This is a genomic window from Pseudomonas massiliensis, assembly GCF_000826105.1.
Lineage (GTDB): Bacteria > Pseudomonadota > Gammaproteobacteria > Pseudomonadales > Pseudomonadaceae > Aquipseudomonas > Aquipseudomonas massiliensis.
The window spans coordinates 854038-911708 of record NZ_CCYK01000006.1 but is presented as its reverse complement, the minus strand read 5'-3'; the positions used below and the strand labels follow the sequence as shown (position 1 = coordinate 911708).

Genomic DNA, 57671 nt, shown 5'->3' with positions numbered 1-57671 from the left:
TACCCTTGGGCTATCGCCTGGGTGTGTTCTCCCGTTGCCTGGCCGCGAGCCTGGGTGGCTATGCCCTGGCCAGCGCGGGCAGTGCGTTCATAGGCGTCGCCTTGCCTGGAAGCAAGGCATCGGCCGCAGTGCTCGGCATGATGCTTGGTTTTGTCCTTTACCTGGTCGCGGTGCTCTGGGTATTCGCCTGCCGCAGTGCCGGCAAGGCATGGCTGGGCCTGGGGGTGGCGACGTTGCTACTGGGCGCGGCCGACCTGGCGCTGTACCGGATCAACACGCCATGAAAGAGAGCTTGCGCCAAGCCATGGCCTGGTTACATACCTGGTTGGGTCTGACTTTCGGCTGGTTGCTGTTCGCTATCTTCCTGACAGGTACGCTGAGCTATTTCAAGGAAGAAATCAGCCATTGGGCCCATCCCGAGCTAAGGGTGCGGCCGCTGGACACCCGGGCGGCGCTGGACCGTGCCGAGGCCTACCTGCGCCAAGCCGCGCCGGGGGCCGCGACCTGGTACGTGATGCCCCCGGACGAACGCCAACCGGGGCTGGAAGTGATGTGGGCCGGCGCGCCAGGTAGCGGCAAGCGCTTCGTCAGCAAGCTGCTGGACCCGGCTACCGGTCAGGAGGCTCTGACCCGGGACAGCCGTGGCGGCGACTTTTTCTACCGCTTCCACTATGAGCTGGAACTGGGCTTTCCATGGGGCCGCTGGCTGGCCAGCCTGGCGGCCATAGCCATGTTGGTTGCGCTGGTGAGCGGCATCATCACGCACAAGAAAATCTTCAAGGAGTTCTTTACCTTCCGCCCCGGCAAGGGCCAGCGTTCCTGGCTGGACGGGCATAATGCCGTGGCGGTCCTGGCCCTGCCGTTTCATCTGATGATCACCTACAGCGGCCTGGTGATCTTCATGGCCATGTTGCTGCCGGCCACCCTGGCCACGGTGTACAAGGGCCAGCCGGCGGCATTCTACCAAGAGGTCTTCCCCAATGCGTTTCCTGGCCCAGCCAAGGGTGAGGCGGGGGCGCCCCTGGGGCTGGCCAGCTTGTACGACCGGGCCATGATGCGCTGGCCAGGGGCGCGCTTGAGCCGGGTGGAGGTGCAGCATCCTGGCGATGCCGCCGAGCGGGTGGTGTTCTACCGCCACGGCGGGGACCGCATAGCCTACCTGCCCGGCAATAGCCTGGCGTTCGACGGCGTCAGCGGTGCCTTGCTGGAAACCAGCGTACCGGATGGTGGCGCGCTGCTGATTGCCGGTGGTTTCTATGGGCTGCACATGGGGCAGTTCGCCAACGGCATGGAACGGTGGCTGTATTTCATCTTCGGTCTGGGCGGCACGGCCATGATCGGTACCGGCCTGGTGCTCTGGGTCAGCAAGCGTCAGCTCAAGCATGCCCGGGAACCCCGGTTGCCGTTCGGCTTGCGCATGGTCGGCGTGCTGAACATGGCCAGCATGGCCGGGTTGCCTTTGGCGGTGGGCGCGTTTTTCTGGGCCAACCGCCTTCTGCCTCTGCAGCTGGAGCACCGCGGTGGCTGGGAGGTGCGAGTCTTCTTCCTGACCTGGCTGGCGGTGCTCATTCATGCGCTGTTGCGGCAAGGACGGCGGGGCTGGCTGGAGCAATTGAGCCTGGGCGCCGGCCTTTATCTTGGGCTGCCGTTGCTGGGGATCTTCACCACCGAGCGTGGCCTGCCGGTGGCTATCGCCCAGGGCGATTGGGCTACCGCCGGGGTGGATCTCACCGCCCTGGCGTGCGGGCTGGCGCTGTTGTGGCTGCTGCGCAAGGTCGCGCTGCGCGGTGCGCTGCCCGCTGTTGGATCGCAGCCAGCGAAGGTGCCTTCATGATGCTTTGCGCTGGCTTGTTGTGCTACCTGGGCTTGACCCTGCTTTGCCTGGCCATGGACCGCCATCATCAAGACCTGCTCGGCCAGAAGCTTAGGCCCGGGCGGCGCAGACGCTGGCGTCTGGTCGCGGTTATCGTGCTCGGCGCTGCGCTAGGCCTGCTGGTGTCCTCGGCGGGCTGGGCCATGGGCCTGGTACGGGGGTTGGGCCTGGCCATGGCCAGTGCCGGCTTGCTGGTGTGGTTATTGCCCTACCGGCCCAGGCTGGCCCTGGGCCTGGCGCTGCTGGCATCGCCAACAGCGCTGGCGGTACGTCTCAGCCTTTGAAGGTGCTGGGGTTGACCAGGTCCGTCGGGCGTTGGCCCTGCAGGGCAGCGGTGAGGTTGGCCATGGCGCGCTCGGCCATGGCAGCGCGGGTTTCACTGGTAGCCGAACCGATGTGGGGTAGGGTGACGGCGTTTTTCAGCGCAAACAACGGAGACTCTGCCAAGGGCTCGCGTTCATATACGTCCAGGCCCGCGCCACGGATGGTCCCGTTGCGCAGGGCTTCGATCAGCGCCGGCTCATCGATCACCGGGCCGCGGGCGATGTTGACGAGGAACGCAGACTTCTTCATCAGGCCCAGCTCGCGAGCGCCGATCAGGTGGCGGGTGCTGTCACTGAGCGGCACCACCACACAAACGAAATCGGCCTTGGCCAGCAGCTCATCCAGCTCGCAATAGGTCGCCTTCAGCTCGGCCTCCAGGGCGGGTTTGCGGCTGTTGCCGCTGTAGAGCACCGGCATGTTGAAGCCCAGGTGACCCCGCCGAGCGATGGCCGCGCCTATGTTGCCGAGGCCGATGATACCCAGGGTCTTGCCATGCACGTCACTGCCGAACAGGTCCGGGCCCACCGTAGCCTTCCATTGCCCTGCCTTGGTCCAGGCATCGAGCTCCGCGGTACGCCGGGCGCTGGCCATGATCAGGGAAAAGCCCAGGTCGGCTGTGCTTTGTGTCAGTACGTCGGGGGTATTGGTGAGCTGGATGCCACGGCGAGTCAGGTAATCCACGTCATAGTTGTCGTAACCCACCGAGACGCTGGCGATCACTTCCAGGTTGGCCGCATCCTTGAGCTGCGCCTCCCCCAGGGGCCGCCCAGCGCCGATCAGACCATGGGCACGCGGCAGCGCTTCGTTGAATTGCGCGCTTATGTCCCCGGCCTTGGGGTTGGGCACGATCACTTCGAAATCCTGCTCGAGACGTTCGACCATTTCCGGCGTGATGCGGCTGAAGGCAAGTACGGTTTTTTTCATCGGGCAGCTCCGTCTGTTGAGGGGGATAAGCTACAAGCGGCCAGCAGCAGGCGACAAGCGGGTTCGGCGCATGCCGCTTCGTCTTGAGGCTCGCCGCTCAAGCCCCCTGTTCCTGGCTACGCAGGTCGGCATCCTGGGCGGCAAGGATGTCGGGCAGAGAGCCGCGCAGATACTCCACCCAGGTCTTGATCTTGGCATCCAGGTACTGCCGCGAAGGGTAGATGGCGTACAGGTTCAGCTCCTGGAGGCGGTATTCGGGCATCATCCGTACAAGGGTTCCGTTGCGCAGCCCTTCGATGGCGGCGTAGATGGGCAGCACTCCCACGCCCATGCCGCTGGAAATGGCGGTTTTCATGGCGTCGGCCGAGTTGACCTGGAAGGGTGCGTTGGTGATGTTGAGCACTTCCGGGCCTTCCGGACCCTCGAACATCCAGCGTTCCAGCTGGACCACCGGGCTGACCAGGCGCAGGCAGGCATGACTCTTCAAGTCGCTGGGCTTGCGTGCTACCCCGTGGGTACGTACGTAATCCGGCGAGGCGCAGACGATGCTGTAGGTAATGCCGAGACGCTGGGACACGAAACCCGAATCCGGCAGCTCGCTGGCGAGTACGATGGACACGTCGTAGCCTTCATCGAGCAAGTCAGGCACCCGGTTGGCCAGGGTCAGGTCGAAGGTCACGTCGGGATGAATCTTGCGGTAGCGGGCAATGGCATCAATGACGAAATGCTGGCCGATACCGGTCATGGTATGCACTTTCAATTGTCCGGCTGGGCGTGCATGGGCGTCGCTGGCCTCGGCCTCGGCTTCTTCCACGAAGGCCAGGATCTGCTCGCAGCGCAGCAGGTAGCGCTTGCCGGCTTCTGTCAGGGCGATACGCCGGGTGGTGCGGTTGAGCAGGCGGGTTTGCAAGTGCGCTTCGAGATTGGAAATGGCGCGGGAAATGTTCGCGGTGGTGGTATCCAACTGTACGGCCGCCGCGGTGAAGCTGCCGGCTTCGGCCACGCAGGTGAAGGCGCGCATGTTTTGCAGGGTGTCCATGGGTCGCTCTCTGAATCTACCGGCAAATTGTCGCACGAAGTTACACAATGGTAATCATCATTGAGCTGCCTGAGCACAAGCTTTCACCTTGCCTTGTCCCGACGCGAGCTATCTAGGGCCATGCCAGGCGGCTAAGGCGAAGCGGCGCAAGCGACCGCGCCAGAGAGGGCCGATTATCGCTGCGGGCGTAACAAAGAATCACCGGAACGCCCGCTTATCGGCATGCGGGCGCGCTTCTAGAATGACGGCTCCAATCCCCCCTCTCTTTCGTTCCGGAACCCGCCGCTGTGCCGCGTCGCTTTTTTCGAGCGCTCCATGCGCTCCGTTTGTGTGCCCTGACTTCCTGTTTGAGCGGCTGTATTGGCACAGGTGGCATCGCCCCCCAGGCACAGGTGCCCAGGGCCGATGACCTCGCCACCGATAAGGCCATCGATTCGGCTGGCGCCCAGGCCCATTGGCCCGACGCTCAATGGTGGCGCGGCTTCGGCGACCCCCAGTTGGACCAATGGGTGATCATGGCGCTGCAAGGCAGTCCTGGCCTGGCCGCGGCCAGCGCTCGTCTACGCCAGGCACGCGCGGTTGCGGGCCTGACCGAGGCCGCTGAAGCGCCGCGGTTGAATGCTGAAGCCGCGCTGCACAGGCGTAACTGGCCCACCGATGGCTTTTATGGCCCCGGCGACCTGGCGGACCAGACCACCTGGGACAATAATGCCGGCTTGAGCCTGAGCTATGACCTGGACCTCTGGGGCCGTGAGCGCAATGCCAGCGAACGTGCCCTGGACCAGGCCCACCTGGCGGCCGCGCAAGCGCGCCAGGCCCAGTTGGCGCTGACTCGCGACCTGGTGCGTGTGTATATCCGCCTGGCCTTGGCCTATGCCCAGCATGACATTCTGGACGCCACTCTGGCGCAGCAATCCCAAGTCCTTGACCTGGCCGACAAGCGACTGGCCGCGGGCATCGGCACTCAGTTGGAAGTAAGCCAGGCACAGACGCTGATACCTGAAACCCGGCGGCAACTCGATGCGCTTGAAGAGGAAATGGCCCTGGCCCGTCATCAACTGGCCGCTCTGGCGGGCAAGGGGCCGGGGGCCGGAGCCCAGGTAAAGCGGCCCCGACTGCGCCTGGCTGTTCCCCTCGGGCTGCCGTCCCGCCTGCCGGCACAGTTGCTCGGCCAACGGCCGGACGTGGTTGCCAGCCGCTGGCAAGTGGCGGCACAGGCGCGGGGTATCGAGGTGGCTCAGGCGGGCTTCTATCCGGATGTCGACCTGACCGCCAGCCTCAGCTACATGGCTACCAGCGGCGGGATGCTTGAGTTCCTCACCGGCCAGAAGCTGGGCTACAGCGTAGGCCCTGCGTTCAGCCTGCCCTTGTTCGACGGTGGTCGGTTGCGTGCCCAACTGGGCGAAGCGGCTGCCGGTTATGACCTGGCCGTGGCCCAGTACCGTGGTGTACTGGCCGACGCGCTGAAGGAAGTGTCCGACCAGTTGATCCGGGGTGACTCCCTGCAACATCAGGCTCACTTCGCCGAACAGGCCGTGGCGAGCGCTCAACGGGCCTACGACCTAGCCAGGGTAGGCTGGCAACGGGGGCTCACCGGTTACCTTGAGGTACTGCAGGCGCAGACCGCGCTGTTGCGACAACGCACCGTACAAGAGCAGGTATGGGCCGCGCGCCTGGCAGCCCAGGCTGATCTGGTGACTGCCCTGGGAGGGGGGCTTGGCGCCGGCGCCGACAACCCGGCCGAGCCTCGACTTCAGGCACCAGCGGCGCCGGCCGCCCTGGTTCGTCTGGAAAGGCTGCGCGCGACGGTGAACCCGTGAGCAGCGCCGCCACGCCCTCGATGGCACGATTTCATCGCGCTTGCCTGGCTTGGGCGCGCAGCGATGGGGTGACCTGGGTATTCATCTTCAAGGTGCTGCTGGCCGCTTTCGCAACCCTCTGGTTGGCGATGCGTCTGGAACTCCCACAGCCACGGACCGCCATGGCCACGGTGTTCATCGTGATGCAGCCGCAAAGCGGGCAGGTGTTCGCCAAGAGTTTCTACCGCTTGCTCGGAACGCTGGCCGGCTCGGTGGTAACGCTGGTGCTGATCGCGGTTTTTCCGCAGAACTCGGAAATCTTCCTGCCGTGCCTGGCTGCCTGGGTCGGGCTGTGTTCGGCCGGCGCGATGCGCCAGCGCAATTTCCGCGGCTACGGCTTCGTACTGGCGGGATATACCGCGGCCATGATCGGCTTGCCAGTGCTGGCCCACCCGGAGGGTGCGTTTTTCGCCGCTATCTACCGGGTACTGGAGATTTGCCTGGGGTTGCTGGTGGCTACCGCTGTCAGCGCGGCCGTGCTACCCCAGTCAGCCAGCGCGGCCATGCGCAACGCCCTCTATCAGCGCTTCGGCACCTTCGCCAGCTTCGTCCTGCAAGGCCTGGCCGAGCAGGTAGATGACCAGACCTTCGAGGCGAGCAACGCGCGCTTTCTCGCCGAAGCCGTGGGCCTGGAAGGGCTGCGCAGCGTCACGGCCTTCGAAGACCCGCATATGCGCCGGCGTAGCGGGCGGGTCAGCCGCCTCAATAGCGAGTTCATGGCCCTGACCACACGGTTCAACGCGCTGCGCCAACTGTTGGCCCGTACCGATGCCCGAGGCGCGGTAAGAGCCTACATTTCGCCGGGGCTGGAACGCTTTGCCCAGTGTCTGGCGCCCTTCGCGGGCAGGCCGCTGACCCTGGACGACGCCAACCGCCTGGCCCTGGCGCTGGAAGACTATCGCCAGGCCTTCGCCGAGCAGGTGCGTGAGCAGCGCCGCGCCTTCCTCGCCACCGACCCGGACGACCACGCCTTGCTCGACTTCCACACGGCCTATGAACTGTTGTTCCGCTTCGCCGAGAACCTGCACAACTATGCCTTGACCCACGCTTCGCTGGCGTCCCATCGCCACGAGCGTGAGCGCTGGGACGCTCACTACAGTGCCCACACCTCCTGGCTGGCGTCCTTGGCGTCCGGCTTGCGTGGCGCCCTGGTGGTAGGCGGGCTGGGGGCGTTCTGGATCGCCACCGCCTGGCCCAGCGGGGCTACCATGACCTTGGTGGCCGCGGCCACCGTAGGCCTGTCGGCGGCTACCCCCAATCCGCGGCGAATGGCATTCCAGATGGCGTGCGGCACCTTGCTTGGGGCGTGCACCGGGTTCATCGAGTATTTCTTCGTGTATCCGCGTATCGACGGCTTTGCCTTGCTGTGTCTGGTGCTGGCGCCGGTCTTCGCCTTCGGTGCGTTCCTGGCCTCGCGCCCGGCCTGGGCCGGTTATGGCCTTGGCTTGCTGATCTTTTTCTCCATAGGCTCGGTGCCGGACAACCTGACGCTGTACAACCCCTATGGCTTCATCAATGACTACATCGCCATGGTGCTTGGCATGCTGGTGTGCGCGGCCGCGGGCGCGATCATCCTGCCGCCCAACGCCGGATGGATGCTGCGGCGGTTGGAAGCCGAGCTCCGTTACCTGATGGTATTCGCTGTCAGCGGCGATGCCAGGCGCCTGGCCAGTCGCTTCGAAAGCCGTGCCCGGGATATCGTGCACCATGCCTATGGCCTGGCGGCGGCCCAGCCCAGGGTCCAGCGCGAGCTGATGCGCTGGATGCTGGCAGTGCTGGAGATCGGCCATGGGGTGATCGAGATCCGAGCTGAGCAAGAGGCGCTCTTCGTGCATCCGGCCTATGCCTCGGACCAGCCCTGGCGCCAGGCCATACGGGCCATGGGTCGTGCGTTGATCAGGCTGTTCATCCAGCCGGGGGAGGGCAATCGTGCCCGGGCCCTGGGCGCGGTGGAGCAGGCGATCCAGGCCGTGCGCGACGCCGACGAACCCTTCGCCCGACATTTCGATACTTCGGTGCTGCGTCGGATGCAGAGTTATCTGCATTTCATCCGCAGCGGTTTGCTCGATCCTCGTTCGCCCCTGGCGTTGCCGCCTGATTCCCCTGGACTGATCCATGCCCCGTGAAATCGCCTTCCACGGCGTCTATATGCCCGCCCTGACCTTGTTGCTTCTGGCAGCCATCGCCCTGGCCTGGGTGCTCGACCGCGCTCTTGCCAGCCTGGACCTGTATCGCTGGTTCTGGCACCCAGCGCTGCTGCGGTTGAGTCTGTTCTTTTGCGTTTTCGGCGCCCTGGCGCTGACCGTCTACCGTTGAGAATCATCTCATGAAAAAGCTGTTCAGCCTGCTCGGCACCCTCGTTGTCTTTGGCTTGGCCGTGTTCCTCGGCCGGTTGCTGTGGGTGCATTACATGGAAACCCCCTGGACCCGTGATGGCCGGGTACGCGCGGATATCATCAATGTGGCCGCGGACGTGGCTGGCTATGTGGTGTCGGTACCGGTGAAGGATAACCAGCATGTGCGCAAGGGCGACCTGCTGATCCAGATCGACCCGGCCCATTACCAGTTGGCGGTAGACCAGGCCAGGGCCTTGGTTGCCGCGCGCAAGGCTACCTGGGAAATGCGCAAGCTCAACGCCAGGCGGCGAGCGGACCTGGATGCCATGGTGATTTCCCGGGAAAGCCAGGAAGACGCCGGTAGCCTGGCGGACGCTGCCCAGGCCGCCTATCAGCAGGCTCAGGCCGCGTTGGCCGCGGCGGAACTCAACCTGGCCCGCACCCGGGTGGTGGCGCAGGTGGACGGCTTCGTCACCAACCTGAATGTGCACGCCGGCGATTATGCCAAGGCTGGGGAGGCCCGCATGGCGGTAGTCGATGAGCATTCTTTCTGGGTGTACGGCTTTTTCGAAGAGACCAAGCTGCCCCACGTGCATGTAGGCGACACGGCGCAGATGCAGATGATGAGCGGCGAGATGCTTGGCGGACATGTGGAGAGCATCGCCAGGGGCATCTACGATCGGGACAATCCGGAAAGCCGCGAACTGCTTGCCGACGTGAACCCGACCTTCAACTGGGTACGCCTGGCGCAGCGTGTGCCGGTACGCATTCATCTGGACGAGGTGCCCGAGGGAATGTTGCTCGCCGCCGGCACGACTTGCACGGTGGTGATCAGGGCGCAGTGATGAAGATTCGACCGGGTCGCGCAGGACCCGGTCGCCGCCAAGGCGGACTGCTACCGCTAGGTCGCGGTTAAAGGTGGGATTCGGCGTACTCGGCCAGGATCGACCGGGGCACGCCCTGAAGGGTGATATGAACGCCGTGGGGGAAATCCTTGAAGCGTTCGGTCAGGTAGGTCAGGCCCGAACTGGTGGCCGACAGATACGGCGTGTCGATCTGCGCCAGGTTACCTAGGCATACCACCTTGGAGCCCGCCCCGGCGCGGGTGATGATGGTTTTCATCTGATGGGGAGTCAGGTTCTGACACTCATCGATGAGTATCAGGCTTTGCTGGAAGCTGCGCCCGCGGATGTAGTTCAGGGATTTGAACTGCAAGGGCACCTTGCTCAGGATGTAATCGACGCTGCCATGGGTGTTTTCGTCATCCATGTGCAGGGCTTCGAGGTTATCGGTGATCGCCCCCAGCCAGGGTTCCATTTTCTCGGCTTCGGTGCCCGGCAGGAAGCCGATTTCCTGGTCCAGGCCCTGCACGCTGCGAGTTGCGATGATGCGCCTATAGCGCTTGCTGACCATGGTCTGCTCGATGGCCGCCGCCAGTGCCAGGATGGTCTTGCCCGAACCGGCCGCGCCCGAGAGGTTGACCAGGTGAATGTCCGGGTCCAGCAGGGCGAACAGGGCCAGCGCCTGGTGAATGTCCCTGGGCTTGAGCCCCCAGGCTTCCTGATGCATCAGCGGTTCCTGATGCATGTCCAGGATCATCAGCTCGTCGTTGCGTACCGCCTTGATCCAGCCCACGAAGCCCTGTTCGTCGATGATGAACTCGTTGATATGGGCCGAAGGCAGCACCTCGCTCAGTTGCACCCGGTGCCAGGTACGTCCGTGATCCTGACGGGTATCGACCTTGAGGACCCGCTCCCAGAAGGAGCCAGGCACGGTATGGTAGCCCCGGGACAACAGGGAAACGTCGTCCACCAGTTGGTCGGTACTGTAGTCCTCCGCGGCGATTCCGCAGGCCCGCGCCTTCAGGCGCATGTTGATGTCCTTGGTCACCAGGATGACATCGAGCCCCGGGCGCCGGGCATGCAGGTCGATCAGTTGGTTGATGATGACGTTGTCGTTCAGGTGGTCGGGCAGCGGGCTTTCCAGGGCGCCGCGCTTGTTCATGAGGATGGAAAGATAGCCCTTGGGCTCGCCCTTGCCGCGCTGGATCGGCACGCCTTGCTCCACGTCCTGGGGCGAAGCCTCGCCCAGCACCTTGTCGATCAGCCGTATGGCCTGGCGACATTCGGCGGCAACGGAATGCTTGCCGTCCTTTAGCTTGTCCAGCTCCTCGAGGACGGTCATGGGGATGGCGACGTGGTGTTCCTGGAAGTTGAGCAGCGCGTTGGGGTCGTGGATCAGGACGTTGGTGTCCAGCACATAGAGGATGGGCTGGTGGGCGGAGAAACTGCGTCCTTGTTCATCCATACTCGGTCACCTTTCGTGGGAGCCAGTGGACGCAATACCTGGGCGGTGCTGCGCCTTGAACGGCCGCCGTCACTCCAAGGGGAGGGCTGACAACGACAGGCGGGGTCGGGTAGGGACGCCACCTGTGTCGGCAGGGCTCGGCGGTCTGTTTCTTAGTAACCCAAAACCGGTGACCGAACAAAGCCTTTTGCGTGCCTGCGAAGGTTTATTTTCTGGTAAGACGAATAGCGCTTGGCGAGGGCCGGGCCGCGGGCTACAGTCGAAAGTCTGTTTGGTCCGTGAGGGTGGCGTGAGCCGCGAGGGTTCACGGGAAATCCTTGCAGTCTTCCCAGGCGATTCCGCTCTGGCGCGTGGCTTCCAGCAAGGCGGGGAGCACGCTGCGCACCTTGGGTTGAGCATCGTGGAACTGGATGATCCCCTTGCGCCACAACAGCATCAGGGTCAGCACCCGGTCGCTGGTGTCCTGGGCGGTAAGCTGCGTATTGGTGTCCTGGGCATCGATGTCCCAGAGGATGACGTCCAACTGCTGGCTTTCGAAGAACTCTCCACTGTCAGGCCGGCGCTGTCCATAAGGCGGCCGGAACTGCGGCACATAGGCCTCCGGCAACTGGCTCTGGGCCAGGGCGACGCTATCGAGCACCGATTTCTGCCAGTCCACCCACTGGCTGTGGGAACGGTACTGCCAGCCCTGCACGCCTACGCACTGATCTCGGTAGAGGTCTTCCGGTGCCAGGCTCGCGCTGTTCTGGCGCAACTTCAAGGCGTTGCCGATCACGAAGAAGGTTGCGTTCATCTTCTGCTGGCGCAGGAAGTCGGTAGTCCATTCGGTGTTGCCGCCACTCGGACTTGGACCGCCGTCGAAGCTCAGCAGGAATACCCGATCGGCCAGTTCATCGCCATTGTGCTCGGCCTTCGAGAAAGTCGCCACCTCGCTGCTGATGTCAGGCAGAAGCGCGGCCATGTGCAATCGTTCGTCCAGGTAGGCTCGGCTGAAGGCTCGGCCTGGTTCTGCCCAAGGTGCATAGAAGGAGTCGTCTTCCACCTTGAATTGCCCGGCCTGGGCCTTGAGGTCGTCCAGGTTGTCCACGGCGTAGCAGAAGGACGCATCCTCGGCGCAGCTCTGTTGGGCATGATCGAAGTTTTCCCACAGACGCTCCCAGAGTCGCGCTCGTACGTTATCGATCGCGACCAGGTTGATCTGGCGCAAGCCAAGTCGGTCGGCCAAGGCAGCTTCATCCAGGGCTTCGCTGGCCAACAGTTCCCGAGCAAAGCTCAGGATCTGGGCGCGGGACGCCACATCGAACAGCGTTGGCGTGCTGAGGGCTTCAGGCCACTGGCTACGGTCGAGAGTGGCGATCTCCAAGGGCGCGGCCTGGGCAGGCACGGTACCGGTGAACAGGGCAGTGGCGAGCAGCAGTAAGGGCAAGCGCAACGAAGCGTCCTCCTTGGCGGTATGCGGCATGATAGATACCGTCTTGGCGGCGCGAAGGCAAACCATTCCCGCCAGCGGAGCTGGCGAATGTTCAGCCTACCTACCGCCTTTGGCCAGCTGCCGCTAGCTTCCACCTCATCCCTGACGTCGTTCGTTGGCCTTCCCGGGCCTTATGGTACAGCCAGCCCGAGCTCTTCTCGATCAGCTATATAGGCAAAAGCCAGTTGCTGCTGGGGATGGAACCGGCCAAGCTCCTTTCCTTTTATTCAAGGAGCGTCCGATGCTGTTGGTGATCTCACCGGCCAAGACCCTGGACTACGAAAGCCCGTTGGCCACCACGCGCTTTACCCAACCGGCATTCATCGAGCATTCGAAAGAACTGACCGCCGGCTTGTGCGAACTCTCTCCGGCACAGCTTGGCCAACTGATGGGCATATCCGACAAGCTCGCCGCGCTCAATGCGGCTCGCTTCGGCAGTTGGTCGGCTACCTTCAGCCCGGAAAATGCCCGGCCAGCCATCCTGGCGTTCAAGGGCGATGTCTACACCGGGCTGGCGGCGGAAGATTTCAGCGAAGCCGACTTTGACTATGCTCAACAGCACCTGCGCATGCTGTCTGGCTTGTATGGGTTGCTCCGTCCTCTGGATCTGATGCAGCCCTATCGACTGGAAATGGGCACTGCCTTCGCCAATGCCAGGGGCAAAGACCTCTATGCCTTCTGGGGTAGCCGTATCAGTGAATGGTTGAACGCAGCCCTGGCCGAGCAGGAGGACGACGTACTCATCAATCTGGCGTCTCAGGAATATTTCGGCGCTGTGGACAAGAAGGTCTTGAAAGCCAGGATCATCGATTGCGAATTCCGTGACCTGAAGAATGGCGAGTACAAGATCATCAGCTTTCATGCCAAGAAGGCCAGGGGAATGATGGCTCGTTATGTCATACGCGAGCGTATCGAACGCCCCGAGGCCCTGCAGGCGTTCAGCGAGGCTGGATACCGCTACTCAGCCGAGCGATCGGCTGCCAACCGGCTGGTATTTCTGCGAGATCACTGAACTGTGATCTCGATCACAAGGCTCAGGCGTCCATTTTTGACTCTCTTTTACCGTGCAAGCTGCAATTTGACGAAGTTACGGCGTCAATAGTCAGTCGAAAGTGTTACGGCTCTCCATTGCAGCTGTCTTGGATCTCAAAAAAACCCCAAAAAAGCCAAAAAAAATTTACCTGGTGGCTTTTTGGGGTTTTGCGCATTCAAGTCGTTGATTAATAAGGGATTTTTTATAGTACTGTGGCTGTTGTCAGCGCCTTTTGTGGGAAAAATCTACTCAAAAATCGTATGAGCGGTTCTAGTGCTCCGGAACTTCCCGGGGTATCTGTAGCTCATACGACGCGTACCGAGACTCTGAACGTGTGAGAGATGACGTACAAAGGAGAAGTTGGAGCGGCTGGAGGTAGCGATCCAGGCGTATGACTTGATGGGAACTGTCTGAACAGCCCGAAGGTTGATCTCAGGAGAGCGCGCACCATTACTACCCTCAACGCAAGGCCAGTTTCGAATTTGCGAGGCAAATTCATGCACGCGGCTTAATGCTTGATTCGCAAGTCATAACAACAGTGCGAAGGCAAGTAGCGAAAGAAAGTGAGCCGTTTTGTAATAAAGGCTGGCTACATTCCAGGGCGAACCATTTAGTCACGGTTCAAGGGTGCCCTTGTTGAGTGCACATTCTGGGGCACTCGGACTAATTATGCCTGCATGAGGTGTGTGACAGTCGGAATGACACGTTAGTTGTCACGCATCCGAGTGCCCGAATATTGCTGGTTAATTAACCCCTAGTCGGCTCCTGAGTTGGGTCGACGTGATAAACACATGAGGTGAATGCGATGCGTATCAGCATCTTTGGTTTGGGCTATGTTGGCGCGGTATGTGCGGGTTGCTTGACCAACCGTGGTCATGATGTCATCGGAGTCGACGTTTCGCAGGTCAAGATCGACCTTATCAACCAGGGCAAATCCCCTATCGTCGAGCCCGGCTTGGAAGAGCTGCTGAGCGATGCGCGCAAGAATGGCCGGCTGAGCGGTACCGTCGATTTCAAGGCAGCCGTACGTGACACCCAGATCTCCATGCTGTGCGTCCCTACGCCGAGCAAGAAGAACGGCGACCTCGAGCTGAACTACATCGAAGCCGTGTGCAAGAGCATCGGTGAAGTCCTGAAAGAAAAATCCGAGCGCCACACCGTGGTGGTTCGCAGCACCGTGCTGCCAGGCACCGTGAAGAACGTGGTCATCCCGACCCTGGAGCAGTACTCCGGCAAGAAGGCCGGCGTCGACTTCGGCGTGGCGGTCAACCCGGAATTCCTGCGTGAAAGCACCGCGATCGCTGACTACGACCACCCGCCGATGACCGTTATCGGTGAACTGGACAAGGAGTCCGGTGACCTGCTGGAGTCCCTGTACAGCGAGCTGGACGCCGAGATCATTCGCAAGCCGGTCGAAGTGGCCGAGATGATCAAGTACACCTGCAACGTATGGCACGCCACCAAGGTGACCTTCGCCAACGAGATCGGCAACATCGCCAAGGCTGTCGGCGTCGATGGTCGCGAAGTGATGGAAGTGGTCTGCAAGGACAAGGCCCTGAACCTGTCTGCCTACTACATGCGCCCAGGCTTCGCTTTCGGTGGTTCCTGCCTGCCCAAGGACGTGCGTGCCCTGACCTACCGCGCCAGCGCGCTGGACGTCAAGGCGCCGCTGCTCAACTCGCTGATGGTGAGCAACGAGCAGCAAGTCCAGAACGCCTTCGACGTGATCAGCCGCTACGGCAAGCGCAAGATCGCCCTGCTGGGCCTGAGCTTCAAGGCTGGCACCGACGACCTGCGTGAAAGCCCCCTGGTCGAGCTGGCCGAGCGCCTGATCGGCAAAGGCTTCGAGCTGAGCATCTACGATAAGAACGTAGAGCACGCTCGTATCCTGGGCGCGAACAAGGAATACATCGAATCGAAGATTCCTCACGTTTCCTCGCTGCTCAAGTCGGACTTCAACGAAGTCGTGAACGGCGCAGAAGTGTTGATCCTGGGTAACGGCAGCAAGGACTTCGCGGACCTGGCTCACAACGTACCCGAGGGCAAGCAGGTATTCGACCTGGTCGGCTTCATGAAGCAGGCCACCAAGGCGGATGTCAGCGCAGAAGGTATCTGCTGGTAACAGCTATGACCGCGGCGGGCCTTTGGCCCCCGCGGTTCTTTACGCCTGCCTTAACACTTTCGAACGCCGATCCGGGCGGTCGATGAAGAGACGGATGCGGATATGTCAGGGCTAAAGCACGGCCTGCTCCAGGCTGCTGGATGGCTGTTTTACTTGTGTCTGCTGATGGGCCTGGCGCTCGCGCTGCCCCCATCGCTATTCAATCCTGATTCCAAGGATTTCATTTTCCTGATTGGCGCCGTGGGTATCTGGCGCTACTCGATGGGTGCCATGCACTTCGTGCGCGGCATGCTGTTCCTTTACGTGGTCTACCCGTACCTGCGACGCAAGGTGCAAAAGCTGGGCGCCGACGCGGACCCGTCCCACGTCTTCCTGATGGTCACCAGCTTCCGTATCGACGCCAGCACCACGGCCGCCGTATACCAGTCGGTGATCCGCGAAGCGATCGACAGTGGTTACCCCACCACCATAGTCGCATCGCTGGTGGAAATGTCGGACGAAATGCTGATGAAGTCCCTTTGGGCCAAGATGAACCCGCCGGAGCGGGTGAGCCTGGACTTCGTGCGCATCGCCGGTACCGGCAAGCGCGACGGCCTGGCCTATGGCTTCCGCGCGATTTCCCGCCACATGCCGGACGAGAACGCGGTAGTCGCCGTGATCGACGGCGACACCGTGCTCAACGAGGGCGTGGTGCGCAAGACCGTGCCTTGGTTCGCCCTCTGGCCGAACGTCGGTGGCCTGACCACCAACGAGTTCTGCGAAGTGCGCGGCAGCTACATCATGAGCGAATGGCACAAGCTGCGCTTCGCCCAGCGCCATATCAACATGTGCTCCATGGCCTTGTCCAAGCGCGTGCTGACCATGACTGGCCGGATGTCCGTCTTCCGCGCCTCCGTGGTCACCGACCCGATGTTCATCGCCGACGTGGAAGCCGACTCGCTCAAGCACTGGCGCCTGGGAACCTTCCGCTTCCTGACCGGTGACGACAAGTCGAGCTGGTTCAGCCTGATGCGCCTGGGTTATGACACCTTCTACGTGCCCGATGCGACCATCAATACCGTGGAGCATCCGCCGGAGAAGAGCTTCGTCAAGGCCAGCCGCAAGCTGATGTACCGCTGGTACGGCAACAACCTGCGCCAGAACTCCCGTGCCCTGGGCCTGGGGATTCGTCGGCTGGGCCTGTTCACCATGGTGGTGCTGTTCGACCAGCGCGTGTCCATGTGGACGTCCTTGCTCGGCCTGACCGCCGCACTGATCGCGACCTTCAAGTACAGCGTGGCCTTCCTGCTCGGTTACCTGCTGTGGATCGGCATTACCCGTCTGATCCTGACCATCCTGTTGTCCCTCAGTGGGCACTCGGTGGGGCCGGCCTACCCGATCATTCTCTATTACAACCAGATCGTCGGCGCGCTGATGAAGATCTACGTGTTCTTCCGCCTCGACCGACAGTCCTGGACCCGGCAGCCCACCACCAACAAACGCGATCTCGCCAGTTTTCAACAATGGTTCAACACCTGGTCGTCTCGGACCATGACCTTCTCGGCGGGCAGCATCTTCGTTGCTTTCCTGTTCGCGATCGTCTGACCAGCCCTCAATGGATTAAGTAGGAAAATTAGCCATGAATACAGCCGTAAACCCCAATGTGGTCCATGAGTCCGAAGCCCAGCGCCAGCATGCCCGGGTTCGCATGCCAGCTAAGATCCGTTTCATCGGCCCGAATCGTGAAACCCAGGAAGCCAAGGTCGAAGACCTGTCGGCCGGTGGTTTCTCCTTCATGCCCAAGAAGCCCCTGGTAGAAGGCGAGCTGTACCGCGGCCGCCTGATGTTCGTGGTCGACAACCTGGGCCTGGGCATGGACGTCGAGTTCCAGGCCCGCTCCATCGAAGGCAACGGTCGCGTCGGCGCCCAGTTCCAGAACCTGGACCAGGCCGACATCTCCACCTTGCGTCACCTGATCACTTCGCACCTGTCCGGCGAGCTGGTCACCATGGGCGATGTGCTCGGTACCCTGCAGCGTGACAACTTCACTAAGGCGCGCAAGCGCAAGGCCGCCTCCAACGACATGTCGTTCTTCGGCCGCCTGCGGGCAGTGACCTTCAGCCTGGGCATCTTCCTGATCGGCCTGGTCGCCTTCGGCTATATCTTCAAGTCCGTGTACAACCTGTACTTCGTGACCCACGCTGAGTCCGGCATCGTTGCCGCTCCGGGCATGAACATCACCATGCCTCGCGACGGCACCGTGTCCAGCCTGGTCGGCGCCAACGGCGTTGCGCCAAAAGGCTCGCCGCTGGCCACCTTCAGCACCAGCATGCTGGACGTGCTCAAGGGTCACCTGGAAGAGCAGGACCTGACTCCTCAGAAAGTCACCGAACTGTTCGGCAAGCAAATGACCGGTACCCTGACCTCGCCTTGCGATTGCATCGTGGCTCAGCAGCTGGTCCCCAATGGCCAGTACGCCAGCAAAGGCGATGTGATCTTCAACCTGGTGCCACGTAACGCCACCGCGAACGTCGAAGCCCGTTACACCTACCGCCAGATCGACGACGTTCGCCCAGGCACCAAGGTGGACTTCCGCGTAGCCGGCGACGACCAACTGCGCTCCGGCCAGATCGTCAACGCTACCGCCCTGAAGGTAGACGACCTGTCTACCGACATGCGTGTGACCATCAAGCCTGATCAGCCTCTGGACGTGAAATTCGCTGGCCGCCCTGTCGATGTATCGAGCACCCACGGTCCTTCCCTGGACTGGCTGATCGACAAAGCCATGGCCCACGGTTTCTAAGTGAGCGCCAGGAGAATGAGCGTGGCTGACACCTTACGACACTTGCACCGGCCGGCCCTCCTAGGCCTGGCCGTTGCCCTGGGCCTTGCCGGCTGCGCCGGGCTGCCGGACCAGCGCCTGGCCAACGAAGCCATGAAAAGTGGCAACGTGGCCCTGGCGCAACAGAATTACCAGCAATTGGCGGACCTGGGTTACGCCGATGCCCAGGTCGGCCTGGCCGACATTTGGGTAGAAAGCGGTGATCCCGCGCAATTGGCCAAGGCAGAGGCGACCTACCGGGCAGCCGCTGCGACTTCCCCCCGCGCCGCGGCGCGCCTGGGCAAGTTGCTGGCAGCCAAGCCCAACAGCACCGAAGCCGAGCGCCACGAAGCCGAGGGCCTGCTCAAGCAATCCTTCGCCAGTGGCGAGGGCGGTACCCTGATGGCGTTGGCCTTGCTGTACATCCAGTATCCGCAGAGCTTCCCTGGGGTAAATGCCCAGCAGAAGATCAACGAGTGGAAAGCGGCGGGCTACCCTGAAGCCGGCCTGGCCCAGATCATTCTCTATCGCGTGCAGAACACCTACGACCAGAACCTGGCCGAGGTTGAGCGCATCTGCAAGGCGGCGCTGGACACCAACGACGTCTGCTACGTCGAGCTGGCCACCGTCTACCAGAAGCAGAACCGCACTGAAGATCAGGCGGCACTGGTCAAGCGCCTGCAGGACGCCTTCGCCGCTGGCAAGGTCATCCCGGCGCGAGTAGACGCCGTGGCCCGGGTGATCGCCAACCGCGAGCTGGGCACTCCGGATCCGAAAACGGCTCAGGCCCTGCTGGAAAGCGCCACGGGCACCTACCCGGGCGCCTGGATCAGCCTGGCCCAGTTGCAATACGACAACCCAGACCTGGGCGATACCGACCAGTTGCTGGGCTACATCGAGAAGGGCCACGACGCCGACCCGAGCCGCGCCGAGTTGCTGCTGGGCAAGATCTACTACGAAGGCAAGGTGGTGCTGCCGGATGCCGCCAAGGCCGAGGAGCACCTGAAGAAGGCCACCCCGGACCAGGTCAGCGCCTACTACTACCTGGGCCAGATTTACCGCCGTGGCTACCTGGGCATGGTCGAGCCGCAGAAGGCCGTCGACAACCTGCTCATCGCTGCCCGGCGCGGCCAGAACAGCGCGGACTTCGCCCTGGCGCAGTTGTATTTCAACGGCCGTGGCACCGTGCCGAACCCTGCCAATGCATACGTGTTCAGCCAACTGGCCAAGACCCAGGCGCTGGCTACTCCGCAGCCGCGTCAGGAAGTCCTGGACCTGGCTAAAACCGTCGAAGAACAACTACCGCCGCAGCTCAAGCCTCAGGCTCAGCGCCTGTTGCAGCAGGAAGTCGCCTCGCGCGGCGTGGCCCCGGCCCCTGGCATCACCTCCATGGTGCCGCAGGACGATGTCGCGCCAGAGAAGGACGACCCGCAACAGATAGCCGTCGGTGAAGGTGAAGATCTATGATCCTGAATAAATGGACCCTGGCCGGCATTGGCCTGGGCTTTGCGACACTTTGGTCGTGCCCGACCCTGGCGGCCCTGACCGCCACCGATAACTTCGGCCTGGAAGTGAAGATCACCGGCCAGTCCGAAGACGACCGTGACCTGGGCACTCGCTCCGGCGGCGACGTCACCGGTATCGGTATCGACCTGCGTCCCTGGGCTTATGGCCAGTGGGGCAACTGGAGCGCCTATTTCATGGGCCAGGCCGTGGCCGCGTCGGACACCATCCAGACCGACCCTCTGCTGCAGCCGGACGACAACGTCTCCGGATCGAGCAACAGCCGCTACTACAGCAAGGACCGCGAAGCCGACGACAGCTATCTGGCCCTGCGCGAGTTCTGGGTTGGCTACAACCGTCTGCTCACGCCTTACCCTGGCGAGCAGGTCAAGTTCGGCCGTCAGCGCCTGCGCCAGGACGACGGTCAATGGCACGACAACTATATCGAGTCCCTGACCTGGAACCTGGACACCACCCTGCTCAAGGCAGACGTGGGCGTGGGCCAGCGCTTCAGCGACTACCGTACCGACTACTCGCGCCTGTCGCCCAACGACAAGGACCGCACCCATGTCTGGGGCGATGTTTCCTACCAGTGGGCGCCAAGCCAGTGGGTAGGCCTGCGTGCTCACCACGTGCATGACGACGGTGAACTGGCCAATGCTGGCGAGGAAATCGACGACCTGGACAAGACCAGCAACGGCAACCTGACCTGGGTTGGCCTGGAAGCGACCAGCGATGCCTACAACCATCGCAACACCAACCAGCTCAACTACTGGGGTAGCCTGACCTGGCTGACCGGCAACCGGGATACCTTCAACCGTACCGACACCGACGGCATCGTTACCGCCGGGGATACCTACGGCGAGCATGTCAGCGGCTGGGCCACCGACCTGGGTGTGCGCTGGCGCCTGGACCCGCAATGGCAAGTAGGCGCCGCCTACGCCCGGGCCAGCAAGGAATACGAGCAGAACGGCCTGCAGAGCAACCGCTCCAGCTGGACCGGTACCCGCTCGCGCATCAGCCGTTTCGGCGAAGCCTTCCAGGCTGAACTGGCCAACGTGCAGACCGCCTCGGTGTTCGCTTCCTGGGAAATGCAGGAAGACTACGATGCCAGCCTGATCTACCACCGTTTCTGGCGGGTAGACGGTGACTCGGCCATTGGTGGCAGCAACATCAACGCCGCCTACGAATCTACCGACGCTACCTCCGGTGACATTTCGCTGTCCACCTTGCCGCTCAACGACGGCGAGAAGGACCTGGGCCAGGAAGTCGATCTGGTTGTAACCAAGTACTTCAAGCAGGGCCTGCTGCCGGCCAGCCTGAGTCAATCCTTCGATGAGCCTTCCGCGCTGGTTCGCCTGCGTGCCGGTGTGTTCAAGCCGGGCGACGCCTATGCCGGCAGCGTGGACAACTATATGCACCGGGCCATCGTCGACGTGATCTGGCGTTTCTGATCGGTACCGCCAAGGGAGTGCAATGAGATGAAGCATCCACATAGCAAGGTGCGGCCGCAGGTGCGCAAGCGCGCCTGGCCCGTTGCGCTGCTGGCCGCAGCCCTGCTGGTCGCCGGCGGCACCGCCCTGGCCAACACCGCGCCGGCGACCCAGGCCGCCGCGGCCAAGCCCGGTACCACCAAGGAGCTGCAGGTCGCCAAGACCTACAGCGTCGCCTCCGCGCCCACCGAGCCGTTGAACCTGGCGGCGCCCAAGCTGCCCGACCTCAGCGGCTACACCGCTGCCGCCGCGCATGCCAAGGTGGACCGCAGCAAGAAGGGCAAGGTGGCCATGCGTCGCATGATGCAGGAACTGCCGCTCAAGGCCTTCATCGGCGGCGACAACAAGATGATGGCCTGGGTCGGGAAGCAGCGCGGCATCCCGCAGGCGATCTTCATCGACGGCGGCTATGTCAACTTCGCTGACCTTGGCAAGACCGTGCCCAAACAGTACCTGCGCGAGACCTCGCCTGGCGTATGGCTGGCGCGCGTGCCTATCGTGGTGTCCCATGGCGCCACCCTGGAAATCGACGGCCGCGTGAAAGACCTGCGGTTGTCCCAGGACGGCGGCTCGTTCATCGTCAACGACGGCAAGCTGTTCACCTTCGATACCAAGGTGACTGGCTGGAGCGAGGCGAAGAACGACCAGGCATGGTTCAAGACACCCAACGAGTTCCGCCCGTTCCTGGTGAGCTGGGGTGGCACCGAGACTTACATCGTCAACACCGAAATGAAGAGCTTCGGTTACAACGAAAGTAAGTCCTACGGTGTGAGTATTTCCCAGTACACGCCGAGCATGAAGGCGCAGATGAATCGTACCGAGCCTACCGGCTGGATCATCGGCTCCACCTTCTCGGACATGTGGTACGGCTACTACTGCTATGAAACCCAGGGTTTCGTGGTCAAGAGCAGCACCTACCATGACAACATCGTCTACGGCATCGACCCGCACGACCGTTCCCACGGCCTGATCATCGCGGACAATACCGTCTACGGGACCAAGAAAAAGCACGGGATCATCATTTCCCGTGAGGTGAACGACAGCTTCATCATCAACAACCGCAGCTACGACAACCACCTCTCGGGCGTGGTACTGGACCGTAACAGCGTGGGCAACCTGGTGGCCTACAACGAGATCTACCAGAACCACACCGACGGCATCACCTTGTACGAGAGCGGCGACAACCTGCTGTGGGGCAACAAGCTGGTAGCCAACAAGCGGCACGGTATCCGTGTGCGCAACAGCACCAATATCCGTCTCTACGAGAACGTGGCGATGGCCAACGGCCTGACCGGCGTCTACGGCCACATCAAGGACCTGAGCGATACCGACCGTGACGTGCGCCTGGACCCCTTCGACGCTGAAGTGTCGATGATCGTGGTCGGTGGCGAGCTGTCCGGCAACGGGACCAACCCGCTGGCCATCGACTCGCCCTTGAGTATCGAACTGTATCGCGTGGCAATGCTGGCACCCGCCAAGCAGGGCGGCATCAGCTTCACCGGGATCCTGGGTGAACACCAGACCGAGATCCTGGATCTGCTGGTACGCCAACAGAAAGCAGTGCTGATCGACCCCGTCGAAAAACAGACAGACATGGCGCAGGATTAAGGAACATCCCATGCATTCACATTTCATCAAGCTGCTCAGCCTGTCGGGCCTGGCCGCTGCCCTTTATGCGTCGGGCAGCGCGCAGGCCGCCGAAGTGCAGCCTCCTGTGTTCACCGCGCAGCCCTGCTGCCAGCTCTGCCCGGCCGCGGCCGATGCGAAGAACTACGTTACCCGTTACCAGCGCAACTTCACTACCCTGATAAAAGGGGAGGGCGATTGGCTGTTCCGTACCGTGGAAGACCTGCGGACCGAGTTCAAGACCTCGCCCGAAGGCTACCGCCGGATGAAACAGCTGCATGACGCCTTCAAGGCGCGCGGCGTGGAAGTGGTCATCGTGTACCAGCCCACCCGTGGCCTGGTGGATCGCGCGCGCATGCTGCCCGCCGACCGCGAGCGCTTCGACTACAACACTGCGCTGAAGAACTACAAGGACATGCTCGGCCGTTTCCAGGCCATGGGCTACCATGTGCCTGACCTGTCGCCCTTGACCAATGAGCAGCAGGCCCACGACTTCTACTTCCGCGGCGACCAGCACTGGACGCCGTACGGTGCCGAGCGTACCGCCAGGATCGTCGCCGAAACCATCAAAAAGGTGCCTGGCTACTCCGGCATCGCCAAGAAGGAGTTCGAAACCAAGGTCTCCGGGCGCATGGGCAAGACCGGCACCCTGCAGAACATGGCCGGGCAGCTTTGCGGCACCAGCTACGCCATTCAGTACATGGACACCTTCAGCACCGAACCCAAGGGTGCGGCCGGTGACAACGATCTGTTCGGCGACTCCGCCAGCCCGGACATCACCCTGGTCGGTACCAGCCATAGCGGCAAGAACTACAACTTCGCCGGCTTCCTCCAGCAATACAGCAATGCCGACGTGCTGAACGTAGCCTTCCCGGGCGGTGGCTTCGAGGGTTCGATGCTGCAATACCTGGGCAGCGATGAGTTCCAGAAGAAGCCGCCGAAGATCCTCGTATGGGAGTTCTCCCCGCTGTACCCGCTGGACCAGGAAACCATCTATCGCCAGATGATGGCGCTGATGGGCGATGGTTGTGACGGCAAGACCGCCGAGCTCACCGGTAGCGGCGTGGTCAAGCCCAACCAGACCACCGAACTGCTGGTCAACGGCCAGAACGGTATCAAGGAGCTGGAAAACTGGAACCACCAGGTCGATATCAAGTTCGCCGACCCTGCGGTCAAGAACCTGAAAGCGACCCTTTGGTACATGAATGGACGTCACGAAGACATCAAGATCGAAAAACCTACCACGGCAGACACCGACGGGCGCTTTGCCTTCGAGCTGCGCGATGATGCGGACTGGCCGAAGATGAACCTGCTGGCCGTGGAAGTCCACGGGCCGGAAGACGCTACGGTCGGGCCACAGAAGGTCGAAGCGAAGATCTGCAAACGCAACGTGTTCCCCGGTGTGACCACGCGCAACGCGCAAGCCGGACTCTGAGGGCTGAATGCTTATGTTGACTTCTCGTGTTACACCCCGGGCCGCCCGCCGTTTCCTGGCACCGGCCCTGCTGGGTCTTGCCATGTTCGGCTCCGTGGCGCATGCCGCGGGGCTGGTGCCTCCCAAAGGATATTACGAGGCGATCGAGAAGCCAGGGAAAGGCGGGGATTTCCAGTGTCCGGCCGCGCCAGCGCCTTACACTGGGTCGCTGCAGTTCCGCAGTAAGTACGAAGGATCGGACAAGGCTCGTGCAACCTTGAACGAGGTTTCGGAAAAAGCCTTCCGTGATTCCACCAAGGACATCACGACACTGGAGCGAGGCATCAGCAAGCAGGTGATGCAGTTCATGCGCGACGGCAAGGCCGCCGAGCTGGATTGCACCCTGAACTGGCTCAGCACCTGGGCTGACGCCAATGCGCTGATGTCCAAGGACTTCAACCATACCGGCAAGTCCATGCGCAAATGGGCCCTGGGCAGCATGTCGTCCTCGTACCTGCGGCTGAAATTCTCCGAATCCCATCCCTTGCAGGGCCACGAGGCCCAGGCCCAGAAAATCGAAGCCTGGTTCAGCCGCCTGGCTGACCAGGTAGTGAGCGACTGGAGCAACCTGCCGCTCGACAAGATCAACAACCACTCGTACTGGGCCGCCTGGTCGGTGATGGCCACGGCCATCGTCACCGACCGCCGTGACCTGTTCGACTGGGCGGTGAAGGAATTCAAGGTAGGCGCCAGCCAGATCGATGACCAGGGCTTCCTGCCCAACGAGCTCAAGCGGCGCCAGCGGGCACTGGCCTACCACAACTATGCCTTGCCACCCTTGGCCATGATCGCCAGCTTCGCCCAGGCCAACGGCGTGGACCTTCGCCAGGAAAACAATGGCGCCCTCAAGCGCTTGGGTGACCGTGTGCTGGCAGGTTCGAAAGATCCTGAAGCGTTCGAGGAAAAGAACGGTGAAGAGCAGGACATGACCGATCTGAAGGTCGACAGCAAGTACGCCTGGCTCGAACCCTATTGCACGCTTTATGACTGCTCGCCGGACACCATCGAGCGTAAGCGCCAGATGGAACCCTTCAAGACCTTCCGTCTGGGTGGCGATCTGACTCGTACTTTCGACCCGGACCACGAAAAGGGTGACAAGGGCGACAAGGCCGAGAAGGGGTCCTGACAGGCCCGGCTTCACAATAAACGAGCACCGCGGGTCAGTTCAGGCGTCTGGCCCGCGGTGCATTTCTCTCCAGCCTTTCGCTGGGGGGGTATGGGGGGGCTGTCTTCGGCTCCCAGTGTAGGAAAAACAAGGAGAGATCAGGATGGTTTTCTCATCCAACGTGTTCCTGTTCCTGTTCATGCCGATTTTCTTCGGCCTGTACTATCTGAGCGGAACGCGCTATCGCAACTTGCTGCTGCTGGTAGCCAGTTATGTATTCTACGCCTGGTGGCGCGTCGACTTCCTCGCGCTCTTTGCCGCCGTGACCCTGTGGAACTACTTCATCGGCCTGCGCATCGGTGCCAACGGAGTGCGCACCAAGGCGTCCCAGCGCTGGCTGTTGCTGGGTGTGGCCGTGGACCTGGCCGTGCTGGGCTATTTCAAGTATGCCAACTTCGGCGTCGATAGCCTCAACGCGATCATGATGTCGTTCGGCCTCGAGCCGTTCATCCTCACTCACATCCTGCTGCCGATCGGTATCTCGTTCTACACCTTCGAGTCCATCAGCTACATCATCGATGTGTATCGTGGCGATACCCCCGCGACCAAGAACCTGATCGACTTCGCGGCCTTCGTGGCGATTTTCCCGCACCTGATCGCCGGTCCCGTGCTGCGCTTCAAGGACCTGGTAGACCAGTTCAACCACCGCACCCATACCCTGGACAAGTTCTCAGAGGGCGCGACCCGGTTCATGCAGGGTTTCATCAAGAAGGTGTTCATCGCCGACACCATCGCGGTGGTGGCCGATCATTCCTTTGCCCTGTCCAACCCCACCACCGGGGATGCCTGGCTGGGCGCGCTGGCCTATACGGCCCAGCTGTACTTCGACTTTTCCGGTTACAGCGACATGGCCATCGGCCTGGGCCTGATGATGGGCTTCCGCTTCATGGAAAACTTCAAGCAGCCCTACATCAGCCAGTCGATCACCGAGTTCTGGCGTCGTTGGCACATCAGCCTTTCCACCTGGCTGCGGGACTACCTCTATATCACCCTGGGCGGCAACCGTGGCGGCACCTTCGCCACCTACCGCAACCTGTTCCTGACCATGCTGCTCGGCGGCCTGTGGCACGGGGCGAACTTCACCTACATTATCTGGGGCATGTGGCACGGCCTGTGGCTGGCCATTGAGCGAGCCCTGGGCACCGACGCCGCGCCGCGCCGCTTCAACCCGATCAAGTGGGCCTTCACCTTCCTGCTGGTAGTGCTGGGCTGGGTGATCTTCCGTGCCGAGAACCTGCATGTGGCCATGCGCATGTACCAGGCCATGTTCAGCTTCGGCCAGTGGGAGCTGTCCGAGCTCAACCGCGCCAGCCTCACCGGCCTGCAAGTGGCGACCCTGATCGTGGCTTATATCACCATGGCCTACTTCGGCCTGCGTGACTTCTACCAGGCGCCGATCAACGCCCGTGCCCAGAAAGCCGAAGCCAGCGAAAAAGCGGTGGAGGCCAATGGCCCGGCGACCGCGCAGCCAGGGCAGATCAAGGCCGTGCCGGGTGACCAGCCTGCCATCGTTCAGGCCCACGTCCCAGGCCATCAGGTACAAGCGGCCTACTGGGTAGCCGATTGGCCGCGTTACCTCATGCGTACGCTGATTCTGCTGCTGTTCGTGGCTTCGATCCTGAAGCTGTCAGCGCAAAGCTTCTCGCCTTTCCTTTACTTCCAGTTCTGAGTGCCGACCATGACCCGTTCATTACGCATTCTCTACATCGCGATCTTCTTTGGCATCCTGGTGCTGTTGGGGCTCTGGTCCCTGGTAGCGTTCACCAGCTTCGATCGAACGCCGCAAATGACTTTCCTCAACGGCAAGCTGGCCAAGGCCGTGGAAACTCACTATGACGAGGAGTTTCCCATCAAACGGCTGGGTACCAACCTCTGGGCAGCGGTGGACTACAAAGTGTTCAACGAGGGCCGCCCAGGAGTCATCCTGGGCAAGGACCAGTGGCTGTTCACCGATGAAGAGTTCAAGCCTGTCGCCAACCGCGACCAGATCGAGCAGGAAAACCTCGCGCTCATCCGTGGCGTGCGTGATCGCCTGGAAGAAAAGGGCATCAAGTTGGTAATGGCGATCATCCCGGCCAAGGCGCGCCTGTACCCCGAACACTTCGGCAACAGGCAGCCGGCCAGCATGCATCGTGATCTGTACGAGCAATTCCATGCGCAGGCCCAGCAGGCGGGTATCTTCGCGCCGGACCTGATGGGGCCGTTGCAACAGGCCAAGCAGAGCGGCCAGGTCTTCCTGCGAACCGATACCCACTGGACCCCCCTGGGGGCGGAAGTGGTCGCGCGCAATCTTGGTGCTGCTATCGCGTCGCAATCCCTGATCAATACCGCGCCTGTCAAATACGTGACCGAAGCGGAACAGGCGAAGCCGTACAAGGGCGACCTGACGACCTTCCTCCCGCTGGATCCTCTGTTCACGAATTTGCTTCCGCAGCCTGACAGTTTGCAACAAAAGACCACGCATGCTGTCGAAGGCGCAGGTGACAGCGGCGATGCGCTGTTTGGCGATGCCACTGTCCCCGTGGGGCTGGTAGGTACCAGCTACAGCGCGAACGCGCACTGGAATTTCCTTGGCGCGCTCAAAGAAGCGCTCAATAGCGACGTCGTCAACTATGCCGAGGAAGGCCACGGCCCGATCCTGCCGATGCTCAAGTATCTGCAGAGTGACGGGTTCAAGAACAATCCGCCGCAGGTTCTGGTTTGGGAGTTTCCCGAGCGCTACCTGCCTATGAAGAATGACCTCAGTGGTTTCGATCCCGCGTGGATCTCCCAACTGAAGAAGGCCCAAGATAACAATCAGAATCTGGCCGTGGGCCAGAACCACTGATTATTTTCAATCAAACGGCACATATTTCATATCAGCCGCGAGGAATACATATGCCTGTACAGACTTTGAAAGCCGCCATTCGCACTTCCCGTATCGCCAAGGCATGCGCCGTGGCCGTAGGCCTGGGGCTGCTCTCTACCCAGGCATTCGCCGGAGGCGATGGCGCCCTGTACAAGACTGCTCCGGCAGGGTCCGCATTTGTCCGTGTCTACAACGCCGGCGGTCAGGAAATCACCCCTAGCGTCGGTACCGCCAAGTTCAAGGGCGTATCGCCTGCGTCCGCCAGCGCCTATTCGTACCTGCCTGGCGGGAGCTATACCGCTCAGCTTGGCTCGCAGAACCTGCCAGTCAACTTGGCCAGCAATAAATATTACACAGTGGTCGGTGGAACTTCTCAGCCAAAGTTGGTCGAAGAGTCCAAGTTCGACAACAAGCAGAAAGCGCGGGTGGATGTCCAGAATTTGACGGACAAACCTCTGACGCTGAAAACGGCCGATGGCAAGACTGAAGTCGTTGCCGCCGTTGCTGCCGGTGGTTCCGGTAGTCGTGAAATGAACCCTGTGAAAGTTAACCTGGCACTCTTCGATGGCGCTAACAAAGTTGTCGATCTGAAGCCTGTAGCACTTGAGCGTGGTCAGTTCACTTCTCTGTTCGTTACCGGTTCCGGTAGTAACGTCAAGGCCGATTGGGCCCTGCCTGTTTCCGAATAATGCCTTATACGCGGCTGCTCAACGCAAGCAGCCGCTTTGAATAAGAAGACACGGCGGCACTCGCGGTCCAACTTCATTTACGAAATTCTTGGAGAAACACTATGATCCCGGTGATCTTGTCAGGTGGTAGCGGCTCTCGTCTGTGGCCGTTGTCGCGCAAGCAGTTCCCGAAGCAATTCCTGGCGTTGACGGGCGAGCACACGCTCTTCCAGCAGACCCTGGAACGTCTGGTGTTCGAAGGCATGGATAAGCCTCTTGTGGTTTGCAACAAGGACCACAAATTCATCGTCAACGAACAACTTTCCGCTCTCAAGCTGGAAACCCAGGGCATCCTGCTCGAGCCCTTCGGCCGTAATACCGCGCCGGCCGTAGCCTTGGCCGCGATGAAGCTGGTCAACGAAGGTCATGACGAGTTGATGCTGGTCCTGCCGGCCGACCACGTGATCGAAGATCAGAAAGCCCTGCAGCGCGCCCTGGCCCTGGCCACCGTGGCCGCCGAGCGTGGCGAGATGGTGCTGTTCGGCGTTCCGGCCAGCCGCCCTGAAACCGGCTACGGCTACATCAAGTCCACCAACGACGCATTGCTGCCAGAAGGCGTGAGCCGTGTTTCTCACTTCGTCGAGAAGCCGGACGAGAAGCGTGCCCAGGAATTCGTGGAGCAGGGCGGCTACTTCTGGAACAGCGGCATGTTCCTGTTCCGCGCCAGCCGCTTCCTGGAAGAGCTGAAGAAGCACGATCCGGATATCTACGACAACTGCCTGTTGACCCTGGAGCGCAGCAAGCGCGACGGCGACAACATCGAAATCGAAGAAGCCAGCTTCGCCTGCTGCCCGGACAATTCCATCGACTACGCGGTGATGGAAAAGACCCAGCGCGCCTGTGTGGTGCCGCTGAGCGCCGGCTGGAGCGACGTTGGCTGCTGGAAATCTCTCTGGGAAGTTCACGCCAAGGACGAAAATGGCAACGTCACCAAGGGCGACGTGGTCATCCAGGACAGCCGCAACTGCATGGTCCACGGTAACGGCAAGCTGGTGTCGGTGATTGGCCTGGAAAACATCGTGGTGGTGGAAACCCGCGACGCCATGATGATCGCGCACAAGGACAAGGTCCAGGGCGTGAAGAACATGGTCGCCACCCTGAACGACATGGGCCGCAGCGAAACCCAGAACCACTGCGAAGTGTACCGCCCATGGGGCTCGTACGATTCCGTGGACCAGGGCGGCCGCTTCCAGGTCAAGCACATCACCGTCAAGCCGGGCGCCTGCCTGTCGCTGCAGATGCACCACCACCGCGCCGAGCACTGGATCGTGGTATCCGGCACTGCCGAGGTGACCTGTGACGAGAACGTGTTCCTGCTCACCGAGAACCAGTCGACCTACATCCCGATCGCTTCGGTTCACCGCCTGCGCAACCCAGGCAAGATCCCGCTCGAGCTGATCGAAGTACAGTCCGGCAGCTACTTGGGCGAAGACGACATCGAGCGTTTCGAAGATATCTACGGCCGCTCCAACGCTGCCACCGCTGGCGTCTCGGTGAAGTCGATCACCCAGTAAAGGCCTTCTGTAGCAGCCGGCCTTGGCCGCGACCAGGCTAACCGATTCGTCGGCAAGACAGCATGGCCCGGCCCGGCTGCTACCAGTGGATTCAGAAAGAGGCGCCGTGCCAAGCCCCATCGGCTTGCCGCGGGGCCTTTTTCGTTTCCGTGCCCGGAGCGGCGGGCTAAACTGGGCCATGTTTTCCAGGAGCCTGCTCATGCTCACCCATCTAGATTCCCAAGGCCGCGCCAATATGGTCGACGTGACCGCCAAGGCCGTCACCGAGCGTGAGGCAGTGGCCGAGGCCCGTGTGCGCATGCAACCGGCGACCTTGCAGATGATCGTCGAAGGTGCTCACCCCAAGGGTGATGTCTTTGCGGTCGCACGTATCGCCGGCATACAGGCAGCGAAGAAAACCAGTGACCTGATTCCCCTGTGCCATCCGTTGATGCTCACCAGTGTGAAGGTGGAGCTGAGCGGGGAGGGCGCCGATGCGGTGCTGATCCGTGCCCGCTGCAAGCTGGCGGGGCAGACAGGGGTTGAAATGGAAGCCCTCACGGCCGCCAGTGTGGCTGCCTTGACGATTTATGACATGTGCAAGGCCGTGGACAAGGGCATGGTCATCGAGGCCGTGCGCTTGCTCCAGAAGCGCGGCGGCAAGAGTGGTGACTACCAGGTGCAGGCATGATGACGGTCAGGGTGCTGTATTTCGCGCGCTTTCGCGAGGCCATGGGCATGGACGCCGAGCAGGTGCGGGGTGAGTTCATGGATATTCGCGCGCTGAGGGACTTTCTGGTGGCGCAAGGAGGGCATGACGTACTGGCCGAAGCCAGCCTGATGTGCGCCCGCAATGAGGAGCTGTGCCAGCTGGACGAGCCTGTGCTGCCCGGCGACGAGATTGCCTTTTTCCCTACCGTGACGGGAGGTTGAGATGGCCGTTCGCGTGCAGCGTATCGCGTTCGACCCCGGTGCCGAGCTCAATGGCGTTCATCAGCGGCAGCTGGGTGTTGGCGCGGTGGCAAGCTTCACTGGCTATGTACGCGACTTCAACGACGGCCAGGACGTAGCCGGCCTGTTTCTCGAGCATTACCCGGGCATGACCGAAAAGGCCTTGGAGAAGATCGTGGTCGAGGCGCAGGGCCGTTGGCCCTTGCTCAATGTGGAGGTTCTGCACCGTATCGGTGAGCTCGCCCCGGGCGAGCCTATCGTTTTCGTGGCCTGTGCCAGCGCCCATCGCCAGGCAGCCTTCCAAGCCTGCGAATTCATCATGGATTACCTCAAGACCCGCGCGCCCTTCTGGAAGAGGGAAACCACACCCGAAGGCTCCCGTTGGGTAGAGGGGCGGCAGAGCGATCAGGATTCGGCCGAGCGCTGGCTGGCGGCGAACAAGCCCTGACAAAGTCCTTGCAGGGTAGGAGCTAGCGGCAGCTAGCGAAAGGCATTGAGCTGAACATTTGCCAGCTCCGCTACCTCCCACGGTGGGAGCTAGCGACAGCTAGCGAAAGGCAATGAGCTGAGCATTCGGCAGCTTCGCTACCTCCCAGGGTGGGAGCTAGCGACAGCTAGCGAAAGGCAATGAGCTGAACATTCGGCAGCTCCGCTACCTCCCAGGGTGGGAGCTAGCGACAGCTAGCGAAAGGCATTGAGCTGAACACTCGGCAGCTTCGCTACCTCCCAGGGTGGGAGCTAGCGACAGCTAGCGAAGGGCAATGAGCTGAGCATTCGCCAGCTTCGCTACTCCCACGGTGGGAGCTAGCGGCAGCTAGCGAAAGGCATTGAGCTGAGCATTCGGCAGCTCCGCTACCTCCTAGGGTGGGAGCTAGCGGCAGCTAGCGAAAGGCATTGAGCTGAACATTTGCCAGCTCCGCTACCTCCCACGGTAGGAGCTAGCGGCAGCTAGCGAAAGCATTGAGCTGAGCATTCGGCAGCTTCGCTACCTCCCACGGTGGGAGCTAGCGACAGCTAGCGAAAGGCATTGAGCTGAGCATTCGGCAGCTCCGCTACCTCCTAGGGTGGGAGCTAGCGGCAGCTAGCGAAAGGCATTGAGCTGAACATTTGCCAGCTCCGCTACCTCCCACGGTAGGAGCTAGCGGCAGCTAGCGAAAGCATTGAGCTGAGCATTCGGCAGCTTCGCTACCTCCCACGGTGGGAGCTAGCGACAGCTAGCGAAAGTGAGCTGACATTCGCCAGCTCCGCTGGTTCCCACCGGCGCAAATGGCCCAGGTCCATTGGCGTCCCCGACAGCTTGCGCCTATGTACGCCGCCCCACAGGTTTGAGCAGTGCCTCGGGCGGCATCTCGCAGCTGATCTTGCGGCCCAGCAGCGCCTCGATGGCAGGCAGTTGGTAAGCGTCATATTCCCCAGCGAAGCTGATCGAAACCCCGCTGGTCCCCGCGCGGCCGGTGCGGCCGATCCGGTGAACGTAGTCGTCCGGGTCTTCCGGCAGGGTGAAGTTGATCACGTGGCTGATGCCTTCGATGTGAATGCCCCGTCCTGCCACGTCGGTGGCGACCAAGACCTGCACCTGGCCTGCGCGGAAGGCTTCCAGCGTCTTGATCCGCTTGTGCTGGGGCACGTCCCCGGACAGCTGGGCCGCATTGATGCCGTCCTTGACCAGACGCTCCTCGATGCGACGTACTTCATCCTTGCGATTGGCGAACACCATCACCCGATCCCAGCCCTGGCTGGTCACCAGGTTATAGAGCAACTTGTACTTGTCGCTGCTGGCCACTGCATAAACGTGCTGTTCCACGGTATCGCTGGCCACCTGCTCCGGCTCGATCTCGACGATCGCCGGCTCCGTAGTCCATTGGCGCGCCAGGTTCATCACGTCCTCGGTGAAGGTGGCCGAGAACAGGAGGGTCTGGCGTTCGCTCTTGGGTGGCGTCTGCCGGATGATCTGCCGCACCTGGGGGATGAAGCCCATGTCCAGCATGCGGTCCGCCTCGTCCAGCACCATCACTTCGACCATGTCCAAGTGCACTTCGCCGCGCTGGTTGAAGTCAAGCAGGCGACCCGGGGTGGCTACCAGGATGTCGCAGAAGCGCGACTCCAGTTGCTTGAGCTGCTTGTCGAAGTCCATCCCGCCGACGAAAGTCATCACGTTCAGGCCGCTGTACTTGGTGAGCTGGGCGGCATCCTTGGCGATCTGCACGACCAGTTCCCGGGTAGGCGCGATGATCAGCGCACGGGGCTCGCCCATGTAGCGTTCGGCCGGAGGAGGTGTCTGCAATAGCTGGCTGATGGTGGAAATCAGAAAGGCCGCGGTCTTGCCGGTGCCGGTCTGCGCCCGGCCGATGGCATCGCGCCCTTTGAGGGTGAAGCCCAGCACCTGGGCCTGGATCGGCGTGCAATAAGGGAAGCCCAGGTCGTGGATGGCGCGCATCAGTTCAGGGCGCAGGGGGAAGTCGTGGAAGCGCGTCTTGCCTTCCTGGGGCTCGACCTGGAAATCTTCGAGGTTCCATGGCTTCACAGGCGCCTTGGTCGCTACGGTGCGGGCCTTGCGCGGCCGTTCGGGCGGTGTTGCGGGTGCGACAGGGGCGGTGGGTGCTGGTGCTGCCGTGGCATGGCGTTTGGCGCCGCGGGGTGCCTGCTGGGATTCGCGAGCGGGGGCAGTCACTGCCGGTGCCGGTCGTGCTGGACGCGCCTCGGCGGGAGAAGCAGGTGCGGCGGCGAGCGGCTCAGCCTCACCCTTGCCGAACATTTTCTTGAGTGCTTTGAGCACGGTCATCTCGTCATTAATTGTAAGGAAAGGTTCGCTGGCAGTGTAATGCAAGAATCGAGCGCGGCGTAGTGCCGCGCTCCGAGCGGCTCAACCCAGGCGGGCTTTGAGCCAGGACGCGATGTCGCCGATTTCCTGTTCGATCACGGAGTGTTCCATCGGATACTCATGCCAGCTGACCTCTACGCCAGCGTCCTTGAGCTGGTCATGGGCGGCGCGGCCCATGCTGCGCAGGACCACGCCGTCCTGGGTGCCATGCAGGCAAATGACCGGTACCGACTGCTGGACGGCGCTAAGCGGCAAGACTTCGCCAAAGCTCGGGGCGTAGGTGGACAAGGCCATGACCCCTGCCAATGAGCGTGAGGCCTCGATATAGGCGGTATGCAGGACCACCGCGCCGCCTTGGGAGAAGCCGGCCAGCACGATGCGAGCATCCGCGATGCCCAGGGCGTTCTGCTCATCCATCAGCTTCAGCACGGTGTTGGCGGATGCGTCCAGTTGCTGACGATTGATGGCCCGGGCCGGTGACATGGCCATGATGTCATACCAGCTTGGCATCAGGTAGCCGCCATTGATGGTCACCGCCTGGGTAGGCGCCTGCGGTAACACAAAACGGGTGTGGGGCAGGCTACGCTGCAGCAGCTGGGCCACGGGCTGGAAATCGAAGCGGTCAGCGCCCAGGCCGTGCAACCAGATTACACAGCTGTCGGCGGGTGCCTGAGGCTCAACGATCAGGGTTTCGGTCATATATGCTCCTTATTGGTGCAACAGGGTTCAAGTCGGTGCGCTCCGTGGTAGCGGTGCAGTGGCATTTTGCTAATAAAACGTCGCCTGGCTGCAATTTTAACGCTTGACCGCTACTGAATGTTTCCTGGTCTGGCGGCATGGTACGTCCTTTGCTAAACCTGTTGAGCGATGTAGACGCGCTCGCTACCGGTAACACTCGCGATCGGGGGAGAGGCACGGTGGTCCACGGGCCGACCGGGCCCAAGCCGCGAGAGACGGGCTCCAGTCTACACGCACTCGCACGTTGTCCCGCTCGACCCAAAACGATGCCAGCACAGGGTCGAGGGCGCCTCACAAAGGTGCGGGGCAACACTGGGCTCGGGGCCCTAGGGTTGTCGTGTTGGCGACCCACCCCGGCCAAGCTCGGACACAACAAGAGCCTTATTGGAGGTTTAAATGCAGATGTTGAAATCCACCCTGGCTGTACTGACCACCGCCGCCCTGATCGGGGCCAGTGGTTTCGCTCAGGCGGGAGCTACCCTGGATGGCGTGAAGAAAAAGGGCTTCGTTCAGTGTGGCGTGAGCGACGGCCTTCCGGGCTTCTCCGTGCCGGACGCTCAGGGCAAGATTGTCGGCATCGACGCGGATGTGTGCCGGGCCGTGGCGGCCGCCGTTTTCGGTGACGCCAGCAAGGTCAAGTTCAGCCAGCTCAACGCCAAGGAGCGCTTCACCGCGCTGCAATCCGGCGAGATCGACGTGCTGTCGCGCAACACCACCTGGACCAGCTCGCGTGACGCGGGCATGGGCCTGATCTTCGCTGGCGTCACCTACTACGACGGCGTAGGCTTCCTGGTGAACAAGAAGCTGGGCGTGAGCAGCGCCAAGGAACTGGACGGCGCCACCATCTGCATCCAGGCCGGTACCACCACCGAGCTGAACGTGTCGGACTACTTCCGCTCCAACGGCCTGAAATACACCCCCATTACCTTCGACACCTCGGACGAATCGGCCAAGTCTCTGGAAAGCGGCCGTTGCGACGTGCTGACCTCGGACAAATCGCAGCTCTACGCACAGCGCTCCAAGCTGGCGGCCAAGACCGACTTCATCGTGCTGCCGGAAACCATCTCCAAGGAACCCCTGGGCCCGGTGGTCCGCAAGGGTGATGACGAGTGGCTGAACGTGGTCAAGTGGAGCCTGTTCGCCATGCTCAACGCCGAGGAAGCCGGCGTGAGCTCCAAGAACGTCGAAGAGCAGGCCAAGTCCACCAAGAACCCGGACGTGGCTCGCCTGCTCGGCGCCGACGGCGAATACGGCAAGGACCTGGGCCTGCCGAAGGATTGGGTAGTGCAGATCGTCAAGCAGGTCGGCAACTACGGCGAGATCTTCGAGAAGAACCTGGGCAAGGGCACCGCGCTTGAGATCGACCGCGGCATGAACGCGCTCTGGACCAACGGCGGCATCATGTACGCACCACCGGTACGTTGATTGCCAGGTCGCCAGCATAGCCGCTGGCGTAGCGAGCAGAAAGGAAGAACAAGGCAGGCGCAGTGACGCGATCAAACGCGCATGCGCCTGCCTTGGCGTTTCCAATCCCTGCTCGCCATTCGAACCGCTGTATCGTCCGTTTCATTCGGGGCATTTCATGCAAAAACACAACGGCGCACCCAGCGCGCAATCCGGGCGGTTTTCCCTGACCGATCCGCGAGTGCGCGCCTGGGTCTTCCAGATCATTACCGTGGTCGCGGTGGTATCACTGGGCTGGTACCTGTTCGATAACACCCAGACCAACCTGCAGCACCGCGGCATCACCTCTGGGTTCGACTTCCTCGAGCGCAGCGCCGGCTTCGGTATCGCCCAGCACCTGATCCCCTATGTGGAATCGGATACCTATGCCAGGGTGTTCGTGATCGGCCTGCTCAACACCTTGCTAGTGACCTTCATCGGCATCGTGCTGGCGACCTTGCTGGGGTTCGTGATCGGGGTGGCGCGGCTGTCCAACAACTGGATGGTGAACAAGCTGGCGACCGTCTACATCGAGGTCTTCCGCAACATTCCTCCCCTGTTGCAGATCCTGTTCTGGTATTTCGCGGTCTTCCTGACCCTGCCAGGGCCACGAGGCAGCATCAACATCGCGGACCGCTTCTTCATCAGCAACCGCGGGCTGAATATGCCAGGGGCCAATCCGGCCGAAGGTTTCTGGCCATTCATTGTCAGCCTGGCGATCGCTCTGGTCGCACTGATCCTGATGGTTCGCTGGGCCAACCGGCGCTTCGAGGCCACCGGCCAGCCATTCCACAAGTTCTGGGCAGGCCTGGCCATCCTCGTTGTGATTCCCGCCCTGGCATCCTTGCTGTTCGGCGCGCCCTTCCACTGGGAGGTGCCGGCCCTGCGCGGCTTCAACTTCGTGGGCGGCTGGGTGATGATCCCCGAATTGCTCGCGCTGACCCTGGCGCTGACGGTCTATACCGCGGCCTTCATCGCCGAGATCGTGCGTTCGGGCATCAAGTCGGTCAGCCATGGGCAGACCGAGGCCGCGCGCTCCTTGGGCCTGCGCAACGGGCCTACCCTGCGCAAGGTGATCATTCCCCAGGCGCTGCGGGTGATCATTCCGCCCCTGACCAGCCAATACCTGAACCTGGCGAAGAACTCCTCCCTGGCGGCCGGCATCGGCTATCCGGAAATGGTCTCGCTGTTCGCCGGTACCGTGCTGAACCAGACGGGCCAAGCCATCGAAGTCATCGCCATCACCATGAGCGTGTACCTGGCCATCAGCATCAGCATTTCCCTGCTGATGAACTGGTACAACAAGCGCATCGCGCTGATCGAGCGCTAGGATTTTCCCCATGACGACACATGTGTTCAAACCCGACCAGCCGCCACCCGTGAAAGCGGTAGGCGCCTGGGCCTGGATGCGCGCCAACCTGTTCTCAGGCTGGTTCAATACCCTGCTGACGCTGTTGGCGGTATACCTTGTCTGGCTCATCGTGCCACCGGTACTGAACTGGGCCATCTTCGACGCCAATTGGGTAGGCACTGTCCGTGCCGACTGCACCAAGGAGGGCGCCTGCTGGGTGTTCATCCAGCAACGCCTGGGCCAGTTCATGTACGGCTATTACCCCAGTGACCTGCGCTGGCGGGTAGACCTTACCGTCTGGCTGGCCATACTGGGCGCTGCGCCGCTGTTCATTCCCAAGGTGCCGAAGAAGGTCAAGTACGGCATCGCGTTCCTGGTGGTCTACCCGATCATTGCCTGGTGCCTGCTGCATGGCGGCGTGCTTGGCCTGGACACGGTGCCGACCAGCCAGTGGGGCGGCCTGATGCTGACCCTGGTGATCGCCACCGTGGGTATCGCCGGGGCCTTGCCGCTGGGGATCCTGCTGGCGCTAGGCCGGCGTTCGAAGATGCCGGCAGTGAAGGTGGTATGCGTGACCTTCATCGAGTTCTGGCGTGGCGTGCCACTGATCACCGTTCTGTTCATGTCCTCGGTGATGCTGCCGCTGTTCCTTCCCGAAGGGATGAACTTCGACAAGCTGCTACGGGCATTGATCGGGGTGATCCTGTTCCAGTCGGCCTATGTGGCCGAGGTAGTGCGTGGCGGCATGCAAGCCATTCCCAAGGGCCAGTACGAAGCAGCTGCGGCCATGGGCCTGGGCTACTGGCGCAGCATGGGGCTGGTGGTATTGCCGCAAGCCCTCAAGCTGGTGATTCCGGGCCTGGTCAATACCTTCATCGCTCTGTTCAAGGACACCAGCCTGGTGATCATCATTGGCCTGTTCGACCTGCTCAACAGCGTCAAGCAAGCCGCCGCCGACCCTAAATGGCTCGGCATGGCCACCGAGGGCTACGTTTTCGCCGCCCTGGTGTTCTGGATTTTCTGTTTCGGCATGTCCCGCTACTCCATTCATCTGGAACGCAAGCTGGACACCGGTCATAAGCGCTAAGCGTCAGGAGAGAACATGAACGACCCCATCAAGCAAGTCGCCGGCGCTGAAGGCATCATTCGCATGACCGGTGTGAACAAGTGGTACGGACAGTTCCACGTGCTCAAGGACATCAACCTCAACGTTCGCCAGGGCGAGCGGATCGTGCTTTGCGGCCCGTCCGGCTCGGGCAAGTCCACTACCATTCGCTGCATCAACCGCCTCGAGGAGCATCAGCAGGGCAGCATCATCGTCGATGGCGTGGAGCTGACCAACGACCTCAAGCAGATCGAGGCCATCCGCCGAGAAGTCGGCATGGTGTTCCAGCACTTCAACCTGTTCCCTCACCTGACCATCCTGCAGAACTGCACCCTGGCACCCATGTGGGTGCGCAAGATGCCGAAGCGCCAGGCCGAGGAGATCGCCATGCACTACCTGGAGCGGGTTCGCATCCCGGAGCAGGCGCACAAGTTCCCTGGGCAGCTTTCCGGCGGCCAGCAGCAGCGCGTGGCCATCGCCCGGGCCCTTTGCATGAAGCCAAAGATCATGCTGTTCGACGAGCCGACCTCGGCGCTGGACCCGGAAATGGTCAAGGAAGTGCTCGATACCATGATCGGCCTGGCCGAAGACGGCATGACCATGCTCTGCGTGACCCACGAGATGGGCTTCGCACGTACCGTGGCCAACCGGGTGATCTTCATGGACAAGGGTGAGATCGTGGAACAGGCCGCGCCGGACGACTTCTTCGACCGCCCCCAGAGCGACCGCACCCGGTTGTTCCTCAGCCAGATCATCCATTGATCGCAACCGGTCAGGCCCGCAACGACCTGACCGGTTGATCCACTTCCCGCAGCAGGCGTAAAGTGCTGGGCCGTTTTGTTACAAAAACAAACCTGCCCAGCCGAGTTTCCTATGCCTGCCCAGAACGCACCCACCGATGCCGCCATTGAACAGGGCGGCGTCTCCCGGCCCCGCGCCCGCGTGGCCCTGTTGATCGCTGGCCTGATACTGGTGGCCCTGAATCTGCGGCCAGCCTTGTCCAGCCTTGCCCCGCTACTGCACCAGGTATCCGACGATCTGGGCCTGAGCGCCGCGGCGGCTGGCCTGCTGACCACCCTTCCGGTGTTCTGCCTGGGCATCTTCGCGCCTTTGGCACCTATGCTCTCCAGGCGGTTCGGCGCCGAGCGCACCGTATGCGGCGTGTTGTTGCTGCTGGCGCTGGGCATTGCATTGCGCACCCAGTTCGGCGCCTTGGGCGTATTCGTCGGCAGCGTGGTCGCCGGTGCCAGCATCGGCGTGATCGGGGTGTTGCTGCCTGGCATCGTCAAACGTGATTTTCCGGCCCAGGCGGGCACCATGACGGGGGTCTACACCATGGCCCTTTGCCTTGGTGCCGCCGTGGCCGCTGGCAGCAGCGTGCCCTTGAGCGAGGCCTTCGGTGACAGTTGGCGCCTGGGCCTGGGCTTTTGGCTGATTCCGGCAGTAATAGCCGCTGTAGCCTGGTGGCCCCAGACCCGCGCCAACCACCACGCCAACCGGGCGGTCTACCGCGTACGAGGGTTGCTGCGTGACCCGCTGGCCTGGCAGGTCACGCTCTTCATGGGCTTGCAGTCCTCGCTGGCCTACATCGTGTTCGGCTGGCTGCCCTCCATTCTCATCGACCGCGGCCTTTCGCCTGCCGAGGCGGGCCTGGTCACGTCCGGCTCGATCATCGTCCAGTTGGCCAGCTCCCTTAGCGCGCCCTGGCTGGCGACTCGCGGCAAGGACCAGCGGCTGGCCATCTTCCTGGTGATGGGCCTGAGCCTGGTGGGTCTGTTCGGTTGTCTCTATGCGCCGCTCAGTGGTCTCTGGGGTTGGGCCGTGGTGCTCGGGCTAGGGCAGGGCGGTGTCTTTGCGGTAGCGCTGACCCTGATCGTGCTGCGTTCTGCGGACTCCCACGTGGCTGCTGGCTTGTCTGGCATGGCTCAAGGCTTCGGCTACACCCTGGCTTCCATGGGGCCATTGGCCGTTGGCGTGGTGCACGACCTCACGGGTGGCTGGGCAGCCATGGGTTGGGTATTCGCAGTCATTGGGGTAGCGGCGTTGACAGCGGGCATGGGCGCGGGCCGGGCCCGACTGGTGGCTGTCCGCAGCGAGCGGGTCGATGGCTGAGACCGCCGCGCCCTGGTGCGTTTACCTGGTGCGAGCGGCCAATGGGTCGTTGTACTGCGGCATCAGCAATGACCCCTACCGGCGGTTCGCCGCGCACCAGGGCGGCAAGGGCGCGCGGTTCTTCCGTTCCAGCCCCGCGGTGGCTTTGGTGTATATCCAGGCCTGTGAGGCAAAGGGCGAGGCCTTGCGCGCGGAGCGGGCCATCAAGCGGTTGCCCAAGAAGGTGAAGGAGGCCATGGCGGCACAATGGCAGGGTGATCGGCTTGATTGATGCACTTCGGGTCGCTATGTGTAACGGTTAATAAGCACACGAGGCGACTCTGCCGAAATCCCTTCGTGAGCCTCGTCATTCAAGCCTGACTGGTTTGCGCGTCGGCGCCGCTGACGGTTTCGCCTTTACGGCGACCCCCCTTTGTTTCGGCAAAGGGGGGGCAAACCATCCGCGCTGTTCGTTCGGCCCCCGCCAAGGCGGGGGTTCCCTCCTTCCGGCATGGCTCGGGCTTGGGGCGCGTCGACAGGGCATCCCTGCCCTGGCGCCGCTCGCCCGCCTTCCCTGGCGGGCGCCCAGCTTCGCCATGCCTCCACTCGGCCGAGCCGAGGCGCATTCGGCGGCGCCTGTGCCATCTGTGCAAGGGACGGCCTACGCCGTCCAGTGTTTTAAGGCGGCTGCCGTCAACACCAATGCAAGGGCGGACACTTAGACAGTGTGGGGTAGGCGCGGCCCATCCTTGCCGCTAAGCTGCAAGGCCACCCCCCGCCTGGATACCGCCATGAGCGCACCGATCCTGCATCACTATCCCACCTCACCCTTTGCCGAAAAGGCACGCCTGATGCTGGGCTTCAAGGGCCTGGCCTGGCAATCGGTGATCATCCCCGCGATGATGCCCAAGCCCGACCTCACCGCCCTCACCGGCGGTTATCGCAAGACACCGGTGTTGCAGATCGGCGCTGACCTCTACTGCGACACCGCGCTCATCGCCCGGCAGCTCGACAAGGTCCAACCCACCTCCGCGCTGATCCCCAAGGACCAGGAAGCGGTGGTTTCCACCTTCGCCGCCTGGGCCGACTCAGTGGTGTTCCAGCACGCGGTGAGCTTCGTGTTCCAGCCTGAATCGGCCGCTGTACGCTTCGCGCGCTTCAGCGAGGAGCAGCGCAACGCCTTCCTGGCTGACCGTGCCCGCCTGTTCAGCGGTGGCACCGCCAGCCGGTTGCCCATCGAGACCGTGCGCCACCAGTGGCCGGTCATCATCGGGCGTGTGGAACGGCAGCTTGCCGAGGGCGGGCGGTTCCTGTTCGGCGAGCCGACCCATGCCGACTTCGCCCTGGCCCATGTGTTCTGGTTCCTCAAGGGGACTCCAGTCACCGCCGGCCTGGTCGACCAGTACCCTGCCGTCAGTGCCTGGCTCGAGCGTGTGTTGGCCATCGGTCATGGCAGTCCCAGCGAGCTCGGCAGCGAGCAGGCATTGGAAATCGCCAAGGCGGCGCAGCCACTGGGCTTCCCGGAAATCGACTTTGTCGATCCCAGCGGCTTCAAGGCAGGGGATAAGGTAAGCGTCGCCGCCACCGACTATGGGGTAGATCCTGTCAGTGGCGAGCTGGTGTACAGCGATGCGGAAGAGATCGTCGTCCGTCGCGAAGACGAGCGCGCCGGCGTGGTGCATGTGCACTTCCCGCGGCTGGGGTTCGCCCTGAGTTCGCTGTGATGGCGTAACAATGTGGGAGGTCCGGTACCTGGCCAATTCCGCCCCAGGATAAGGGCCATTCGGCAGCTGCCGCTGCCTCCCACCGCCTGAACCGAGCCGCTGATGTCGCCCAGCGAGACGATTAACCAGTAGGAGCCAGCGAAGCTGGCGAATTCCGCCCCAGGATAAGGACCATTCGGCAGCTGCCGCTGCCTTCCACCGCCTGAACCGAGCCGCTGATGTCGCCCAGCGAGACGATTAGCCAGTGGGAGCCAGCGAAGCTGGCGAATTCCGCCCCCGGATAAGGACCATTCGGCAGCTGCCGCTGCCTTCCACCGCCTGAACCGAGCCGCTGATGTCGCCCAGCGAGACGATTAGCCAGTAGGAGCCAGCGAAGCTGGCGAATTTTCCCCGGCAACTGAGCGTTTGGCGCTGGACAGCGAGATGATCGGCCTGGACCGCGCCTAGTCCTTGCGCCGCTTGAGCTGGTCCGCCAGTTGCGTGGGCACGCCCTTGATGGTCAGGGTGCCGGCGGCTTCGTCGTATTCGATCTTCGAGCCCAGTAAATGGGCTTCGAAGCTGATCGACAAGCCTTCGGCGCGGCCAGTGAAACGGCGGAACTGATTGAGGGTGCGCTTATCGGCCGGGATCTCTGGAGACAGGCCGTAATCCTTGTTGCGGATATGCTCGTAGAACGCGCGCGGGCGGTCTTCGTCGATCAGCCCGGAGAGTTCTTCGAGTTCCACCGGTTCGCCCATGCGGGTCTGGGTGGTGGCGTAGTCCACCAGCGCCTTGGTTTTCTCCCGGGCCGCGTCCTCGGGCAGGTCTTCGCTTTCAACGTAGTCGCTGAACGCTTTGAGCAGGGTACGGGTTTCACCGGGGCCGTCCACGCCTTCCTGGCAGCCGATGAAGTCGCGGAAGTAGTCCGATACCTTTTTCCCGTTCTTGCCCTTGATGAATGAAATGTACTGCTTGGACTGTGTGTTGTTGCGCCACTCCGAGAGGTTGATGCGCGCGGCCAGGTGCAACTGACCCAGATCCAAGTGGCGGGAAGGGGTGACGTCCAGGTCGGCGTTCACCGCCACGCCGTCGCTATGATGCAGCAGGGCGATGGCCAGGTAGTCCGTCATGCCTTGTTGGTAATGGGCGAACAGCACGTGGCCACCTACCGAAAGGTTGGATTCTTCCATCAGCTTTTGCAGGTGTTCCACCGCTACTCGGCTGAAGGCAGTGAAGTCCTGCTCGTCGTCCAGGTAGGCCTTGAGCCAGCCACTGAAGGGATAGGCCCCCGATTCGCCGTGGAACAGGCCCCAGGCCTTGCCTTGCTTGGCGTTGTAGCTGTCGTTCAGGTCCGCGAGCATGTCGTCCAGGGCCTGGGAGGGCTCCAGTTCTCGGTCGCGGGCGTGCAGCACGGCGGGGGTGCCGTCGGGCTTCTTGTCGATCAAATGGACGATGCAGTGGCGGATCGGCATGGGTGTCTCTGGAAAACCGAAAAGAACAAAGTGTACCGTAAGCGCTTACAGGCGGAATGGTGAAGGCAGAGAAACCCATGAGCAGGCTTGGCCAGCGAGGCCTCCCCGTACTGTTGCTGGCGTGGCTGATCGCAGGCTCGCCGGCTCAGGCTACTACCTTGCGCTGCGGGCCCGCCCTGGTTGCCGAGGGCGACACCATGGCCCACATCAGCGCGACTTGCGGGCCTCCTCTGGCCTCAGCCAGCGAAGGTCCCGCGCTGCGCCCCAACGGCGTGCCGCGATGGAATGCCGCCAGGATCAGCGTATGGGTATACGGCCCCAACGGCGGTGCCTATCAGTATCTACGCTTCATCGATGAGCGCCTGGTGGAAATCGATCTGAGGCGCCAGCCTCCGGCTGCGCCGTTGCTCCCTTGGTAGGAAGGGGCGCCGCATCACGGGCGAAGCGCCCGAACGCTGCGACCGGGTGTCACAGAGTGTTACGGAAATGGCTGTTTTTTAGCCAAAACCCCAATAAACGCGAATATTTACCGCCCAAGTGGCGGATATTTATCTGGCTCTGTGCTAGCTTTGCCGGCTCTTGCGCTGGAGCGCCAACGGTTTGCCCGATGGCCCCGGCGTTAGCCCGCTTACCGGTAGCCGTCAGCACGAACCAAACGACGCCCAGGGTATCTACATTGCCGATTGGCGAGACTGTATCCATACGCGGGCCCAAGGGCTGGGCCGACGGCTGATGTTGCTCCGGCAACCAACGAATTTGAAAGGGAAGGAATACTACATGGCACTTACCAAAGACCAACTGATCGCTGACATCGCCGAAGCTGTCGACGCGCCCAAGGCCGTGGCCAAGAACGCGCTGGAGCAACTGGGCCAGATCGTTGCCGATCAGCTGGAAAACGGCAGCGAGATCACCCTGCCAGGCATCGGCAAGCTGAAGGTTACCGAGCGTCCTGCTCGTACCGGTCGCAACCCGTCCACTGGCGCGGCCATCGAAATCGCTGCCAAGAAAGTGGTCAAGTTCGTGCCTGCCAAGGTGCTGACCGACGCGATCAACAAGTAAGTTGAGCGTGACCAGGAAACCGCACTGTGAAGTGCGGTTTTTTTTGCCTGGCAAAAAGATCGAGCCCGTCAGCCGTTTGCGCGCTGCTCCGGCGTCTGGAAAGTCCATGCCAGGAAACGGCTCTGCTTCTGGCCTTGTCCCATGGCAACCACGCGGGTGTCCAGGGCGCCAGCGCGGGCGATGCGCGCCTGCAGAGGTGGCAGGTTGCCGGCCTTGGATACCAGGCAGGTGAACCAGCCAATGCATTGGCCAACGGCCGGGCTTTCATCGATCATCCGGCTGACGAACTTCAACTCGCCGCCCTCGCACCACAGCTCCGTCTGCTGTCCCCCAAAGTTCAGCACAGGCAGCTTGCGGGCAGGATCTGCCTTGCCCAGATTGCGCCATTTGCGCTGGCTGCCACTGATCGCTTCCTGCGCGGACGCGTGAAAGGGTGGGTTGCACAGGGTTACCGCAAAACGCTCTTGCGGCTGCAGCAGCCCTGCGAAAATGTGCGCGGGTTGCGCCTGCCTGCGCAGTTCGATGGCCTTGCCCAGGTCGTTGGCCTGTACGATGGTCTGGGCCGACGCCACGGCCACCGGGTCGATGTCCGAGCCCAGGAAGCGCCAGCGGTAGTCCAGATGCCCCAGCAAGGGGTAGATGCAATTGGCCCCGGTGCCGATATCCAGCGCGCGCACCGAGGCGCCTGTGGGAGGGACGCCGTCATGGTCTTCGGCGAGCAGGTCCGCCACGCCATGGACATAGTCCGCGCGGCCCGGTACCGGCGGGCATAGGTAGCCCTCCGGGATGTCCCAGAACCTTATGCCGTAGAGTGCCTTGAGCAAGGCGCGGTTGAAGACACGGACCGCCGCTGGATCGGCGAAGTCGATGCTTTCCTTGCCATAGGGGTTGAGGATGACGTAGGCCGCCAGTTCAGGCGTGCCCTGGATCAACTTTGGAAAGTCGTAGCGGCCTTGATGGCGGTTACGAGGGTGCAGGGTAGGTTTCATCGCATGGGCCGGAAAAGAAACGCGGCCGGCCCTCTCCAGCTGATGGAAAGGGCCGGCCGCGCTGAGGGCGTTAAAGTGCGCCGATACGAGCGTGCTGCTCGGCCAGCTTGGCCAGGGCCTGCTCGGCCTCGGCCAGTTTGGCGCGTTCTTTCTCGATCACCGCTGGCGGGGCCTTGTCCACGAAGGCTGCGTTGTTGAGCTTGCCACCCACGCGCTCGACCTCACCCTGCAGGCGCAGGATTTCCTTGTTCAGGCGCGCCAGCTCGGCGTCCTTGTCGATCAGCCCGGCCATGGGCACCAACACTTCCAGTTCACCCACCAGGGCTGTGGCGCTCAATGGCGCTTCATTGCCGGCTTCCAGCACGGTGAAGGCGTCGATCTTGGCCAGCTTGCGCAGCAGGTGCTGGTTCTCCTCCAGGCGCCGCCGGTCATCGGCGTTTGCGTTCTTCAGGTACAGGTGCAGCGGCTTGCCCGGGCCGATATTCATCTCGCCGCGGATGTTGCGCACGCCCAGCATCAGCTCCTTCACCCATTCGATGTCGCGCTCGGCGGCCTCGTCGATGCGGCTGTCATTGGCCACCGGCCAGGGCTGCAGCATGAGCGTGTCGCCCTGGGCCCCGGCCAGCGGCGCCAGGCGTTGCCAGATCTCCTCGGTGATGAAGGGCATGAACGGATGGGCCAGGCGCAGGGCCACTTCCAGCACCCGTACCAGGGTACGCCGAGTGCCACGCTGGCGCTCCACGGGTGCGTTCTCGTCCCAGAGCACGGGCTTGGACAGCTCCAGGTACCAGTCGCAGTACTGATTCCAGATGAACTCGTACAGGGCCTGGGCGGCCAGGTCGAAGCGGAACTGGTCCAGCTGGCGGGTCACCTCCGCCTCGGTGCGTTGCAATTGCGAGATGATCCAGCGGTCGGCCAGGGAAAGCTCCACCGGTTCACCGTTCTGGCCGCAGTCCTCACCCTTGTCCAGAACGTAGCGGGCCGCGTTCCAGATCTTGTTGCAGAAGTTGCGGTAGCCCTCGACCCGACCCATGTCGAACTTGATGTCGCGACCCGTGGACGCCAGGGAGCAGAAGGTGAAGCGCAGGGCATCGGTACCGTAGCTGTCGATACCTTCAGGGAACTCGGCGCGGGTCTGCTTGGCGATCTTGTCGGCCAGCTTGGGTTGCATCAGCCCGCTGGTGCGCTTCTGGAGCAGGGCGTCGAGGGTGATGCCGTCGACGATGTCGAGCGGGTCGAGCACGTTGCCCTTGGACTTGGACATCTTCTGGCCCTGGCCGTCGCGGACCAGGCCATGGACATAAACCGTCTTGAACGGCACCTGGGGGGTACCATCCGGGTTCTTCACCAGGTGCATGGTCAGCATGATCATCCGGGCGACCCAGAAGAAGATGATGTCGAAGCCGGTGACCAGCACATCGGTGGGGTGGAAGGTCTTGAGGAAGTCGGTCTGTTCCGGCCAGCCGAGGGTGGAGAAGGTCCACAGGCCCGAGCTGAACCAGGTGTCCAGCACGTCGTTGTCCTGCTCCAGGGTCACCTCGGCGCCCAGATTGTGCCTGGCGCGAACTTCTTCCTCGCTACGGCCTACGTAGACATGGCCGGCGTTGTCATACCAGGCGGGAATGCGGTGGCCCCACCACAGCTGGCGGCTGATGCACCAGTCCTGGATATCGCGCATCCAGGAGAAGTACATGTTTTCGTATTGCTTGGGTACGAACTGGATGCGGCCGTCTTCCACCGCGGCGATGGCCTGCTCGGCCAATGGCCTGGTGGACACGTACCACTGGTCGGTGAGCCACGGTTCGATCACGGTGCCGGAGCGATCACCCTTGGGCACCTTGAGCGCATGGTCGTCGACGCTGACCAGCAGCCCGGCTGCGTCGAAGTCCGCCACGATGCGCTTGCGGGCCTCGAAGCGGTCCAGCCCGGCATAGGCGGCGGGAAGGCTGGTATCGATCTCCCCGTTGAGCGAACCGTCGAGGTTGAAGGCCTGCAGCGCCGGCAGCACTTGGGCGTTCTTGTCGAAGATGTTCAGCAGCGGCAGGTTGTGGCGCTTGCCGACTTCATAGTCGTTGAAGTCGTGGGCAGTGGTGATCTTCACGCAGCCGGTGCCGAAGGCCGGATCGCAGTAATCATCGGCAATGATCGGGATGCGACGCCCCACCAAGGGCAGCTCGACGAACTTGCCGACCAGAGCCTGGTAGCGCTCATCGCTGGGGTTCACCGCTACGGCGACGTCACCGAGCATGGTTTCCGGACGCGTGGTGGCGACCACCAGGAAGCTGGCGCCCTCGGCCGTGGTCGCGCCATCGGCCAGTGGATAGCGCAGGTTCCAGAGATGGCCCTTTTCGTCATGGCTCTCCACTTCCAGGTCGGAAATGGCTGTGTGCAGCTTGGTGTCCCAGTTGACCAGGCGCTTGCCACGGTAGATCAGGCCATCTTCATGCAGGCGCACGAAGGCTTCCTTTACGGCCGCGGACAGCCCGTCGTCCATGGTGAAGCGCTCGCGTGACCAGTCCACCGAGGAGCCGAGCCGACGGATCTGGCGGCTGATGTTGCCGCCGGACTCGTTCTTCCATTCCCAGACCTTCTCCAGGAAGCGCTCGCGGCCCAGGTCGTGGCGGTTCTGGCCCTTGGCTTCGAGCTGACGCTCGACCAGCATCTGGGTAGCGATGCCCGCGTGGTCGGTGCCAGGCTGCCAGAGGGTATTGCGACCCTGCATGCGGCGGAAGCGGATCAGCGCATCCATGATGGCGTTGTTGAAGCCATGGCCCATGTGAAGGCTGCCGGTGACGTTCGGCGGCGGGATCATGATGGTGTAGGGCTCGCCAGAGCCTTGGGGTGCGAAATAATTCTGCGATTCCCAGGTGTTGTACCAGGAAGTCTCGATGGCGTGCGGCTGGTAGGTCTTGTCCATGCGCGGCAGGGCCCTGTAAGGCAACGATTCGGGAAAGCCGGACAGTATAACGGCAAGGGGCGCCAGGGTGTAGGCGGCAGCGGAGCTGCCGAGTGGCAAGGCTCGCTGAAGTCATTCCCCAGCTGGCGCTGGGGTCCCACGGAAGCAGATCGCGATTCGCTTGGCGGTCTTGGCTAGAAGCCGGACCCGGGCGTACCGACAGGACGTTCGATCAGGCGTTGCATGCGGGCTTCCAGGCGCCGCTTGATCTCGGTTTCGATATGGGGCGCGAAATCGTCGATGACGTCCTGCATGATCTTGCGGGCAGCTTCGCGCAAGTCGGCGTCCAGGTGCAGGAGCGTATCCTGGCGGTTTTGTTCCGGGGTCGGCCGAGCGGGGGAAGCGACTTCAAGCAGCAGTGGCGCGTCGGCAAGACGGTCTTCGGGGACGTCCACGGCTTCGAACAGCAAGGGGATGGCCTCTTCCGGCGATGCCTCGACGGTTTCGGTGAGCACTGGAGGCTCCAGGGCATCGTCGCCCAGCAGGCGGCGGATGGACTCGAGATCGTCCAGGAGCTGGGTGGAGTCGGGCAGGGGGGCGGGTTTATCCATGAAGGCAACTCAGATACGCGTCAGGCGGTGATCCTGCAAAGGATAGCCCTGTTCACGGTAGAAGCGGAAATTGTCTCGCGCCTGGGCGCGCATGGCGGGGTCGGCAGTGACGACCTCGGCCACCCGGGTGAAGCGTTCCACGAAGGCCGGTATGGCCAGGGTGAGGTTGACCAGAAGGTCCTGATGCTCGCCGTGAGGTGTGCCCAGGCCCAGGGTAACGGGCGCGAGGCTCATGTCGTCTCCCGGGCTGTGAGGAACGAAGCTCTCGCCCTTGAACCGCCAGAGCAGGCCGTCGAGTTCGTTAAGTTGGGCTTCGTCCTGGCAATGCAGGTGCACCCGGTGGCCCAGGCGCCAGGCCTTTTCCGTGAGTTTGCAGGCGAAATCCAGGCGCACCGCGGGCAGCGGGCTGGGCAGAATATAGAAATCGACTTGGGTCATGTATATCGAGGGCCGCGCGGGTGGTGCCGCGCGGCCCTGGCTCCTTAAGCGCCGACGCGGTCGAGCAGGTACTGGGTCAACAGTGGAACCGGACGGCCGGTCGCGCCCTTGTCCTTGCCGCCACTGAGCCAGGCAGTGCCGGCGATGTCCAGGTGGGCCCACTGGAAGTTCTTGGCGAAGCGCGACAGGAAGCAGGCCGCGGTAATGGTGCCCGCCTTGGGGCCGCCGATATTGGCGATGTCGGCGAAGGGGCTGTCCAGCTGCTCCTGGTATTCGTCGAACAGCGGCAATTGCCAGGCGCGGTCGTCGGCGCGGCGGCCTGCGGCGAGCAGGTCCTGGATCAGGCCATCGTCATTGCCCAGCAGGCCGGACGTATGGCCCCCGAGCGCGACTACGCAGGCGCCGGTGAGGGTAGCCACGTCCACCACTGCCTTGGGCTTGAAGCGCTCGGCGTAGGTGAGCGCGTCGCACAGCACCAGACGGCCTTCGGCATCGGTGTTGAGGATTTCCACGGTCTGCCCGCTCATGGTTTCGACAATGTCACCCGGCCGGGTGGCGGTGCCGCTGGGCATGTTCTCGGCACAGGCCATCAGACAGACCAGGTTGATCGGCAGCTCCAGCTCCAGCACCGCGCGCAGAGTGCCGAACACGCTGGCGGCGCCGCACATGTCGAACTTCATCTCGTCCATGTTGGCGCTGGGCTTGATGCTGATACCGCCGGTATCGAAGGTAATGCCCTTGCCCACCAGGACGTAGGGCTGCTCGTTCTTGCCGGCGCCCTGGTATTGGGCCACGATCAGTCGAGGCGGCTGGGCGCTGCCCTGAGCCACCGCCAGGAACGAACCCATCCCCAGCTGCTGCAGCTTCTTTTCATCGTGTACTTCGACTTTCAGGTTCTTGTGTTCCTTGGCCAGGCCCTTGGCCAGCTCGCCGAGGAACGTCGGGTGGCACACGTTCGGCGGCATGTTGCCCAGATCACGGGTGAGGGTCATGCCCAGCGCGATGGCGCGGGCGTGCTGGACGGCGCGTTCGACCTCGGCAACGTCGGCCTTGGCCGTGACCAGGGTGATCTTCTTGAGGGCGCGAGGGTCCGCCTTCTTGCTCTTGTAGCGCTCGAACAGATAGGTGGCGTCCAGCAGGGTCTCGGCCAGCAGCCGCGCCTTGCCATAGGTATCACGGCCACTGACCGGCATTTCGTCCAGGGCCAGGGCGGCGTCGCTGCCACCCAGGTTCTTCAGGGTCGATGCCACGGCGCCGATGGCTTTGCGGAACGGGCGATCGCCCAGGCTTTCCTTGCCAATGCCCAGAAGCAGCACACGCTCGGCGCGCAAGCCCGGCAAGCTGTGCAGCAGGAGGGTCTGACCGGCCTTGCCTTCGAGGTCGCCACGCTTGAGCACCGCGCTGATGGCGCCGTTGCTTTGCTCATCGAGCTTGCGCGCAAGGGTGCCCAAGACACGGCCTTCGCTGACCGGTATCACCAGCGTTCCAGTCTTGAGCGTTTCGGCGTTCACGCTTTTAACAAGCAGTTCCATTTAGCGTCCTCAGTCAGTTATTCGAATGCGGCGCGGCGCGGCAGCAGGGCACGCGCGAGCATGAGGCTCAGTTTGAGCCCGAGCCTGACCCCCTGACAACCCTGGCCGCACGTCGCCAAGTGACAGGCACCCCCATTCACAGGATAATGCGCGCACTTTTTCCGTCGGGCCTGTGCGCGTGTCGCCCGAGTCCATGGCCGCTGAGGCGGGTAACCTCGGAGTGTCTGGTTTGATCGTTTTCCGTTATCTGTCCCGCGAAGTCCTGATCACGCTGAGCGCGGTAAGCGCCGTGCTGCTGGTGATCATCATGAGCGGGCGCTTCATCAAGTACCTGGCCCAGGCCGCCAGCGGCGCGCTGGACCCTGGCGTGCTGTTCCAGATCATGGGTTTTCGCCTGCCTGGCTTCCTGCAGCTGATTCTCCCGTTGGGCTTGTTCCTGGGCATCCTGCTGGCCTACGGGCGGCTGTACCTGGAAAGCGAAATGACCGTGCTGTCGGCCACGGGCATGAGCCAGCAAAGGTTGCTGGGCATCACCATGGTCCCGGCCGCGGTGGTAGCGGCGCTGGTGGCCTGGCTCAGCCTGGGCCTGGCGCCCCAGGGTGTCACCCGGGTGGCGCAGATCCTCAACCAGCAGGATGCGCTCACCGAGTTCGACACCCTCGTGCCGGGGCGCTTCCAGATGCTGCGCGACGGTTCGCGGGTAACCTACACCGAAGAGCTTTCCGAAGACCGGGCCAACCTGGGCGGCGTCTTCATTTCGGAGACGCGCGCCTCTGGTGACGGCAAGAAGGACCGAGGCATTTCCGTGCTGGTGGCGGACAAGGGACGCCAGGAAATGCACGCCGATGGCAACCGCTACCTGATCCTGGAGAACGGCTACCGTTATGACGGCAATCCGGGGCAACCGGATTACCGGGCGATCAAGTATGAAACCTACGGGGTGATGCTGCCCAAGCCGGAGGTAAGCGAGGAAATCAGCGAGCGCGAGGCGATTCCAACGGCCACGCTGCTGGGCTCCTCCGAACTGAGGGACCGCGCCGAACTGCAATGGCGGTTGTCCTTGCCTCTGCTGGTCTTCATTGTGACACTGATGGCGGTTCCGCTTTCACGGGTCAACCCACGCCAGGGCCGCTTCCTCAAGCTGTTGCCGGCAATCCTCTTGTACATGGCCTACCTGACCATCCTGATCTCGGTGCGCAGCGCCCTGGAAAAGGGACGGCTGCCCATCGGCCTTGGATTGTGGTGGGTGCATGCACTCTTCCTGGTCATCGGCGTGGCGATGATGGGCTGGCAACCCTGGCGACTGGCCCAGGCGCGTCGGCGTAGCCGCATGGAGGTGGCCCAATGAAAAAGCTCGACGGATATATCGGCCGTAGCGTTTTCGTCGCCATCCTGGCGGTGCTGGGCATCATCCTGGGCCTGGCGACCCTGTTCGCCCTGATCGACGAACTGGGTGACCTGAGCGACACCTATACCCTTGGGAACGCCGCCTGGTACGTGTTGCTGACCGCGCCACGGCGGCTGTATGAGCTATTGCCGATGTCGGCCCTGATCGGCTGCCTGATCGGCCTCGGCAGCCTCGCCAGCAGCAGCGAGCTGACCATCATGCGCGCCGCCGGCGTGTCGGTGGCGCGCATTGTCTGGGCGGTGATGAAGCCGATGCTGGTGCTGATGCTGGCCGGTGTGCTCATCGGTGAGTACGTCGCCCCGGCGGCCGAGGATCAGGCTCAGGCCTCTCGCTCCCTCGCCCAGGGCGGCGGTGAAGCGCAGAGCGGCAAGCACGGGCTGTGGCATCGCCAGGGCAATGAGTACATCCATATCAACACGGTGCAGCCCAACGGCCTGTTGTATGGCGTGACCCGCTACGAATTCGACGACCAGCGCCACCTGTTGCGTTCCAGTTTCGCTCGCAAGGCCACCTACGAACAGGACCACTGGCAGTTGAATCAGGTCACCACCACCGAGTTCAAGGGCGACCATACCGAAGTGGTCAACCAGGACGCGCTGCGTTGGGATGTGGCGCTCACGCCCCAGCTCCTCGGCACGGTGGTGATGGCGCCCGAGTCGCTCTCTATCACCGGCCTGTGGGACTACATCCACTACCTGAGCGCTCAAGGTCTGAACAGTGGAAAATACTGGCTGGCATTCTGGACCAAGGTGCTGCAGCCCTTGGTGACGGTGGCCCTGGTGCTGATGGCGATCTCGTTCATCTTCGGTCCGCTGCGTTCGGTGACCCTGGGGCAGCGGGTATTCACCGGCGTGCTGGTGGGCTTCGTGTTCCGTATCGCCCAGGACCTGCTAGGGCCCTCAAGCCTGGTGTTCGGCTTCCCGCCGTTGCTGGCGGTGGCGTTGCCAGCGGCGGTATGTGCCATTGCCGGTGCCTGGCTGCTGCGCAGGGCAGGGTAGGCGCCAACTGGACGAGCGAAGGGGGGCGCCGAGGAGCGCCCTGTTTGGCAGTTGGGCTGCACTTCACCGAACAAGCAAAAAAAAGCCCCGGTTCTTGCCGGGGCTTTTTCATGCGAAGTGGATCAGCCTTCGGCTTGAACTTCGTCTGCCTGCATGCCCTTCTGGCCTTGCACGGCTTTGAAAGTGACTTTCTGGCCTTCTTTCAGGCTCTTGAAGCCGTTGCCTTGAATAGCGCGGAAGTGCACGAACAGGTCCGGACCGCTCTCAGGAGTGATAAAACCAAAACCTTTTTCGTCGTTGAACCACTTGACGGTACCGCTCTGACGCTCGCTCATGTCTTATTCCTTGAAACTCAATGTTGATGTCAGCCACTTTCCAGTATGAAAGTTCGCTGTTTGCTGGTTGCAGGAAGTAGAGGCGTAGAACGGGTTGTAGCAAAGCCATCACGCTACTGCCCAGGTCACGAACCATAGCGACCCATGCAAACACAGTCGAGACGACTCTACGCCAACTCCAGTTACAAAAACAAGCCCCGAATCGGGATGCTTTCGTGCCTTTTCTTACCGTTTTTCTGCCTTGTTCCAAACAGGCCAGCAGTTGGAACAAACGCTTATATAAGCGTCGAATAGTTCCTGCGGTTTGCTATGCAAACACAGCGCCATGACGTGACTGTTACAAAAAACCGTCGATGGCGCCTATATAGCTTAGCCTCGGTAATACCGCTGCGCCACGAAGGGCATGGGTGCTACCGTAACAGGCACTGGCTTGCCCCTGACCAGTGCACGAAGTTGGGTACCTTTGCCACAGTAGGGCACTTCCAGCCATGCCATGGCCACGGGCGCGTTCAAGGTAGGGCCGAAGCCGCCGCTGCATACCCGGCCCACCACGGTACCCTGCTCATCGATGACGTCGGCACCTTCACGTACGGGTAGTTTGCCGTCTGGCAACAAACCAACCCGTTTACGCGCGACTCCGTCCCGTTGCTGGGCAAAGATCCGTTGCGCGCCGGGAAAGCCTCCAGCGCGCGCGCCATCCTGACGCCGGGCCTTGGAAATCGCCCAGCCCAGGCTGGACTCCACAGGCGTCATTCCAGCGTTCATGTCATGGCCGTACAAGCAGAGGCCGGCTTCCAGGCGCAGGGAGTCGCGGGCGCCCAGGCCGATGGGCTGGACTTCCGACTCCTGCAGGAGACGGCGAGCCAGCGCCTCGGCACAAGCCGTAGGTACCGAGATTTCATAGCCGTCCTCTCCGGTATAACCCGAACGGCTGACCAGGCAGGCGGCCCCCAGGAGTTCCACCTCGGCGATCTGCATGAAGGTCAGGGTCGCCACCGCAGGTTGCAGGCGGCTCAGCACCGTCGCGGCCAGCGGCCCCTGCAAGGCCAGAAGCGCGCGGCTGTCGAACAGCGGCTCGATGCTCAGGTTGCCTGGCAGATGCTGGCGCAGGTGGGCCAGGTCAGCTTCCTTGCAGGCCGCGTTGACCACTAGGAAAAGCTCCTCAGGCCCCAGCTTGGCTACCATCAGGTCATCCAGGATGCCGCCGTCCTCGTTGGTAAACAGCGCGTAACGCTGCTGGCCCACCGCAAGGTCGAGGATATCAACCGGCACCAGGCGTTCCAGCTCAGCGCAGACGCCGGGGCCTGTGAGGCGAATCTGACCCATATGGGAAACGTCGAACAACCCTGCCTGGGCGCGAGTGTGCAAATGCTCCTTGAGCACGCCCAAAGGATATTGCACGGGCATCTGGTAGCCAGCGAAAGGCACCATGCGCGCGCCCAATTCCAGGTGCAACGCGTGCAGGGGTGTTTGCAGCAATACATCGGACATCGGTGAGCTCCTTCTGCCGCGGCCATGGGGCCGTCAGCATTCGATAATGTTGACCGCCAGGCCGCCGCGAGCGGTTTCCTTGTACTTGCTCTTCATGTCGGCTCCCGTCTGGCGCATGGTGCGGATGACCTTGTCCAGGGACACATGGTGCTGGCCGTCCCCACGCAGGGCCATGCGCACAGCGTTGATCGCCTTGACCGAGCCCATGGCGTTGCGCTCGATGCAGGGCACCTGTACCAGGCCACCGATGGGGTCGCAGGTCAGGCCCAGGTTGTGCTCCATGCCGATCTCCGCGGCGTTCTCCACCTGCTGAGGGGTACCGCCCATCACCTCGCACAGGCCGCCGGCGGCCATTGAGCAGGCCACGCCTACTTCGCCCTGGCAGCCGACCTCGGCGCCAGAGATGGAGGCGTTCTCTTTATAAAGAATGCCGATGGCCGCCGCTGTCAGCAGGAAGCGGATAACGCCGTCCTCGGTGGCCCCGGGGACGAAGCGCATGTAGTAATGCAGCACCGCTGGAACGATACCGGCCGCGCCGTTGGTGGGCGCGGTGACCACCCGGCCGCCGCTGGCGTTTTCTTCGTTGACCGCCAGCGCATAGAGATTCACCCAGTCCAGCACTGACAGGCTGTCGCGCAGAGCGGCCTCGGGATGGCTACGCAGTTGCCGGTACAGCCCCGCCGCGCGGCGTTTCACCTTAAGCCCCCCGGGAAGAATGCCTTCGTTTTCACATCCGGCAGCCACGCATTGCTGCATTACCTGCCAGATGTGCAACAGGCCGGTACGGGTTTCGCTTTCAGGGCGCCAGGCGGCCTCGTTCGCCAGCATCACCTGGCTGACCGAAAGGCCTTGCTCGGCGCAATGCGCCAGCAACTGCCTGGCAGTGGTGAAGGGCAGCGGCAGCACGGTGGTGTCCGCAACGATGCGGTCGGTGCCGACGGCGCTGTCATCCACCACGAAACCGCCGCCGACAGAGTAGTATTCCCGGCTGCGCACCTGCAGGCCCGCGCCATCCAGAGCGCGAAAGATCATGCCGTTGGGGTGGTAGGGCAGGGGCTTGCGGATCATCGCCAGGTGCTGCTTTTCCACGAAGGGGATTTCTCGCTCGCCCCCCAGCCGCAAGCAGCCGTTGGCGCGGATGGTCGCCAGGCGCGCCTCCAGGGCACGGGTGTCGATAGTGTCTGGCTGTTCGCCTTCCAGGCCCAGGAGCACGGCTTTGTCACTGCCATGACCCTTGCCCGTGGCGCCTAGCGAACCGTACAGCTCGACGCGAACCTCCCGCACCGACTCGAGCAGACCATCCCGGCGCATGCCCTCGACGAAACGCGCGGCGGCACGCATGGGCCCCACGGTATGGGAGCTGGACGGGCCGATGCCGATCTTGAACAGGTCGAACACACTCAAAGACATGATCCGCTCCGGCCTTCAGGCCTCTTGGTAAGCTTCGATGGGCGGGCATGCGCAGACCAGGTTGCGGTCACCGAACACGTTGTCGACCCGGGCGACCGGCGGCCAGTACTTGGTGCCCCGCAGGCTGGCCAAGGGATAGGCGGCCTGCTCGCGGCTATAGCTGTGCGCCCATTCCCCCATCAGTTCCTCAGCCGTGTGTGGCGCGTTCTTCAGCGGGTTGTCCTCCGGGTCCAGGGCGCCGCTTTCCACCGCGCGAATTTCTTCACGAATGCAGATCATCGCGTCGCAGAAGCGATCAAGCTCCTGCCTGGACTCGCTTTCAGTCGGCTCGATCATGAGTGTGCCGGCCACCGGGAAGGACATGGTCGGGGCGTGGAAGCCAAAGTCGATCAAGCGCTTGGCCACGTCGTC

Annotated in this window: 50 protein-coding genes (2 of these 50 only partly in view); 34 read left to right on the top strand and 16 right to left on the bottom strand. The window is 62.5% G+C overall.

The features are described from left to right. The 3 genes in view from BN1188_RS10190 to BN1188_RS10180 are tightly spaced (each overlapping or abutting the next) and all read left to right on the top strand, a layout consistent with a single transcriptional unit that may run on beyond the window. Positions 1 to 284 carry the 3' portion of a DUF3649 domain-containing protein gene (locus tag BN1188_RS10190; protein ID WP_040261276.1) on the top strand. Its footprint begins 19 nt before the window's first position, so the window shows 284 of its 303 coding nt (coding positions 20-303); the start codon falls outside the window, past its left edge; it ends in the stop codon at positions 282 to 284. After that, the gene (locus tag BN1188_RS10185) at positions 281 to 1834 is read left to right on the top strand and encodes a PepSY-associated TM helix domain-containing protein (protein WP_040261275.1); all 1554 of its coding nucleotides are present in this window, start codon (positions 281 to 283) and stop codon (positions 1832 to 1834) included. Before BN1188_RS10190 ends, BN1188_RS10185 begins: the two co-directional genes overlap by 4 nt. Beyond that, positions 1834 to 2157, top strand: a complete 324-nt coding sequence (locus BN1188_RS10180) for a DUF3325 domain-containing protein (protein WP_040261470.1) — start codon at positions 1834 to 1836, stop codon at positions 2155 to 2157. Before BN1188_RS10185 ends, BN1188_RS10180 begins: the two co-directional genes overlap by 1 nt. Here BN1188_RS10180 and BN1188_RS10175 read toward each other — a convergent pair. Together BN1188_RS10175 and BN1188_RS10170 are read right to left on the bottom strand one after the other, a co-directional pair. Continuing rightward, complete coding sequence (locus tag BN1188_RS10175; RefSeq protein ID WP_040261274.1) at positions 2147 to 3121, bottom strand: 2-hydroxyacid dehydrogenase; 975 nt, start codon at positions 3119 to 3121, stop codon at positions 2147 to 2149. The genes BN1188_RS10180 and BN1188_RS10175 overlap by 11 nt on opposite strands. Positions 3122 to 3218: 97 nt before the next feature. Further along, on the bottom strand, positions 3219 to 4160 hold the full coding sequence (locus BN1188_RS10170) for a LysR family transcriptional regulator (protein ID WP_040261273.1): 942 nt from the start codon (positions 4158 to 4160) through the stop codon (positions 3219 to 3221). A 287-nt stretch (positions 4161 to 4447) separates the two neighbouring features. Between BN1188_RS10170 and BN1188_RS10165 the strand changes: the two genes are divergently transcribed. The 4 genes from BN1188_RS10165 to BN1188_RS10150 are packed head-to-tail and all read left to right on the top strand — an operon-like array spanning position 4448 to position 9200. Further along, entirely contained in the window at positions 4448 to 5980 is a 1533-nt protein-coding gene (locus BN1188_RS10165) for an efflux transporter outer membrane subunit (RefSeq protein ID WP_040261272.1), read from the top strand. A gap of 20 nt (positions 5981 to 6000) precedes the next feature. Further along, complete coding sequence (locus BN1188_RS10160) at positions 6001 to 8145, top strand: FUSC family protein (RefSeq protein WP_052469247.1); 2145 nt, start codon at positions 6001 to 6003, stop codon at positions 8143 to 8145. After that, on the top strand, positions 8135 to 8335 hold the full coding sequence (locus tag BN1188_RS10155) for a DUF1656 domain-containing protein (RefSeq protein ID WP_040261271.1): 201 nt from the start codon (positions 8135 to 8137) through the stop codon (positions 8333 to 8335). The genes BN1188_RS10160 and BN1188_RS10155 overlap by 11 nt, the downstream gene beginning before the upstream one ends. Positions 8336 to 8345: 10 nt before the next feature. Beyond that, positions 8346 to 9200, top strand: coding sequence for an efflux RND transporter periplasmic adaptor subunit (locus BN1188_RS10150; protein ID WP_040261270.1), 855 nt, complete (start codon positions 8346 to 8348; stop codon positions 9198 to 9200). A 67-nt stretch (positions 9201 to 9267) separates the two neighbouring features. Here the strand turns inward: BN1188_RS10150 and BN1188_RS10145 are convergent, their stop codons facing one another. Continuing rightward, a complete protein-coding gene (locus BN1188_RS10145; RefSeq protein ID WP_040261269.1) occupies positions 9268 to 10662 on the bottom strand; it encodes a PhoH family protein in 1395 nt (464 codons plus the stop codon). Positions 10663 to 10966: 304 nt separating this feature from the next. After that, positions 10967 to 12094, bottom strand: coding sequence for a polysaccharide deacetylase family protein (locus BN1188_RS10140; protein WP_040261468.1), 1128 nt, complete (start codon positions 12092 to 12094; stop codon positions 10967 to 10969). Between the two features lie 280 nt (positions 12095 to 12374). Here BN1188_RS10140 and yaaA point away from each other — a divergent pair, with 280 nt between their 5' ends. The 16 genes from yaaA to moaE all read left to right on the top strand — a co-directional run bounded on the left by yaaA (position 12375) and on the right by moaE (position 31817). After that, positions 12375 to 13145, top strand: a complete 771-nt coding sequence (gene yaaA / locus BN1188_RS10135) for a peroxide stress protein YaaA (protein WP_040261268.1) — start codon at positions 12375 to 12377, stop codon at positions 13143 to 13145. 826 nt (positions 13146 to 13971) lie between these two features. Further along, positions 13972 to 15288: a nucleotide sugar dehydrogenase gene (locus BN1188_RS10130; RefSeq protein WP_040261267.1), complete on the top strand. Its 1317-nt coding sequence runs from the start codon at positions 13972 to 13974 to the stop codon at positions 15286 to 15288. Between the two features lie 102 nt (positions 15289 to 15390). Continuing rightward, positions 15391 to 16872: a mannuronan synthase gene (gene alg8, locus BN1188_RS10125; RefSeq protein WP_040261266.1), complete on the top strand. Its 1482-nt coding sequence runs from the start codon at positions 15391 to 15393 to the stop codon at positions 16870 to 16872. 34 nt (positions 16873 to 16906) lie between these two features. Beyond that, entirely contained in the window at positions 16907 to 18070 is a 1164-nt protein-coding gene (locus BN1188_RS10120) for an alginate biosynthesis protein Alg44 (RefSeq protein ID WP_040261265.1), read from the top strand. A gap of 15 nt (positions 18071 to 18085) precedes the next feature. Continuing rightward, positions 18086 to 19555: an SEL1-like repeat protein gene (locus tag BN1188_RS10115; RefSeq protein WP_052469229.1), complete on the top strand. Its 1470-nt coding sequence runs from the start codon at positions 18086 to 18088 to the stop codon at positions 19553 to 19555. Continuing rightward, positions 19552 to 21045: an alginate export family protein gene (locus tag BN1188_RS10110; RefSeq protein ID WP_040261263.1), complete on the top strand. Its 1494-nt coding sequence runs from the start codon at positions 19552 to 19554 to the stop codon at positions 21043 to 21045. The genes BN1188_RS10115 and BN1188_RS10110 overlap by 4 nt, the downstream gene beginning before the upstream one ends. 27 nt (positions 21046 to 21072) lie before the next feature. Then, on the top strand, positions 21073 to 22692 hold the full coding sequence (algG, locus tag BN1188_RS10105; protein ID WP_052469228.1) for a mannuronan 5-epimerase AlgG: 1620 nt from the start codon (positions 21073 to 21075) through the stop codon (positions 22690 to 22692). Between the two features lie 10 nt (positions 22693 to 22702). After that, positions 22703 to 24145: an alginate O-acetyltransferase gene (locus BN1188_RS10100; protein ID WP_040261262.1), complete on the top strand. Its 1443-nt coding sequence runs from the start codon at positions 22703 to 22705 to the stop codon at positions 24143 to 24145. Positions 24146 to 24158: 13 nt separating this feature from the next. Beyond that, entirely contained in the window at positions 24159 to 25310 is a 1152-nt protein-coding gene (locus BN1188_RS10095; protein ID WP_040261465.1) for a mannuronate-specific alginate lyase, read from the top strand. A 142-nt stretch (positions 25311 to 25452) separates the two neighbouring features. After that, a complete protein-coding gene (locus tag BN1188_RS10090; RefSeq protein ID WP_040261261.1) occupies positions 25453 to 27018 on the top strand; it encodes an MBOAT family O-acyltransferase in 1566 nt (521 codons plus the stop codon). A gap of 9 nt (positions 27019 to 27027) precedes the next feature. Beyond that, positions 27028 to 28176 (top strand): alginate O-acetyltransferase, encoded by a 1149-nt coding sequence (locus BN1188_RS10085; protein WP_040261260.1) that lies wholly within the window; start codon positions 27028 to 27030, stop codon positions 28174 to 28176. Positions 28177 to 28226: 50 nt separating this feature from the next. Next, a complete protein-coding gene (locus BN1188_RS10080; RefSeq protein ID WP_052469227.1) occupies positions 28227 to 28886 on the top strand; it encodes an alginate O-acetyltransferase AlgF in 660 nt (219 codons plus the stop codon). 101 nt (positions 28887 to 28987) lie between these two features. Next, the gene (locus tag BN1188_RS10075) at positions 28988 to 30439 is read left to right on the top strand and encodes a mannose-1-phosphate guanylyltransferase/mannose-6-phosphate isomerase (protein WP_040261259.1); all 1452 of its coding nucleotides are present in this window, start codon (positions 28988 to 28990) and stop codon (positions 30437 to 30439) included. A gap of 199 nt (positions 30440 to 30638) precedes the next feature. After that, positions 30639 to 31109 carry a cyclic pyranopterin monophosphate synthase MoaC gene (moaC, locus tag BN1188_RS10070; RefSeq protein ID WP_040261258.1) on the top strand — a complete coding sequence of 157 codons (471 nt, stop codon included), beginning with the start codon at positions 30639 to 30641 and terminating at the stop codon, positions 31107 to 31109. After that, positions 31109 to 31351, top strand: coding sequence for a MoaD/ThiS family protein (locus BN1188_RS10065; RefSeq protein ID WP_040261257.1), 243 nt, complete (start codon positions 31109 to 31111; stop codon positions 31349 to 31351). Before moaC ends, BN1188_RS10065 begins: the two co-directional genes overlap by 1 nt. Before the next feature lies 1 nt (position 31352). After that, positions 31353 to 31817 carry a molybdopterin synthase catalytic subunit MoaE gene (gene moaE / locus BN1188_RS10060; protein WP_040261256.1) on the top strand — a complete coding sequence of 155 codons (465 nt, stop codon included), beginning with the start codon at positions 31353 to 31355 and terminating at the stop codon, positions 31815 to 31817. Between the two features lie 855 nt (positions 31818 to 32672). On the opposite strand, the gene rhlB is transcribed toward moaE, so the two are convergent. Beyond that, entirely contained in the window at positions 32673 to 34151 is a 1479-nt protein-coding gene (gene rhlB, locus BN1188_RS10055) for an ATP-dependent RNA helicase RhlB (protein WP_040261255.1), read from the bottom strand. 81 nt (positions 34152 to 34232) lie between these two features. Further along, positions 34233 to 34889, bottom strand: coding sequence for an alpha/beta hydrolase (locus BN1188_RS10050; RefSeq protein WP_040261254.1), 657 nt, complete (start codon positions 34887 to 34889; stop codon positions 34233 to 34235). Between the two features lie 435 nt (positions 34890 to 35324). Here BN1188_RS10050 and BN1188_RS10045 point away from each other — a divergent pair, with 435 nt between their 5' ends. From BN1188_RS10045 to BN1188_RS10010, 7 genes are all read left to right on the top strand, one after another. Next, positions 35325 to 36353, top strand: coding sequence for an amino acid ABC transporter substrate-binding protein (locus BN1188_RS10045; RefSeq protein WP_040261253.1), 1029 nt, complete (start codon positions 35325 to 35327; stop codon positions 36351 to 36353). Positions 36354 to 36510: 157 nt separating this feature from the next. Next, positions 36511 to 37701, top strand: coding sequence for an amino acid ABC transporter permease (locus tag BN1188_RS10040; RefSeq protein WP_040261252.1), 1191 nt, complete (start codon positions 36511 to 36513; stop codon positions 37699 to 37701). 10 nt (positions 37702 to 37711) lie between these two features. Beyond that, on the top strand, positions 37712 to 38809 hold the full coding sequence (locus BN1188_RS10035; protein WP_040261251.1) for an amino acid ABC transporter permease: 1098 nt from the start codon (positions 37712 to 37714) through the stop codon (positions 38807 to 38809). Between the two features lie 15 nt (positions 38810 to 38824). After that, positions 38825 to 39589: an amino acid ABC transporter ATP-binding protein gene (locus tag BN1188_RS10030; RefSeq protein WP_040261250.1), complete on the top strand. Its 765-nt coding sequence runs from the start codon at positions 38825 to 38827 to the stop codon at positions 39587 to 39589. 111 nt (positions 39590 to 39700) lie between these two features. Beyond that, positions 39701 to 40939 carry a CynX/NimT family MFS transporter gene (locus BN1188_RS10025; protein WP_052469226.1) on the top strand — a complete coding sequence of 413 codons (1239 nt, stop codon included), beginning with the start codon at positions 39701 to 39703 and terminating at the stop codon, positions 40937 to 40939. Next, on the top strand, positions 40932 to 41210 hold the full coding sequence (locus tag BN1188_RS10020) for a GIY-YIG nuclease family protein (protein WP_040261249.1): 279 nt from the start codon (positions 40932 to 40934) through the stop codon (positions 41208 to 41210). Before BN1188_RS10025 ends, BN1188_RS10020 begins: the two co-directional genes overlap by 8 nt. A 499-nt stretch (positions 41211 to 41709) precedes the next feature. Continuing rightward, on the top strand, positions 41710 to 42642 hold the full coding sequence (locus BN1188_RS10010; RefSeq protein ID WP_040261247.1) for a glutathione S-transferase family protein: 933 nt from the start codon (positions 41710 to 41712) through the stop codon (positions 42640 to 42642). 443 nt (positions 42643 to 43085) lie between these two features. Here the strand turns inward: BN1188_RS10010 and yejK are convergent, their stop codons facing one another. After that, the gene (gene yejK / locus BN1188_RS10005) at positions 43086 to 44093 is read right to left on the bottom strand and encodes a nucleoid-associated protein YejK (RefSeq protein ID WP_040261246.1); all 1008 of its coding nucleotides are present in this window, start codon (positions 44091 to 44093) and stop codon (positions 43086 to 43088) included. Between the two features lie 77 nt (positions 44094 to 44170). Between yejK and BN1188_RS10000 the strand changes: the two genes are divergently transcribed. Continuing rightward, positions 44171 to 44512, top strand: coding sequence for a DUF2845 domain-containing protein (locus BN1188_RS10000; RefSeq protein WP_040261462.1), 342 nt, complete (start codon positions 44171 to 44173; stop codon positions 44510 to 44512). Positions 44513 to 44870: 358 nt separating this feature from the next. Continuing rightward, positions 44871 to 45152, top strand: a complete 282-nt coding sequence (locus BN1188_RS09995; RefSeq protein WP_040261245.1) for an HU family DNA-binding protein — start codon at positions 44871 to 44873, stop codon at positions 45150 to 45152. Positions 45153 to 45220: 68 nt separating this feature from the next. Here the strand turns inward: BN1188_RS09995 and rlmF are convergent, their stop codons facing one another. From rlmF to BN1188_RS09970, 5 genes are all read right to left on the bottom strand, one after another. Further along, positions 45221 to 46141 carry a 23S rRNA (adenine(1618)-N(6))-methyltransferase RlmF gene (gene rlmF / locus BN1188_RS09990; protein ID WP_040261244.1) on the bottom strand — a complete coding sequence of 307 codons (921 nt, stop codon included), beginning with the start codon at positions 46139 to 46141 and terminating at the stop codon, positions 45221 to 45223. Positions 46142 to 46211: 70 nt separating this feature from the next. Beyond that, positions 46212 to 49058, bottom strand: coding sequence for a valine--tRNA ligase (locus BN1188_RS09985; RefSeq protein ID WP_040261461.1), 2847 nt, complete (start codon positions 49056 to 49058; stop codon positions 46212 to 46214). A gap of 173 nt (positions 49059 to 49231) precedes the next feature. Next, complete coding sequence (locus BN1188_RS09980) at positions 49232 to 49648, bottom strand: DNA polymerase III subunit chi (RefSeq protein WP_040261243.1); 417 nt, start codon at positions 49646 to 49648, stop codon at positions 49232 to 49234. Positions 49649 to 49657: 9 nt separating this feature from the next. Beyond that, the gene (locus tag BN1188_RS09975; RefSeq protein WP_040261242.1) at positions 49658 to 50086 is read right to left on the bottom strand and encodes a DNA polymerase III subunit chi; all 429 of its coding nucleotides are present in this window, start codon (positions 50084 to 50086) and stop codon (positions 49658 to 49660) included. A gap of 44 nt (positions 50087 to 50130) precedes the next feature. Next, positions 50131 to 51618, bottom strand: a complete 1488-nt coding sequence (locus BN1188_RS09970; protein ID WP_040261241.1) for a leucyl aminopeptidase — start codon at positions 51616 to 51618, stop codon at positions 50131 to 50133. A 229-nt stretch (positions 51619 to 51847) separates the two neighbouring features. On the opposite strand from BN1188_RS09970, the gene lptF reads away from it, so the two are divergent. Together lptF and lptG are read left to right on the top strand one after the other, a co-directional pair. Next, complete coding sequence (gene lptF, locus BN1188_RS09965; RefSeq protein ID WP_040261460.1) at positions 51848 to 52966, top strand: LPS export ABC transporter permease LptF; 1119 nt, start codon at positions 51848 to 51850, stop codon at positions 52964 to 52966. Continuing rightward, complete coding sequence (gene lptG / locus BN1188_RS09960; RefSeq protein WP_040261240.1) at positions 52963 to 54024, top strand: LPS export ABC transporter permease LptG; 1062 nt, start codon at positions 52963 to 52965, stop codon at positions 54022 to 54024. The genes lptF and lptG overlap by 4 nt, the downstream gene beginning before the upstream one ends. 122 nt (positions 54025 to 54146) lie before the next feature. Here lptG and BN1188_RS09955 read toward each other — a convergent pair whose 3' ends face one another. From BN1188_RS09955 to gcvP, 4 genes are all read right to left on the bottom strand, one after another. Beyond that, complete coding sequence (locus BN1188_RS09955; protein ID WP_040261239.1) at positions 54147 to 54359, bottom strand: cold-shock protein; 213 nt, start codon at positions 54357 to 54359, stop codon at positions 54147 to 54149. Positions 54360 to 54728: 369 nt separating this feature from the next. After that, a complete protein-coding gene (gene gcvT, locus BN1188_RS09950; RefSeq protein ID WP_040261237.1) occupies positions 54729 to 55850 on the bottom strand; it encodes a glycine cleavage system aminomethyltransferase GcvT in 1122 nt (373 codons plus the stop codon). 33 nt (positions 55851 to 55883) lie between these two features. Further along, positions 55884 to 57260, bottom strand: a complete 1377-nt coding sequence (locus BN1188_RS09945) for an L-serine ammonia-lyase (RefSeq protein ID WP_040261236.1) — start codon at positions 57258 to 57260, stop codon at positions 55884 to 55886. A 15-nt stretch (positions 57261 to 57275) separates the two neighbouring features. Beyond that, positions 57276 to 57671, bottom strand: partial view of an aminomethyl-transferring glycine dehydrogenase gene (gcvP, locus tag BN1188_RS09940; RefSeq protein ID WP_040261234.1) — the 3' portion only. 2463 nt of this gene lie beyond the right edge of the window; the window shows 396 of its 2859 coding nt (coding positions 2464-2859); its start codon lies off the right edge, out of view; its stop codon occupies positions 57276 to 57278.

Coding starts and splice junctions, on each gene's coding strand:
- BN1188_RS10045 (WP_040261253.1), top strand. CDS start 35,325: ATGCAGATGTTGAAATCCACCCTGGCTGTACTGACCACCGCCGCCCTG.
- algG (WP_052469228.1), top strand. CDS start 21,073: ATGAAGCATCCACATAGCAAGGTGCGGCCGCAGGTGCGCAAGCGCGCC.
- BN1188_RS10180 (WP_040261470.1), top strand. CDS start 1,834: ATGCTTTGCGCTGGCTTGTTGTGCTACCTGGGCTTGACCCTGCTTTGC.
- BN1188_RS10090 (WP_040261261.1), top strand. CDS start 25,453: ATGGTTTTCTCATCCAACGTGTTCCTGTTCCTGTTCATGCCGATTTTC.
- BN1188_RS10115 (WP_052469229.1), top strand. CDS start 18,086: ATGAGCGTGGCTGACACCTTACGACACTTGCACCGGCCGGCCCTCCTA.
- alg8 (WP_040261266.1), top strand. CDS start 15,391: ATGTCAGGGCTAAAGCACGGCCTGCTCCAGGCTGCTGGATGGCTGTTT.
- moaE (WP_040261256.1), top strand. CDS start 31,353: ATGGCCGTTCGCGTGCAGCGTATCGCGTTCGACCCCGGTGCCGAGCTC.
- BN1188_RS10065 (WP_040261257.1), top strand. CDS start 31,109: ATGACGGTCAGGGTGCTGTATTTCGCGCGCTTTCGCGAGGCCATGGGC.
- yejK (WP_040261246.1), bottom strand. CDS start 44,093: ATGCCGATCCGCCACTGCATCGTCCATTTGATCGACAAGAAGCCCGAC.
- BN1188_RS10025 (WP_052469226.1), top strand. CDS start 39,701: ATGCCTGCCCAGAACGCACCCACCGATGCCGCCATTGAACAGGGCGGC.
- BN1188_RS10010 (WP_040261247.1), top strand. CDS start 41,710: ATGAGCGCACCGATCCTGCATCACTATCCCACCTCACCCTTTGCCGAA.
- rhlB (WP_040261255.1), bottom strand. CDS start 34,151: ATGACCGTGCTCAAAGCACTCAAGAAAATGTTCGGCAAGGGTGAGGCT.
- BN1188_RS10130 (WP_040261267.1), top strand. CDS start 13,972: ATGCGTATCAGCATCTTTGGTTTGGGCTATGTTGGCGCGGTATGTGCG.
- BN1188_RS10050 (WP_040261254.1), bottom strand. CDS start 34,889: ATGACCGAAACCCTGATCGTTGAGCCTCAGGCACCCGCCGACAGCTGT.
- BN1188_RS09995 (WP_040261245.1), top strand. CDS start 44,871: ATGGCACTTACCAAAGACCAACTGATCGCTGACATCGCCGAAGCTGTC.
- BN1188_RS10155 (WP_040261271.1), top strand. CDS start 8,135: ATGCCCCGTGAAATCGCCTTCCACGGCGTCTATATGCCCGCCCTGACC.
- BN1188_RS09945 (WP_040261236.1), bottom strand. CDS start 57,260: ATGTCTTTGAGTGTGTTCGACCTGTTCAAGATCGGCATCGGCCCGTCC.
- BN1188_RS10145 (WP_040261269.1), bottom strand. CDS start 10,662: ATGGATGAACAAGGACGCAGTTTCTCCGCCCACCAGCCCATCCTCTAT.
- lptG (WP_040261240.1), top strand. CDS start 52,963: ATGAAAAAGCTCGACGGATATATCGGCCGTAGCGTTTTCGTCGCCATC.
- BN1188_RS10185 (WP_040261275.1), top strand. CDS start 281: ATGAAAGAGAGCTTGCGCCAAGCCATGGCCTGGTTACATACCTGGTTG.
- BN1188_RS10170 (WP_040261273.1), bottom strand. CDS start 4,160: ATGGACACCCTGCAAAACATGCGCGCCTTCACCTGCGTGGCCGAAGCC.
- BN1188_RS10075 (WP_040261259.1), top strand. CDS start 28,988: ATGATCCCGGTGATCTTGTCAGGTGGTAGCGGCTCTCGTCTGTGGCCG.
- gcvT (WP_040261237.1), bottom strand. CDS start 55,850: ATGTCCGATGTATTGCTGCAAACACCCCTGCACGCGTTGCACCTGGAA.
- BN1188_RS10110 (WP_040261263.1), top strand. CDS start 19,552: ATGATCCTGAATAAATGGACCCTGGCCGGCATTGGCCTGGGCTTTGCG.
- moaC (WP_040261258.1), top strand. CDS start 30,639: ATGCTCACCCATCTAGATTCCCAAGGCCGCGCCAATATGGTCGACGTG.
- BN1188_RS09985 (WP_040261461.1), bottom strand. CDS start 49,058: ATGGACAAGACCTACCAGCCGCACGCCATCGAGACTTCCTGGTACAAC.
- yaaA (WP_040261268.1), top strand. CDS start 12,375: ATGCTGTTGGTGATCTCACCGGCCAAGACCCTGGACTACGAAAGCCCG.
- BN1188_RS10035 (WP_040261251.1), top strand. CDS start 37,712: ATGACGACACATGTGTTCAAACCCGACCAGCCGCCACCCGTGAAAGCG.
- BN1188_RS09970 (WP_040261241.1), bottom strand. CDS start 51,618: ATGGAACTGCTTGTTAAAAGCGTGAACGCCGAAACGCTCAAGACTGGA.
- rlmF (WP_040261244.1), bottom strand. CDS start 46,141: ATGAAACCTACCCTGCACCCTCGTAACCGCCATCAAGGCCGCTACGAC.
- BN1188_RS10100 (WP_040261262.1), top strand. CDS start 22,703: ATGCATTCACATTTCATCAAGCTGCTCAGCCTGTCGGGCCTGGCCGCT.
- BN1188_RS09975 (WP_040261242.1), bottom strand. CDS start 50,086: ATGACCCAAGTCGATTTCTATATTCTGCCCAGCCCGCTGCCCGCGGTG.
- BN1188_RS10000 (WP_040261462.1), top strand. CDS start 44,171: ATGAGCAGGCTTGGCCAGCGAGGCCTCCCCGTACTGTTGCTGGCGTGG.
- BN1188_RS10160 (WP_052469247.1), top strand. CDS start 6,001: ATGGCACGATTTCATCGCGCTTGCCTGGCTTGGGCGCGCAGCGATGGG.
- BN1188_RS10150 (WP_040261270.1), top strand. CDS start 8,346: ATGAAAAAGCTGTTCAGCCTGCTCGGCACCCTCGTTGTCTTTGGCTTG.
- BN1188_RS10085 (WP_040261260.1), top strand. CDS start 27,028: ATGACCCGTTCATTACGCATTCTCTACATCGCGATCTTCTTTGGCATC.
- BN1188_RS10175 (WP_040261274.1), bottom strand. CDS start 3,121: ATGAAAAAAACCGTACTTGCCTTCAGCCGCATCACGCCGGAAATGGTC.
- BN1188_RS10095 (WP_040261465.1), top strand. CDS start 24,159: ATGTTGACTTCTCGTGTTACACCCCGGGCCGCCCGCCGTTTCCTGGCA.
- BN1188_RS10030 (WP_040261250.1), top strand. CDS start 38,825: ATGAACGACCCCATCAAGCAAGTCGCCGGCGCTGAAGGCATCATTCGC.
- BN1188_RS10120 (WP_040261265.1), top strand. CDS start 16,907: ATGAATACAGCCGTAAACCCCAATGTGGTCCATGAGTCCGAAGCCCAG.
- BN1188_RS09955 (WP_040261239.1), bottom strand. CDS start 54,359: ATGAGCGAGCGTCAGAGCGGTACCGTCAAGTGGTTCAACGACGAAAAA.
- BN1188_RS10020 (WP_040261249.1), top strand. CDS start 40,932: ATGGCTGAGACCGCCGCGCCCTGGTGCGTTTACCTGGTGCGAGCGGCC.
- BN1188_RS09980 (WP_040261243.1), bottom strand. CDS start 49,648: ATGGATAAACCCGCCCCCCTGCCCGACTCCACCCAGCTCCTGGACGAT.
- BN1188_RS10040 (WP_040261252.1), top strand. CDS start 36,511: ATGCAAAAACACAACGGCGCACCCAGCGCGCAATCCGGGCGGTTTTCC.
- BN1188_RS10080 (WP_052469227.1), top strand. CDS start 28,227: ATGCCTGTACAGACTTTGAAAGCCGCCATTCGCACTTCCCGTATCGCC.